Genomic DNA, 57,671 nt, shown 5'->3' on the forward strand with positions numbered 1-57,671 from the left:
CTTCCCATAAAAATTGCTCCCTCTATAGTAATGACAGTTTTATTATTTTAACTGTCTACTATAAAGGGAGCATATCAATATAGGTATATGTTGCTTTTTATATTCAATTAATTATATATATATCATGAAAAATAGAATTTTAAAATAACATCTAACATTTAACCATGTTTTGAAAACATTAACGCGTTTTAAATAGGAAGAAATATTTATATAATGTAAGTGTAGAAATCAAAGTAATATTGTTATAATAGTTAAAATTATTAGTAGAATAAAATGTAGTAGTAAAAGGGGAATTAAATATGGAATTATCAAAAAAAGTAAGAAGTAGTGAAAGTGACGTTTCAATGAAAACGTTAATTTCTTTTGGAATTGGGAGTCTAGGAAATAATATTATATGTGCTTTAATAGGTACTTATTTAACAATTTATTTAACAGATAGTTTTGGAATAAGTGCAGCAGCAGTTGGTACATTATTTTTAGTAGCAAGAATAATAGATGCTATAACAGATCCTATTATGGGAATGATTGTTGATAACACAAAATCTAAAATGGGAAAAAGTAGACCTTATCTTTTATTTGTACCAATTTTTATGGGAATAGCAACAATAATGTGTTTTTCATCTCCTAATTTAAGCGATACAGGAAAAATAGTTTGGGTATATGTTTCTTATATATTATGGGGTATATGTTTTACAGCTATGGATACACCATATTGGTCACTATCTGCAAATATAACGCAATCAGCTCAAGGTAGAACAAAAATAATAACTTCAGCAAGAACTATTGCCTTTGGTGGAAGTTTAGTAGTGTCAGTATTTACGCTTCCTTTAGTAGCTAAGTTTGGAAATTGGACAATAGTAGCAGCGGTATATTCTATAACAGCAGCTATTTGTACATGGATTACTGTATTAGGTGTTAGAGAAATAAATACAGATAGAAAGCCACAAAAACAAGGATTAAAACAATTAAAAGAATTGTTTAGAACTAATAAACCATTAAGAATAGTATTAATATCTATGTTAATGTTAGAAATAACTTATGCTTTAAGAAATGGTTTTTCAATATACTATATAAAATATAATTTTAATGCAGAAGTTTATATACCAGTAGTAACAGGAATTAGTATAGTATCAGGGATGATTGGTGGAATATGTACACCAGCTATAACTAAAAAACTTGGTAAAAGAAAGACAGCATTATTTGGAATTGCAATTAATGCTCTTGGATTTTTATCAATATTTTTATTAAAGTATTCTAATTTAACAATGTTATTAGTAATAAATACTGTTATGGGACTTGCAGAGGGAGCTGCTAATATATCTTTAGCATCAATGGTTGCAGATTGTGTTGAATATGGTGAGTGGAAGACTGGTAAGAGATCTGAAGGTATGATATTTTCATCAAATATTTTCAAAACAAAACTTGCAAGTGCAATAGGTGGAGCATTATGTGGATATGTATTAGCTTTTGTTGGATATGAAGCAAATGCAGCACAAACAGTAACTACACTTAATGGAATACACTTAATGTATTCAATAGTACCAGGAATAATTGCAGTATTTAGCATAATATCATTAAGAAGATATAATTTAAGTGAAAAAGAATATGAAGCAATATTGGAAGATTTAAATAATGGTGAAACAATAAAAACAGCATAAGAGTTAATAAAAAGTGGATTTGTAATATCACAATATTACAAATCTACTTTTTAGTTGATTTCATTAGATAATAAATATTTTTCTGTAGTTTCCTTTTTTGTATTTCTATATTCTTTAGGACTAACACCTTTTATTTTTTTAAAGGTTTTAGAAAAGGCTAAAGGGTCGCTATATCCACATGAATAAGCAATATTAGATATTGGCAAATCTGTATTATATAATAGCTCAGCTGCCTTAGTTATTCTAAATTTCATTAAAAATTTTTGAGGTGACATATTTAAGTTGCTTTGAAAAATAGAAGTTAAATAGCTTCTATTTAAACAAATGTAATCAGCTATATCAGTTACTTTAATTGGATTGTGATAGTTGTTTTGTATAAATTCAATTGCTTTATTTATATAATTATTAGTATTTTCTTCTTTTGTTAGTAAAGATGCATCTTTTCTATCTTCGGATAATTTTGAGAAAAATAAGTATAATAAACCTTCAATTTTAAAGGCATCAGAATCAGACATTTTATGATGTTTTAGCATCTCTAATACATAGTTTTTCAATGAATCATCTTTATCATAAGTAAAAATTAAATGCTCATTATCTAACCCAACTGAATTTAAATAAAGCTTTACTTTATCACCATCAATTCCAATCCATAAGTATGTCCAAGGATCATCTTTATCAGCTTGATAAAAAGTTACAACATTTGGTTCAATTAAAAATCCTTGATTTTTAGTTACTGTGTATTTATTATCGTTTACGTAATAATAACCCTTTCCATCTAGAACATAATGAATTAAATAATTTGGTCTAACGGCAGGTCCAAATGAGTAGAGTGGAGCACATTGTTCTAATCCACAATAACAAAGATATAAGTCGGTAAAATGACTATTATTATTTTCTAAAAAATATATATCTAACATAAGTTCTCCTAAATCTAACATTAAGCCATAGCTTTATAATAGTGTCATATATAATATTATTTTAGAAAATAATATAATTCAAGTGGTTATTTTCTAAAATAATATTATTTTTAATTTTACTTTTTATCGAATATAAGTTAATGTTAATTAACTATGACAGAGGAAATAATAAGCAGGAATGTGTTAAAAAATGGAAATATAGTGCAAGTATATAATAAAAATATAGAGTATAATATGAGTTAAAGTATCTCGAGATAATAAATCTAACATTTAGACATGTTTTAATTACATCTATCTATTTAGAAATTAAGTAAAAAGATTTAAAATAATAAATGTAAACGATATATGAAATGGTTTATATAGAATGATTTTGAGAGGGATGAGGTAATGAAAAAGAAAGTAGTTATGGCAACAATTTTAGTAGCAACTTCAATAGTAACAACATTTTTCACAGGATGTTCAAGTAATGTTGGAACAAGTAAAGATAAAAAGCAAATTGTGTTTTTTAGCAACAAAATAGAAGCTGTAGATACCTATAAAAAGCTAGTAGAAAAGTTTGAACATGAAAATCCAGATATAGATGTAGTTGTAAGTGCACCGCCAGATGCAACAACAGTACTAAAAACTAGGTTAGTTAAAGGAGATGCACCAAATATTATTTCCTTATCTGCAGATAGAACTTTTGCAGATTTTGTAGATGCTAATATATTAGAAGATTTAAGTGGTAAAATAGACTTTGATGTAATTGACCCAGTTTATAGTCAAATGTTAAAAGATCTTGAATTAGAAAAGGTTGAAGGAAATTTTGGTGTCCCATATGCATTAAATGCAAGTGGAGTTATATATAATAAGGATATTTTTGAAAAGTTAAATTTATCTATTCCAAAGACGTGGGATGAGTTTATAAATGTTGCAAAAATAGTAAAAGATAATGGTATAATACCTTTTTATTTTACATTAAAGGATTCTTGGACTTCATTGCCACCTTGGAATACTATAGCTAGTACTTTAGTTAGTAGTGATTCTTTTCAAAAAATAAATAATTTAGAAACTACATTTAATGAGCTTTATGATGAGACAACAGATAAAATAATTCAATTAATGGATTATGGACATTCAGATAATTTTGGAGTGGGATATAATGATGGTAATACTGCTTTTGCTCAAGGAGAAACAGCAATGTATCTTCAAGGAAGTTATGCAATAGCACCAATATTAACAGTAAATCCAAATTTAAATTTGGGAATGTTCCCATTACCAGCATCTAATAACGAAGAAGAAAATAAATTAGTTTCAGGTGTAGATGTTTATTTTGCAATTCCAAAGGACTCTAAGAATAAAGAAGAAAGTATAAGATTTATAAACTTTTTATTAAGAGAAGAGAATGCTAAAACATATATTGATGAACAATGTGCATTTTCAGCAGTTAAGGGAGTAAAACAAGAAGATTCTAAATTTGAAGCTTTTGATGAATTTTTTAAAAATTCAAGAGTTGTAGATTTCCAAGATCATTTCTATCCAGCTGAATTACCAGCAGGAGATATGGTTCAAACATATTTATTAGATGGAGATAAAGATAAATTCTTAAATAATTTTCAAAAAGAATGGTTAAAAGCAAATAGACAATATATTAAGAAATAGTATAGAAGGTGATTAGAGATGAAAAAAAGAGATAGGTTTTTTCTATGTACAATAATACCAATGATAGTTGTATTTTTCTTATTCCATACGTTCCCATTATTGAAAGGTGTAATGTATAGCTTCACTAATTTTAGAGGGTTTGGAGATTTCGACTTTGTTGGACTAATGAATTTTAAGGACTTATTTACTGACTCAAGAGTATTAAATTCATATATGTTTACATTTAAGTTTGCTATAGTTGCAACAATAATTGTTAATATAATAAGTTTAGCTTTAGCGTTAGCATTAAATTCTAAAATTAAATTTAAAACTACTTTAAGAGGTTTATATTTTTTACCTAATATATTAGGTGGTTTAATTGTAGGATATATATTTAATTATATTTTTACTTTTATAATTCCTAAAGTTGGACAAATTATGGGCAGTGAAGTTTTTAGTAAAAGTATTTTAGGGAGTACAAATTTAGCGTGGATAGCGGTGGTAATAGTAGCTTCTTGGCAAGCGATTGCATTCAATACTATAATTTATATTTCTGGTCTTCAAACTATTCCAGATGATGTTTATGAGGCAAGTGGAATTGATGGAGCAGGTAAATGGCTACAATTTAGAAAAATTACATTCCCATTAATTGCACCATTCTTTACAATTAATATGGTTTTATGTATGAAAAACTTCTTGATGGTATTTGATCAAATTATGTCACTAACAGGAGGAGGACCTGCACAATCAACGGAATCAATCTCTATGCTTATATATAAAGCGGGATTTGGGGGAAGTCAATTTGGATATCAATCAGCAAATTCTGTTATATACTTTATAGTTATTGTAGCTATATCATTATTCCAAATTAAAGTATTAGAGAAGAGGGAGGTACAACTATAATGGCAGAAGTAAGTTTAAAACCTAATAATATAGTTAAATCAAAGAAAAAATCTTTAATAAAAAAACAAGATGGAAAAGTTAATTGGCCAATTACTATATTACTTATAGTTTGTTCATTAACAATATTATTTCCACTTTATATAACAATAGTTATAGCTTTTAAACAACCATCTGAAATGATGGGAAATGTATTATCATTACCTGAAAAATGGAATTTTGGTAATTTTGCACAGGCGATTGAAATGACTAATTTCTTTCATACAATAATGAATAGTTTTATTATAACAGCTGGAGCAGTAGTAGTAACTATAGTTACAAATTCATTAGTTGCATATGTTATTGCTAGAAATATGCATAAGAAATTTTATAAGTTTGTATACTTCTATTTTGTAAGTGCAATGTTTGTACCATTTTCAATGTTAATGTTACCTTTAGTTAAACAGGTAAGTTTCTTTAATTTAGATAATAAGCTTGGAATGATAATTTTATATATGGTATTTGGTATGTCAATGAATACTTTGCTTTATGTTGGGTATTTAAAGAATATACCACTAGAGTTAGAAGAAGCTGCTTATGTTGATGGAGCTAAGCAATGGACAGTATTCTGGAAGATTATATTCCCTTTATTAAAGCCTATGCATGCAACGGTTGGAATAATGACAGCTCTTTGGGCTTGGAATGATGTAATGATGCCTCTTGTAATACTAAGTGAACAAAGTGCAGCAACTTTACCATTAGCTCAATATATATTCCAATCAAAATTTGGAACAAACTATAATGTAGCATTTGCATCTTATCTTTTAGCATTATTACCTTTATTAGTATTCTACTTATTTGCTCAAAAATGGATTATAAATGGAGTAACTAAGGGAGCAATTAAATAAAAATTTAAAAATAAAACTTCTATTAAAAAAGTATTTATTAGTTTAAATATAATATTAATAGGGGTTTTATTTTTTTATAAAAAGTTTTACAAATTATAATATAAGATTTGATAAGGGATAGTTTATTGATATATACTGTAATAAAATTTAGATATAAATAAATAGTATAGATTTAGTAAAGAATAATTTATAAAGGAGTAAGTGATTATGTTTAAGTTTTTAGCTGTTTTAATTCATATTATAAATATACTTACAATAGTTTATATGGTATTTAAGGAAAAGCGTTCAGCAAATAGTATTATAGCTTGGACATTAATCTTATATATAGCGCCGTATATAGGATTCATAGCATTTTTATTAATTGGAAGAAAAATAAATAATTCTAATATGTTTGGAATTAAAAATGTAGAAATAAAGATTTTTGAGAAATATAGTAAGCAAGTTAAAAAAAGAAGTCAATTACAGGTAGAAAGTAATGAGTTGAAAAACATAGATATGATAATGGCATTAGAGGCTATGGATTATTCTCCATATAGGAATGATAATGAAGTTCATATGTATTCGGATGGAAAAGAGTTTTTTGAAGAGTTACTAAATAGTATTAATAAAGCAAAGAAAAGTATAAATATAGAGTTTTATATATTTAAAAATGATGATATAGGAACAAAAATATTAGATGTATTAGAAGAAAAAGCGAAAAGTGGTATTGAGGTTAGATTATTATATGATTCTGTTGGAAGTAGATTATTAAATAGAAATGCTTTGAAGAAGTTAAGAGCTGTGGGAGGAAAAACAGGTGAATTTTTTCCCTCTTGGTTAAAGTTTATAAATCCTAATATGAATTTTAGAAATCATAGAAAGATAGTTGTAATTGATAATAAGGTAGGATTTGTTGGAGGATTTAATGTTGGAGATGAGTATTTAGGAAAAGATAAGAAGTTTGGATATTGGAGAGATACTCATATTAAATTTAAGGGGAGTGCAGTTAAGGATTTAAACTTAAGATTTTTAGCAGACTGGAGATATGCAACTAAGGAAGAAGTAGACTTAAGTCCTGTATTAGATATTGATGATGAAAAAAGCACAGATGCTAATATTGGAATGCAAATAGTTTCAAGTGGGCCAAATTTAAGTGATAGATATGAAATTAAATTGGCATACTTAAAGATGATACAAAAAGCAAAAAAATACATATATATTCAATCACCTTATTTAATTATAGATAAAAGCATATCAGATAGCTTAAAGTTAGCATCTACATCAGGTATAGATGTAAGAATAATGCTACCAGGAAAGGGAGACCATCCATTTGTATATTGGGTAAATTTGGTTAATGCTGGAGATTTGTTGGATTTTGGAGTGAAAATATATCATTATGATAAGAATGCATTTTTACATGCTAAAACTGTAGTTATTGATGATGAAATATGTTCAATTGGAACTGCTAATATGGATACCAGAAGTTTTGAATTAAACTTTGAGGTTAATGCTTTTATTTATTCTGAAATCATAGCAAAAGAGCAAAAAGGTGAGTTTGAAAAGGATATATTAAAATGTGAAGAACTTACACTAGAAAAATATAAGAATAGAAGCAGGGGTGTTAAAGTTAAAGAAGCAATTTCAAGATTATTTTCAGATGTGCTGTAACTAAATTGCGAAGCAATTTATTCAAGGTAATAGTGATTAGTGAAGAGTTAAGATTGAAACTACTATGGCAGTTTATTAAAATATATATTTTTTTAATTCAGCTAAGCTGAATTATTTCCTTAAACTTTTCACTCTTACTTCTTCACTCTTCACTTAATAGATTGCTTCGCAATATATTAAGTGTTATTTACTTTCTGATTCTACTTTTTCCATCCAATCTTTTACTTGAGGTGTTAAGCAAGCAACATCATTTGAAGTAACTTTAGAAACAAATAATAAATCTCTAGAACCGATAGTTGGAGATAATCTATCTAATATTTCCTCAGAATTAAGAGTAGTATCTACAAGGAAAGCTGTAGGCATGAATTGAGCCCATCTTCCTAAGGTTTCTATTTCAGTGATTAAATCGTAATCTGGATCTCCTCCACATCCACAATTTTCACCATGCTCGTGTTCATGTTCACTTCCACATCCACAAGAGTCACTATGTTCATGAGTATGTTCACTTCCACATCCACAATTATCATGATCATGAGAAGTTTGTTGCATATAATATGTAATTAAATGTATAGCCATAAAGCCACCGCCTTTTTATAATGTATATTTATTGTATATTATATTATATTATATTACTAAAGCTTTTCTGCATAGTCTTTTAATTCTTCTAAAAAAATACTTGCAGCTTTTGAGAGCTTTAATTCTTTAGAATATATAAATGAAAATGAACGACTAAAGTGTTTACCAAGACTTATAGAATATAATTCATTTTTAGATTCAGCCTCAGAAATTACATGCCTAGATGTAATAGTTAATCCTAAATTATTTTTAACAGCTTCCTTAACAGCTAAATTACTACCTAATACCATCATACTTTTAGGAATAATTTTATTTTGTGTAAAAAATAAATCAAGATACTCTCTAGTTCCGGATCCTTCTTCACGAGCAATCCATCTTCTGTCTTGAAGATTATCTAAATTAAGTTCTGTATTTTTTAAATCACTATCATAAGGAACTGCAAGAACCATATCATCTTGTAAAAAATATTCTTGTTTGAATAAGGCTGATGAGGCAGAGCCTTCTATAATTCCTAAATCTAACTTCATTTTTTTTAGTTCATTAGATATGAGAGAAGTATTTTCTATAATTACTTCTATATCAACATCAGGATATTTACTTGAAAAATGAGATAAAAATTTTGGTAATATGTATTCTCCTATAGTTAAACTAGCTCCTATTTTTATACTTCCTTTAACTGTGTTAGAAAGTGTCTTTACATCAAGAAAAGTAACATCTAAAAGATTTATAATTTCTTTAGCTCTTTTATATAAAGTATAACCACTTTCAGTGATAGATATAGTTTTTTGTTTAACAGATCTATTAATTAGTGTAACACCAAAGATTATTTCTAAGTTTTTTATATGAGTACTCACACTTGGTTGTGAAAGATTTAAATATTCGGCTGCTTTAGTAAAGTTTTTAAAATCAACAACGGCAATAAACGTTTTAAATTCTTCAATCAATGTAATAACCTCCTAGTATTAATGGATAAACTAACTGTAATAATTATATTATACACTAATTATTTAAAAAAGTAATGGTTATTATATTTAATATTTATTTTACTAATGATAAGTAAATAGATATACTAAGCTATGTAAAAAGCGAGAAAAAAATTCTAAGGAGGAATTAACATATATGAAAAATAATAAATTTATAAATTATATGAAAGGAATATTACCTGGACTTTTAGTAGCAGTAGCAGTAGCAGTTGTAGGGATGTTTATTGCTAAATTTGTACCAAAGCTAGGGGCAGGAACGATATCAATATTTTTAGGAATGTTTGTAGGAAATTTATTTTTAAATCAAGATATTTTTCAAAAAGGTTACAAATTTTCAGAAACGGACATATTATCTTATTCAATCGTTTTATTAGGGGCAACATTAAGTGTAAGTACATTATTAGAACTTGGTGTAGGCGGATTTGTATTTATAGTTCTACAAATGGCAATAACTATAGTTGGGACACTATATATAGGTAAGAAGTTAGGCTTTAGTCAAAACTTTAGATTCTTAATGGCTAGCGGAAATGCTGTATGTGGGTCATCTGCTATAGCAGCTACGGCACCAGTAATTGATGCGGATGATAAGGAAAAAGGAATTGCAATTACTATAGTAAATATTACAGGGATTGTTTTAATGTTTATTTTACCAGTAATAGCAAATACATTATTTAAAGCTGATACAATGCAAACAGGAGCTTTAATAGGTGGAACATTACAATCAGTAGGGCAAGTAGCTGCAAGTGGTGCTATGGTTGGGGAATCTGTAAAAGACATGGCTATGATTTTTAAAATATTAAGAGTTGTATTGTTAGTTGTTGTAGTTTTTGTATTTGGACATTTAAAAAATAAGAGCAAAGAGGAAATAGTAGAAGAAGAAATTCAAGAAATAGAAAAGAAAAAAGTAAGAATTCCTTGGTATGTTATAGGATTCTTTGTAACTTGTGCTCTATTTTCATTAAAGGTTATACCGGTAAATGTATCACATATATGTAAAAGTATAAGTAATAATCTTGAAATTATTGCATTAGCAGCAATTGGATTAAGGGTTAATGTAAGAGAACTACTTAAACAAGGAAAAGCTGTATCTTTATATGCGCTAGGAGTAGGATCATTACAAATAGTTGCTGCATTAATATTAATATTAATATTAATTAGATAATAAAATTTTATTTAAATATAAGCTAAGAGATAAAAGAGTATTGTTAAAATTTTAGTTTTAGATAATACTTTAAATATTTCTCTTAGCTTTTTTATAATATTTATGATAATCTTGAAAATGAAATTATAAATAATAAAAGATTGACAAAAATATTATATAAAAAGTATTATAGTTAAAAATAAATTATAAATAACATGTTAGGAGTGAAGATAGTGGAAAAAGGACTTATACATATATATTGTGGAAATGGTAAGGGTAAAACTACTGCCGCTATGGGGTTAGCAATTAGAGCTGCTGGTAGAGAGAAGAAGGTATTTATAACTCAATTTTTAAAAAGTGGAAAAAGTGGAGAGTTAGTATCTTTAGATAAGTTAAAAGAACATATAACATTTTTACCAGGAAAACCAGTAAATAAATTTGTATGGAATATGAATGATGAAGAAAAATTAGAAGCTAAAAAAGAGCATACTATTAGATTTAGAGAAATTAAAGAGATTATAGAAAAAGAACAATATGATTTATTGATATTAGATGAATTAATAGGAACAATAAATAATGGATTTGTAGAATTGAATGAAGTTATAGAGTTTTTAAAAAGTAAACCTGAAACATTAGAGGTTGTAATGACAGGAAGAAATCCTGATGAAAAACTTATAGAACTTTCAAATTATGTAACAGAAATGAAATGCATAAAACATCCTTTTGAAGAAGGGATTCCTTCTAGAATTGGAATAGAGTTATAAAATATCTAGTAAATAATTCTTAGTTAATATATAATACAGAGGATAGAAAAATAAAGACATGATAAATAAAGGAGTAACCTATGAGAGCTGTATACAGAAATCCAAAAGAATTAGCAACAAAATTAAAAGATGTAATTGATTTATATCTAGATGACTTATTATCATATGAAAAGTTAGAAAGTACAGTTGTAGCTATGATAAAAGCAAATGATGATAGAATTTATAAAAATGGATTTATGCCAACTAAATTAATTGCTGCTATAGGCGAAGAAAGAAAAGCAATAGTAGATAAAATAGCTGCAGATAATAATTTGTAATTTAGTAAATTAAAAGGAGCTGTATATACAGCTCCTTTTAGCTTATCTTTCGTATAAAGGAGTAGTCAGTGTAAAACTAACATCCGCATCCTTGACTAGAAGATTCATTTGATACACTATTAACGCTTATACAAGCACCTTTATAGCAACTTACTTTAAGACATTTTTGAATTATTTGAGTATTGTCACTATATATCTTTAACATATAAGTTGTATTTGGACATAAAGGCCCTAGTAAAAATTGTCCATTATCATCTGTGAATGTGTGAGTTAGTGGTACTGGATATTCACATTTATCAACAATTTGAAGCAATTTAACAACAGCATCAGCAACTGGTAAACCAGCAGAATCAATAACTGTACCAAATATACAGCTCCTAGTTTCTTTTGGTAATTTTACAGTAGCATCGATTTGTTCATTATAACCAGTCTTAAAAACACAATTTCCTAATCTACAGCTCATAATTTTATCCTCCTAAGTGAATTGTAATATACTATAATATATTCCAATATAAACTCAATGTGTTTCAAATTATAAATTTTGTTTATGTAAAGGAATTTTATGTTATAGATAAAAAATATGATTAAAAATAGTGGAAGTAATATTTTTATATATATTTGTAACTTATGTTACTGAAAAAGTTTTTCAAGTCAGTTATAATAATTAAAAATATAATATGACAATATAGGAGGAAGACAAATGAGCTGTGGATGCGGAAGTATGAATAAAAAAGATGGAAAAGTTGTTGTTGATTTAGTAAGAAGTAAGGGAAAGGCAGATTTTCCAATATCAATACAACATGAGATAGAATGTAGCTGTGGAAAGAGTTTTGTAATGAAAACCTTAGTAGATAAATGTCCATATTGTAGTATGACTTATGGAGTTACTCCTTGTTCTTCAAGAGATAAAGAAAACATAGTTCCAGCAGGTATAAACTATTAATAAAAAAATAACTAAATTGCTTTGCAATTTAGTTATTTTAATATTCCAAACTCATAACCAGCATCTTTTAAAACTTTAATTATTCCAGGTAAAGCTTCTACAGTGGTATTCTTAGTCATACAATCATGCATTAGTATTATTGCAGGATTTTTATAATTACCATCTTTATCTTTAATTTCTTTAGCAACATTTTTAATTAAAGTAGAAGCAGGAATATTATTTCCCTTAGCATCACCTGAATCTACATTCCAATCATAAACATTTACTCCTATTTCATTTAATTTATAAGTTATGTTTTTAGTAAAATCTTCTCCTCTAGCATTTCTAACAATAGTATTATGTGAACCCCCCGGAAATCTAAATATAGTACAATCATTTTCTGTAACATCTTTAATAAAGTATTGTTGTTTATTAAAGCTCTTAAAAAAGGATTCTTCACAAGTATAAACATATTGAAATTCATGATCTGCAGTATGATTACCAATAGCATTACCTTCATCATAAGCTCTTTTAACAAATTTAATATGAGGTTCTATATAAGGTGAAATTATAAAAAAGGTTGCATGAACGTTATTATCTTTTAATATATCAAGTATTAACTCTGTATTTTTACTAGGACCATCATCAAATGTTAGATAGGCAATTTTTTTTGTATCTCCTTTAATTTCTTTTTCAATATTACTATCATTTGAAGAATTTTCTATATTATTTGGAGATGATAGAGAAGCATAAGAGGAAAAATTAATTACACATAAAAATAAAATTAATAATAATATTACTTTTTTTAAAAGAATAAGATTAGTATTTATAGCCTTCATTTTTAGTCCTCCTTATAAAAGATGAATATTTTAAATTAAAGTTTTATGCTCTATATAATATTTTGTGTAGTAGTAATATGAATTTATACATTGAATAAATATTTTTACTAAGATAAATATAGGTATTTTAGTATGAACATTTATAATAATGAAGAATATTATGAAATTATAAAGAATTCAAGGAGATTAGTAGTAGATGAATCCATATGAACTTATAATGAAGATTGATAGAAAAATGAAAGAAGATCCAGCTTTTGCAAATAAGTTTAATAGATTAGTAGGTGAATTGAATAGAACTCCAGGATTACAACAGGAAATAATGAGAATAGCACAAATAAAGGATGAAAGTAAGAGACAAAGAGCTTTAAATAATTTACCAGATAATATTAAACAATCAGTGAAAGAAATGTTTAAACTACTAAATTAATACAATAATCAACTAGTGGAGCAGTTTATTTTGATGAAGGATATAAATCTTTCGTTTGAATATAGACTGCTTTTTTTATGAAAATAAAATTTAGCAAATAATAATTATTATTCATGCATAAAAAGGAATATATTGGATAGATAGGGTAATAATTATAAATATGGAGGTGGAAAATATGATAAAAGGAACAAGAACTGCAGAAAATTTGATGAAATCATTTGCTGGTGAATGCCAAGCTAGGACAAGCTATACTTACTATTCAAGTATAGCTAAGAAAGAGGGCTATGTTCAAATAGCTAATATATTTATGGAGACAGCAGAGCAAGAAAAAGAGCATGCTAAAAGATTTTTTAAATTTTTAAAAAATGAATATAACGGTGATGCAATAGAAATAGAAGCAGGATATCCTGTTGCATTATATGATGAAACATTAATGAATCTTAAGGCTGCAGCTTCAGGAGAGCATGAAGAGTGGTCTAAGGATTATCCAGAGTTTGCTAGAATTGCAAGAGAAGAAGGTTTTATTGATATTGCAGTAGCCTATGAAAGAATAGCAGAAGTAGAAAAAAGACATGAAAAAAGATATTTAAAATTACTTAAAAATATAGAGAGTAACTCTGTATTTAAAAAGGATGAAGTTGTTTTATGGAAGTGCAATAACTGTGGATATATTTTTGAGGGAGAAGAAGCCCCTAAAGTATGTCCAGCTTGTTTACATCCACAAGGATACTTTGAAGTTTTTATAGAAAATTATTAAACTTTAAATATAGGAAAGTTATATCAAAACAGTAGTATTAAATAATTTACTATAATTTTGATGTAACTTTTTTTAGTTAAGTGATTATTTATAACGGATAAGTACATAGAATAAATTATAGTTTAAATTAAAATAGTATAGCTTTTATAGCAAAAGTGTGGTGGTAATGTGGAAATTAAAATTGATGTAATAAAAATAAATAATGTTGAAATAAAAGTATTAGATTTAGTTTGGTTTATTATGATTCCAATAATTAATGTAAATTACATTTTAGCTAGTTTTTTAACTAAGAATGGTCATAATCTTACAATTGCATTAGATAAAATAATTCCATTTAAATCTATATTTATTGTTCCATATGTATATTGGTATATATATGTTATAGTAGGTTTTTTGTTTGTAGTGATGAATTCAAGAAAAGATTATATGAGATTATTTATATCATTTTTTATAGGTATGTGTGTATGTTATGCTGTATATTATATATACCCAACAGAAATTAGTAGGCCTATAATTTCAAATAGTAATATACTAAATGAGTTGGTAAATATTATATATTTAGTAGATAAGCCAGTGAATTGTTTTCCGTCGCTACATGTTTTAACAACCTATTTTATAATGAGATATACAAAGTATAAGAATTCAAAGAAGAAATTTTATTATACACAAGTAATAGGAGTATTAATAATTTTATCTACATTATTTATAAAACAACACTTTGTATTAGATGTTATTGGTGGAATTTTATTAGCGGAAATTACAATATTAGTAGTTAAAAAAATAAATGATTCTAAAATTGATAAAATGTTAAATTTACCATATAAAATTAAAAATATATTTGAAAGAAAATTTAAGCTAAATAGCAATATAAAAAATAAAAGTATTATGGAAAATGAAAAGCAATTAATTAGAAATAAGAAATAAATATAAAAAAGGTATTTAAAATTTTATTTAAATGCTTTTTTTATGGATAAAATTTATAAACATTAGAGAAACTAAAATAACTAAGGAGGAATAATTATGGAATTTTTATATAATTTCTTTATTTATGGTTTTATTGGATGGATAATAGAAAATATTTTTTGTTATTATGTTAATGGCCATTTTCAATATGATGGTTTTTTAAAAGGTCCATTTAAACCAATGTATGCAATAGCTATGGCTTGGATACTTGAACTATATAAGTGTGTACCAAATATAATATTTTTAGTTATAATATCACTTATAATTCCAACATCAGTAGAGTATATAACAGGCTTAATAATGAGAAAATTTTTTAATAAGGATTATTGGGATTATTCAAAAGAAAAATATAATTATGAAGGACTTATATGCTTAAGATTTTCTGCAATTTGGGTTGTTTTAAGTATTATTGACGTGAAAATAATACAACCATATTTTATATATAAAATTTATAGCTTAATAAATGGAGTTTGGCCTATTTTATTAGTTTTACTACTAATAGCTTTAGGAGTAGATGAAGTATTAACACTTATTGAGTTTAAAAGAAAAGGTCAAATAATTTAATATTAAAAATTAAAAGCTAGAGAAATTTACACTAATCTCTAATATAATAAAGCAAAATATTATTAAAATCTTTTTAAGTTTAAAACTTTCTAATATTGATATATAATTGACTATATAATAATTAATTAGGAAGAGGAATAGTATGAGTTTAATAAGTACATATGAAAAATTTACACATATAAATGAAGAATTTATAGAATTTATCGATAAAATAGTTAAAGAAAATTTTGAAGCTTTTAGTGAAGAGCAAATTAAAATGAATTTAAAAATAGCATTAAATAATTATGAAAAAATAAAATTTGAAAGTGATGAAATTCAAGTTGATGATGAGAATAAAAATAATTTAAATGATTTAAAATATTTAATAATGAGTGCACTATTTTTAGTATCTGATTTAAATCATTTTTATGAAATAAAAGAATATGATAGATTTAAAATGAGAGCAATAAATTATATAAATAATAGTAGAAGAAATAAATATTTGTAGTTTGAATACAATTAAAACCTTTAATATGAGTAAATACTTATATTAAAGGTTTTTTTAGTTATAATAAAGAAAGAATATACCGAAATAAGATTTCAAATGTATAAAAATGATATTATAGTGTGAATAAATATAAGAAATTATCTTATAAGAAAATATATTATATATTCAGTATTTTTAAGATAATTTCTTTTTATATGTTATAAAATTAGATAAAATGTATTGACTCTTGTGTAAGACAAGAGTTTATAATTTGAAAAGGATAAAAAAATAAAGGAGATATATATGAGAAAAGAATTTTTTAAATATGCTATTCCATCAGCATTAGCTATGTTTATTTCTTCACTATATACAGTAATTGATGGAATATTTGTGGGACAAGGTGTTGGAGATTCTGCTTTAGCAGCAGTAAATATAGTTCTTCCTTTTACAGTAATGTTATTTGGATTAGCTTCTATGTTTGCCATTGGTGGTGGAGCCTTAGTTTCTAAAAATATTGGAGCAAATAATGTAGAAAAAGCAGTTAATATTTTTAGACAGGTTTTTAAAGCACTGTTAATATTTAGTTTAATAATAAGTATAGTATGTGTGGTATTTACTAGCCAAATAGTAACAGTATTAGGAGCTACTGAAGTGTTAAAGCCACTTGCGGTAGATTATTTAAGATTTTATGCAATATTTTGTATACCAAATTTAATTGGAATTGTTTTAAATAGTTTTGTTAGAAATGATGGTAGACCAAAGCTTGCAATGGTATCAACTATAAGTGGAGCTATTACTAATATAATTTTAGATTATATATTTATTTTTAACTTAGGAATGGGAATTAAAGGAGCAGCTATAGCAACTGGTCTTGGACAAATAATAACAGTAAGTATATTAATACCTCACTTTATTATGAAAAAAGGATTTTTATCATTTGGTAACGTAAAAGTGTCATTTAAAACAGTAAAGGAATTTTGTACTATAGGATTCCCATCATTTTTTGCACAAGGAAGTTATTCTATAATTGTTTTACTTCATAATATAGCGTTAGTAAAATATGTAGGTGAAGTTGGAATTTCAGCATATAGTATATTAAATTATCTAACTACTAATATATATATGGTTTTATATGGAATAACATTAGGTGTACAACCACTTGTCAGCTATAATTATGGGAAAAAAGATGGCGAGAAAATGTTAGGATTCTTTAAGATAACAAGTATTTCAAATATATTAATAACAGCCTTTTTTGTTGTTATAAGCTTTGTATTTGGTCCAGTATTAATATCAATATTTACAAGTGATGGACAAATAGCAGAATTAGCTTATAATGCATTAAAAATAGCATGCTTGAGTTATTTTGCAGTAGGGCTAAATTTAAATAATTTAGTTTATTACCAAGCAATTGAAATTCCTAAGTATTCTAATTTGAGCTGTATATTAAGATCAGTAGTGTATTTACCAATATGTCTATTTGTACTAGGAAGGTTTTTCGGTGTAAATGGTATTTGGGTAAGTGCAATTATTTCTGAGACTTTAACATTTATAACTATAAAAATAGTTGGAAATATAAAGTTGCATACCTATAGAGTTATAGAAGCAAATTAAAGATTTTTAGTATATAAACTGTACTGAGATATTAAAATATTATATCTCAATACAGTTTTTTATATTTAATAAGTTGTTTTAAAATAAAAAACAGTTATTAAGTATAAAATAATTGAAGATAAATATTTAAAATGATAGAATAAATAGCAATATTAAAAGAAATAAACTAGATAGCTTTAGAAGATGAGTTAATATTTAAAGATTTATACTTATTAAATTTAAATAATTTTTAATCTTTATAGTGTTTATTATATTTTGATAATAAGAATTTTAGAAAGGGAATAGATATGATATCTAAATTTTCAATTGGAGAAGTAGCTAAAATACATAATATTACGGTAGAGACATTAAGACATTATGATAGAGTGGGATTGTTGAAACCTTCATATACAAATGAAAATACTGGATATAGATATTATAGCACTAAGGATTTTATAATATTAGATTTAATTAAACAATGCAAATCTATGGGGTTATCTTTAGAAGAGATAAAAAGTATAATAGAAAACTATACATCACCAGAATCGATGTTACAAGTTATAGGAAAGCAGAAAAAAATAATAAATGAAAAAATAGAAGAATTAAATAAGATAAATAACAATATTACTTTTTTAGAAGATCGAATAAAGCTTTTATTAAATGAAGGATTAAATAAAATATTTATAAAGTTTTATGAGGAAAGAACCTTTATAAAATATAATAATACAAACAGATTTACAGAGGAATTTGAAGTAAATTTAAGTAAAATTTTATCAGAGATAGAAAGAAAGTATAGTTATTTTAATAAGGAATTAGGTTTTATTGTTTCTTATAATAAGCTTAAAGAAAATAATCAAATAACTTATAAAAATACAATGATAAACTTTACTAGAGGAATGAATATTGAAGAATATGATAAAATAATTTTACCTAAAGGTAAATATTTAACATTAAATTTTGATGATGATTATAATGATACAAAGAAGTATTATGATATTATTATGAAATATATAAATGACAATAAAATTGAAACATTAGGAGATTTTTGTGAGATATATATAATAACTAGAGTTAGCAGTAATGGGATGGAGAAATCTTTAGGAAAAATACAAATACATATAAAATAAATTACATAGTTTAGATTAGTGCATTATTTATAAAATACTACAAAAATAATGTAAATAAAGATGTTCCAGTGTATATATTTATAGTGATGAATTAAAATGTTAAAGGAGGTATATACAGCATGGCAAAATGGTTATTAGATCCAGGTCATGGTGGAGCAGATTCAGGGGCAACTTATAAGGAAAGAAGAGAATGTGATGATGTTCTTAGATTAGCTTTAAGAGTTGGAGAAGCATTAAAAAAGAATGGAGAAAATGTTTATTATACAAGGGTTACAGATGATACTATAAGCTTATCTGATAGAAGTAATAAAGAGAATTCAGGAAATTATGATTATTTCGTAAGTATTCATAGAAATGCATATCAGCCAGAAGTTGCAAAAGGGATTGAAACTCATATATATGCTGTTGGGGGAACTGCAGAACAATTAGCTAATAGAGTTAATGAAGAGGTAGTTAAAAATGGTTTTGTAAATAGAGGAGTAAGGGTTTCAAATTTTCATGTTTTAAGAGAAACAAAATGCCCTGCAATATTATTAGAAGTTGGTTTTATAGATAACACTTCAGATAATTCTTTATTTGAATCAAATTTTGAAAAAATAGTTCAATCAATAGTTAAGGGCTGCTTATTGCAAATAGGAAAAGAAATAAGTGATATTAATAATTCAAAGAGTGATGAAGTATATTATAGGTGTGTTGTAGGAAGCTTTAAAGAGAGAGTAAATGCAGAAAATAGAAAAGCTGAATTAATAGCAAAGGGATATAAAGATACTTTTATAGAGATATATAAGAAAAATTAAAAATTTTAAAATGACCATATCAAAATATTATTTGAGTTTTGATATGGTCATTTTTATTAATAAAAATTCAAATTGTAGGTGAAAATAAGTGTAATGAATAGATAGGAAAGAGGTGTTAATCATGAAGAAGAAATATGAAATAATAAATTGTCTAACTTTAATTTTATTTTTTAGTATAGTAAATAAAAATATTACTATAGAAGTACCAACATCAGATTATGATGATTATTTTAATCAAAATAATATAAAACAATATAATACATTTCCAGATAATAATTTAAATAATAATGATATGAATAAAATAGAGGATTTTCATTATTATTTTGATGATTATGATTACTATAATAATTATAAGGATTTTCAATATTATGATAAAAAGGATGATTATTATGATCATAATTATTATGATCGCGCTGAATAATTATGCAAAAAAAGTTTGATTTTATTTAAAAAAGTGAAAAATCTAAAAAAATATTACATGTAATAAAGTGCATTGAAAAGAGATGAAATATTAATGTTTTGTTAATAAAAACGATATCAAATTAAATAAATTGCATAAAGGGGGTGTATTTACACAAAATTCTTGTAGACAAATGTAGAAAAAAGAAGTATAAATATAATATAGGATATATAATGGAGGGAACGGAAATGGTACTAATAGGAATATTAATGGTAATAGTAGGGTTTGCACTGAAATTAGATAGTATAGCGGTAATTATAATATCAGCTCTTGCTACAGGGTTTGCAGCGCACATGGATATTACTGAAATATTATCAATCCTTGGTAACACATTTGTTAATCAAAGATTAATAACAATTTTTATATTAACATTACCTGTAATAGGTATATCAGAAAGATATGGATTAAAAGAAAAAGCAGTTTCATTAATTAAGAAAGTTAAGAATCTTTCAACAGGAAAGCTTTTAACATTATATTGTTTAATAAGACAAATTGCTGGAGCTATGTCATTAAGAATAAGTGGACATCCTCAATTTGTTAGACCTTTAATAAATCCAATGGCTCAAGGTGCGGCAATAAGCAAGTACGGAAAGCTAGATGAGAAAACAGAGGCTAAAATAAAAGCAGCGGCAGCATCTATGGATAACTACGGTAATTTCTATGGGCAAAATTTATTCTTAGCAAGTTCAGGAGTTTTATTAATTGCTAATACATTAAGCGAGTTAGGATATGCAACAACAGGATTAGATATTGCAAAAGCTTCGATTCCTATAGCAATAATTGCTTTTGGATTAGTTTTAATTCAAAACATATTATTGGACAAGCAATTAGAAAGACAGTTTGGAAAAAAGAATAAATAAGCACGAAGGAGAAATGATATATGGATTTTGCAGCAATTTCTAATATGTTATTAGAAATATTCTACATAATAATTGGAATTATGATGTTAAATACAGCTGTATTAACATTACGTGATAAAAATCATAAAGCAAAAATAGGGACAGCCTTATTTTGGGCATTACTAGGAGTAATATTTATATTTGGACCATATATACCATCAGTAGTTGTTGGTGGGATATTAGTTGTTATAGCAGTACTTACTTTAACTAAACAAGTTAAACCAGGAACTGTTAAGGCATTAGATGAAAAGTTCGGAGAAGAACAAGCACAAAAATTAGGATTAAAGGTATTTATACCATCATTAGTTATAGCTTTAGCAGCATTAGCAATTGCTCAATTTACACCAATATCAGGAACAGCAGCAATTGGTGTTGCAGCAGTTATTGCAGTAATAGTTACGTTTATTATTACTAAGGCTAAGCCTAGAGTTTTAGTTGAAGAATCAGATAGAATGCTTCAATCAGTAGGTGCAGTAAGTATACTTCCACAATTATTAGCAGCGCTTGGTGCATTATTTACAGCAGCAGGAGTTGGTGATGTAATTTCATCAGGAATATCAAGTGTATTACCACAAGGAAATATATTTATAGGTGTTACTGCTTATTGTATAGGTATGGCAGTATTTACTATGATAATGGGAAATGCTTTTGCAGCCTTTTCAGTTATTACAGTTGGTATAGGAATACCATTTGTATTTGCACAAGGTGCTAATGTTGCAATAGCAGGAGCTCTTGCATTAACAGCAGGTTATTGTGGTACATTATTAACACCAATGGCAGCTAATTTTAATATTATGCCAGCTGCTTTACTTGAAATTGAAGATAAGAATTCAATAATCAAGCATCAAGCACCAGTAGCTTTACTTTTATTAGCTATTCATATTGTATTAATGTACTTCTTAGCATTTTAATTAAAAGAATAATTTAATATGTTATAATATATATGAGATATTTTCTAAATAATTTATTTATTAGAAGATATCTCATAATTCTTACCACAATAAATAATAAAAATTTACCAGTTAATTAAGAATAACAAAGGAGAAGATGAATATGAAAGTTTTAATAACAGGATTCGATCCATTTGGAGGAGAAGCAATAAATCCAGCATTAGAAGCAGTGAAGTTATTACCTGATACTATTGCTGGAGCTGAAGTAATTAAACTTGAGATTCCAACAGTATTTAGAAAATCTTTAGAAAAAATAGAAGAAGCTATAGAAGCTTATGGACCTGATATAGTTATTTCTATAGGGCAAGCTGGGGGTAGATTTGGAATTACTCCTGAAAGAGTTGCAATCAATATGGATGATGCAAGAATTAAAGATAATGAGGGTAATCAACCATTAGATATTACTATATATGAAGATGGAGAAGCAGCATATTTCTCTAACTTACCAATAAAAGCTATGGTTAATGAAATGAAGATAAATGGAATTCCAGCATCAGTTTCAAATACAGCAGGAACTTTTGTATGTAATCATGTTATGTATGGAGTATTATACTTAGTTGATAAGAAATATCCTAATATTAGAGCAGGATTTATACATGTTCCATATATACCATCACAAGTAGTTGATAAGCCAGAAAAACCATCAATGAGTACAATTGATATTTCAAAAGGATTAGAATTATCAATAAAAGCAGCAGTAGAAAATATAGAAGATATTAAGGCTGTTGGTGGAGCAATTTGCTAAAATGTTAGAACCAAAGGAACAAAAGAGGATCTTTGTTTATGGTAGTTTAAGAACAGGTTTCTTTAACTATAATAAATATTTGTTAGGAAAAGTATCAAATGCTCAAGATGGAAAAGTAAAAGGTAAATTATATCATATGCCACACAAAGGTTATCCTGCATTAATTGAAGGGGATGATGTGGTAATTGGGGAAATAATGACTTTAAATGACTTTGAAAGTGTAATGATTCCAATGGATGAAATGGAAAATTACTATGGGGTAAATGATAGTAGAAATGAATACAATAGGGTAGTAATGGATGTTGAACTTTTAGACGGAAGTAAGGAAAGTTGTTATGTTTATTATTATACTATGAATGATAAAGATGTTTTCGAAGAAAATAGTATTTACATAAAAAATGGTGATTGGAAGGACTATATGTCAAAAAAATCATTATAAATAAATAGGTATGTCCCCTGATTTGATCTAATATGTGGGTTAAATCAAGGGACATTTTTTTATATTTGACAAAGAAAAATATTAGGAATAAACTTATCATAAATAAAGATAAATAAAATGAGGTGAAATAAATGGGAAACTGTAGTACATGTCCAAGTAATGGATCATGTGGAAAAGATGAAACACAATGTGGAATTGAAAATAATCCAGAAAATAAGATAAAAAATATAATAGCTGTAATGAGTGGTAAAGGTGGAGTTGGAAAATCTACTATGTCCGTTATGATTGCTAGACAATTAGCTCAAAGAGGATATAGAGTAGGGATTTTGGATGCAGATATAACAGGACCTAGTATACCAAGATTGCTTCATATAGAGGAAGAAAGAGCAAGAGGGACAGAAACTCTTATTTTCCCAGTAGAAAGCAGCGAAGGAATTAAAGTTATGTCTTTAAATTTAGTTGTAGAAAAGGAAGATGAAGCTGTCATTTGGAGAGGTCCAGCTATAGTTAGTGTTGTAAAGCAATTTTGGACTGGAGTATATTGGGGAGAGTTAGATTACTTAATAATAGATATGCCACCAGGAACAGGAGATGTTCCATTAACAGTAATGCAAACTATACCTATTAAGGGGGTAGTAATGGTTTCTATTCCTCAAGATATGATTTCTATGATAGTTTCTAAGTCTATAAATATGGCTAGAAAAATGAATATAGATATATTTGGTGTAATAGAAAATATGAGTTACATTAAGTGTCCTGACTGTGATAAAACTATTAAATTATTTAACGGTGAAAGTACAGAGAAATTCTTAAAAGATATGAATGTAGAACTTCTAGGAGAACTACCTATGCATAGAGCTATTACTAATTATGGTTCTTTAGAATTAGTAGAAGAGGAAGAAGAAATAGCTGAATTATTTGATCCTATAGTTGAAAAGATAATGAATAAATCAAAGAAAAAATTAATTTTATAATTATATTTATAAAAACATCTAAACTTATATTTGAACTAATTTTAGTAATATATATAGTTCAAATATGGTATTAGGTGTTTTTATTATTTTTATAAAAGCATAATAAGTATAAATAAGCCTTAATTGAAGGATAAGTAAAAAATTGTTATAATAGTAAATAAAACGTTTAATGGGGTGGAGAGAATGGCAACAATAAAGGAGATCGCAAAAGAAAGTGGAGTATCCATTGCAACTGTATCTAATATTATACATGGAAAACCTGGAGCAAGTGATGAAACTAGAAAGAAAGTAATGGATGTTATAAAAAGATTAGATTATACTCCTAATATAATTGCACAAAGTCTAAAACAAAAAAATACAAAAACCATTGGAATAATTACAGAAGATTTAACTGTATTTAATACTGCTAATATAGTAGATGGAATAAATGAATATTGTGATCAGCATGGCTATCAATTTGTATTAGGAAATTTAAGATTATATAAGAAATATGATAAAAAGTTTTATGATTCTGATAAATACTATTCTAGAGTTAATGAAGAATTTAAATTGATGCTGTCAAAGCAAGTAGAGGGAATAATATATATAGCATGTCATTGTAGGGAACTAAAATGTATTCCTGAAGAATTTCCTATACCTATAACAATTGCATATGGTTTTACGAAATCAAATAAGTTATCATCAATAATATTTGATGATGAACAAGGTGCTTATGAAGCAACTCAAAGAATTATTAAAGCTGGAAATAATAAAATAGGAGTAATTTGTGGATTACGTCAAAGTTTACATACTGAACAGAGATTAATTGGTTATCAAAGGGCTTTGTATGATAATAATATATTATTTAATCCTAATTATATATGTTATGGTGATTGGGAAAGAGAGTCTGGATATAAAGCTTGTGACGTATTAGTAAAGCAAGGGGTTACAGCTATTTTCTCAATGAATGATGTTATGGCTGGTGGAGTATATGATTATATGAATGATAAAGGATTATTAATGGGGAAGGATATATCTCTAGTTGGATTTGATAATCGTGAAATAAGCCAGGCTTACAATCCAAAATTGTCAACAATGGCATTACCACTCTTTGATATTGGAAGAAAATCAGCAGAAATTTTAATTAATTCTATAGTATCAAATAAGTCAGAGAATAAATCATATAAAATGAATTGTAAATTTATAAATGCAGACTCATTAATTAAAAGATAAGTAAAAGGTATATCAGTACTAATGCTGATATACCTTTTTAGATAATGGTTAAAATTATTTAAATAGATAAAGATATAAATTTTATTAAAACGTTTAATAAATAGGGAAAAATAAAGAAAATACAACATAAAGACTAGAAAATAAATAAAAATAAGGAAAATAATGGTTTTAAAATTATTTTAAATATGGTATAAATAAGTAAAGAGGAAGTAAAATTTTTGAAATTTTATAAAACGTTTAAGTGATATTGAAATAAGGGAGGCATTAATATGAACATTAAAGGAAGTAGTAAATTATTTTCATTACCTTTACAAAATATAGAGATTAATGATGGATTTTGGAGTAAGTATACTAAGTTAGTTAAAGATGTGATTATTCCATATCAATGGGATATATTAAATGATAAAGTTGAAGATGCTGAGCCTAGCCATTGTTTAAATAATTTTAAAATAGCAGCAGGTGAAATAGAGGGTAAATTTGGAGGAGCAGTATTTCAAGATACGGATGTAGCAAAATGGCTTGAAGCTGTGGCATATTCTCTAACTACAGAGAAAGATGAGAATTTAGAAAAGGTAGCAGATGAAGTTATTGAATTAATAGGAAAGGCTCAATGTGAAGATGGATATATAAATACTTATTTTACTATAAAGGAACCAGAATTAAGATGGACGAATCTTACGGAGGGACATGAACTATATACAGCAGGCCATTTATTAGAGGCAGCGGTAGCATATTATAATGCAACTGGAAAAGATAAATTTTTAAATATAATGATTAAATTTGCAGATTTAATTTGTGATACATTTGGAGAAGATGAAAATAAGAAGCAGGGGTATCCGGGACATCAAGAAATAGAATTAGCATTATTCAAATTATATGAGGTTACAGGTAATAGAAAATATGCAGATATAGCTAAATATTTTATAGATGAAAGAGGAAAGGAGCCTAATTTATTTTTAGAAGAAGAAAAAACTGAACAATTTAAGAGAATATTTCCTGAGTTTGCAGGATATACACCGTTATATTCGCAATCACATTTACCTGTAAGAGAACAGAAAACTGCAGAGGGACATGCTGTGAGGGCAACTTATATGTATTGTGCTATGGCTGATTTAGCTTATGAGTATAATGATAAAGAGTTATTTAAAGCTTGTGAAATATTATGGAACAATATAGTTAATAAAAGAATGTTTATAACGGGAGGTATAGGTTCGTCTGGTTTATTAGAAAGGTTTACAACAGATTATGATTTACCTAATGATATAAATTATTCAGAAACCTGTGCATCTATAGGATTGGCTCTATTTGGATTAAGAATGGCTAAGATAACAAAAGAATCAAAGTATATAGATATAGTTGAGAAGGCATTATATAATACTGTTCTTTCAGGAATAGCAATGGATGGTAAAAGCTTCTTTTATGTGAATCCTTTAGAAGTATGGCCTGATTCATGTTTACCACGTACATCTAAGGAACATGTAAAGCCAGTACGACAAAAGTGGTTTGGAGTAGCTTGCTGTCCTCCTAATATAGCAAGAACTTTAGCTTCATTAGGGCAATATATTTATATGCAAGATAAAGATACTTTATATATTAATTTATTTGTATCTAACAAATCAAAGGTAGAATTAGAGAATACAGTTTTAAATGTTGAAATGATCACTGAATTTCCTAATGATAGCAATGTTAAATTACATTTATCATCTAATAATAATGAAAAATTATCAATTGCAATTAGAATACCAGATTATGCTGAAGGGTTTTCAATTAAATTAAATGGAGTGTTATATGAATTTGATAATAAAAATGGTTATGCAATTATTAATGGAGTATTTAATGATGATAGCATAGATATTAACTTTAATGCACCAGCAAGATTTATTTATTCTAATCCATTAGTAAGAGCTGATTTTGGAAAAGTAGCTATAACTAAGGGACCTTTAGTGTATTGCTTAGAGGAAATTGATAATGGTAATAATCTTTCAGGAATAATGATAGATACAAATATGAAGATAGAAGAAGAGTATGATAATGAACTGCTAGGAGGAACTACTGTTGTATATGTTAAGGGGAAAAAAGTAAGCGATTCAAACTGGAATAATGAAAAACTTTACTTTACGAGTAAACCTATTTTAAGTGATGTTAAACTAAAAGCAATACCATATTGTTATTGGGATAATAGAGGCAATGGTGAGATGATTGTGTGGGTAAAGGAAATATAAAACAAAAGGAAATGACAAATTGTGCGTACAATTTATTAGTTATTAATAAAAATCTATTATAAAAATAAAAAAAAACAAATAAGTGGAAAAAATAGTTAATGAATGTATTGATAATATAACCATATATTAGTTACAATAATATTGTAATAATTCAAAAAAACAGAAATAAATAAATTGTATTTATGAAATGGATTAAAATTTAAATGTATTAAGAAGACTACATAAGCTTTTAGCTTTTGTAATATATTTATAAGAAGTTATGGAGGGGTATTATGATTAAGATGAAAACGTTTAAAAGATTAATAGGACTTTTATTAGTTACATCAGTAACTACAGGGTTGATGGTTGGATGTGGATCAAGTAAAAGTACAGATGATTCAAGTAAAGGAACTGAATCAGAAGAGGCTGTAACTGATGAAAGTTCAGAGGAAGAACCAACAGTAGTTACTGCAGGTGATGAAAATGGTACTGAATTTGAAATGTGGACATTCGTTGAATTACATGCTCAATTCTATCAAGAAATGGTTGAAGAGTGGAATAAGAAAAATCCAGATAAAACAATTAACTTAAAAATGACAGTTTTACCTTATGGTGATATGCATACAAAATTACAATCATCTTTACTTGCAGGTAAAGGAGCTCCAGATTTATGTGATATAGAAGTTGGACAATTCCCTAATTTCTTAAAGGGAGTACCACAACTAGAACCATTGAATGATGTTGTTGAGCCTTATAAGGATTCAATAGTTGAATCAAGACTTAATCTTTATAGTAAAGATGGAGATATGTATGGATTACCAACACACGTTGGAGCAACAGTAGCATTCTATAATACAGAATCATTAGAAGCAGCAGGAATTGATTATACTACAATAAAAACTTGGGATGATTATAAGGAAGCAGGTAGCAAATATTATGAAGCTACAGGAAATTATTTAGGAACAGCAGACACAGGATCAATATGGACAGAATCATTAATGATTTCAGAGTTAGGCAGTGATTATACAGATAAGGATGGTAATCCTCAAATTGATAATCCAGGAATGGAAAAAGTATTAACAACATTAAAAGAGCTTCAAGATTGTAATGCAATTGCTACAATAGCAGGTGGACAACCTGATAATGAAGAAGCCTTTGGTGAATACAATAATGGAACATATGCTTCAGCTATTATGCCAATGTGGTATATGTCAAGGTTTATAAACTATATGCCAGAATTATCAGGTAAGATTGCTATAGCACCTGCTCCTGTATTTGAAGAGGGACAAGACCGCTCAGTTGGTGGAGGCGGTACTGGGACTGTTGTAACAAATCAATGTGGTGATGTTGACTTAGCTAAATAGTTCTTAGCATTTGCAAAGCTTTCAGAAGAAGGAAATATAAAGGTTTGGGAAATATTAGGATTTGATCCAGTTAACACTACTGTTTGGGATAACGAAGAAGTTACTAATAACCCTGATAATCAATATGTACAATATTTCAAGAATAATCCATTTGATGTATTAAAAGAAATAAAAGAAGAAATAGGATTATGTAAGGTTGTTGAAAATAGTCCATCTATAAATGAAGTTTTCTGTACTACTACTTTAAACAGTATATTTGAAGATGGTGAAGATGTAAAAGAAGCATTAGAATATGCTAAAGATGAAATAGATAATGCAGTTCAATAAATAAAAGTATAATAAATGCAAAATTCATCAGTAATGATGGATTTTGCATAATTTATAGAGGGGGTAAGTCAATGGTAAAAAGATTTATATATAATAAAAAAGTTGCACCATATGTATTTATATTACCATTTATAATTATATTTCTAGTATTTTTTATTTCACCTATGGCTAGAACAATTGTAATGAGTTTTCAATCAGTGTTACCAGGAATAACAGAATGGGTTGGATTTGATAATTATAGTAGATTATTAGGTGATAAGGTATTTCTTAAGGCTGTTATGAACAGTATGAAATATATGATTTGGACTTTAATATTACTTATTCCAATTCCTATGCTACTTGCGACAGTTTTAAATAGTAAATTTGCTAAAGGAAGAGAATTCTTTAAATCAGCACTTTATTTACCAGCATTAACATCTGTAGTTGTTGCAGGTACAATATTTAGATTAGCATTTAGTGAATTAGATGGAGCAGTAATGAATTCTGTTATAGGATTCTTTGGAATGGATCCAATTAAGTGGTTAAAAGGAGCAGGTACAGGTTTCTTTGCATTATTACTTTTAGCATGTTGGAGATGGACAGGCGTTAATATGCTATATTTCTTATCAGGACTTAAGAACATACCAGATGAATTATATGAATCAGCAGATATTGATGGAGCAAATGCTGTTCAAAAGTTCATTTATATTACGGTTCCACAATTAAAACCAACAATAGTATATGTATTAACTATTTCAATATATGCAGGATTAGCAATGTTTACAGAAAGTTACATGATTTGGGGAGGAAATTCTTCACCTAAGAACATAGGTCTTACAATTGTAGGATATTTATATAGACAAGGTATTGAAAAGAATGCAATGGGATATGCATCTGCAGTTGGAATCATATTATTTATTATAGCTATGACTATTAATATGATTCAGTTAAAAATGAATGGAACATTTTCAAAGGAGGAGTAAGCAATGTCTAGTTTAGAAATATCAAAAAAAATAGAAAAGCCACTTAAAAAAAGTACTATTGGAAATAAAAAACGTTTGGCATTACAAATATTAATTTTTGCATTATTCCTCATTTTATCTATTATCATAATTATTCCATTTTATATATTAGTTATATCATCATTTAAGCCAGGAAATGACTTAATACGTTATGGAATAAATTTAAAGATAGAGTTAGATAAGATGTCATTAGATAACTTTATATTCTTATTTACAGGAAATCATCAGTATTTTACTTGGTTTTTTAATAGCTTATTTTTAACAGCAATTTCAGTAGTAATAACTTTATTTGTTTGTGCAGCTGTTGGATATGGATTTTCAATGTATGATTTTAAATTCAAGAATTTCTTATTCATCTGTGTATTATTTGTAATGATGGTTCCATTCGAAATATTAATGGTTCCTATGTATAGCCAGATAATAGATATGGGGTTGATTGATACCTACGCAGGTATTATATTGCCTGGGATAACTAGTGCATCAACAATATTCTTCTTTAGACAATATTTACTTGGAATACCTAAGGATTTAATTAGCGCAGGAAGAATTGATGGAGCATCAGAATATGGTATTTTCTTCAGAATAATACTTCCAATTATGAAACCAGCATTTGCAGCAATGGCAATTTTAAATACAATGGGTGCATGGAATAATTTATTATGGCCTTTACTTGTTTTAAAAACAGACACTAAATTTACTTTACCAATAGGGTTAAATACATTGTTAACTCCTTATGGAAATAATTACGATTTATTAATAGTTGGATCATTTTTCTCAGTAATTCCAGTTTTAATAATTTTCTTATGTTTCCAAAAATATTTTGTTGATGGTATGACAGCAGGAGCTGTTAAGGGATAAAATACAAAAATATAAATATAAGGGAGAGATATCTTATGAGTAAAAAAGCAAAAATGATAATAGATAAAGAGTTTAAAATATCAGAAATAGATAAAAGAATTTATGGATCATTTATAGAGCATTTAGGAAGAGCAGTATATGGTGGAATATATGAACCAGGACATTATACTTCAGATGAAAATGGATTTAGAAAAGACGTAATAGATTTGGTTAAAGAATTAAATGTACCAATTGTAAGATATCCAGGAGGAAACTTTGTATCTAATTTCTTCTGGGAGGATAGCGTTGGACCTGTAGAGGAAAGACCAAGAAGATTGGAACTTGCATGGAGAAGTTTAGAAACTAATGAAATTGGATTAAATGAATTTTCTAAATGGACAAATGCTATAAATTCAGAAATAATGATGGCAGTTAATTTAGGAACTAGAGGAATTGCTGATGCATGCAATCTATTAGAGTATTGTAATCATGAAAGCGGAACAAAATATAGTGATTTAAGAATTAAGCATGGAGTAGAGAAACCACATAAAATTAAAACTTGGTGTTTAGGAAATGAAATGGATGGACCTTGGCAATTAGGTCACAAAACTATGGATGAATATGGTAGACTATCAGTAGAGACTGCAAGAGCAATGAAAACTATAGACCCAAGTATAGAAGTTGTTTCTTGTGGAAGCTCATATAAGGATATGCCAACATTTCCAGAGTGGGAAGCAACAACTTTAAATTATAATTATGATGAAATAGATTATGTTTCACTTCATCAGTATTATGGTAATAGAGCTAATGATACTGCAAACTTTTTAGCTCAAACAGTAGATATGGATGAATTTATTAAAACTGTAAAGTACACATGTGATTATATAAAAGCAAAAAAACGTAGCAAGAAAACTATTAATTTAAGCTTTGATGAATGGAATGTATGGTTCCATTCTAATGCAGAATATGATGATATTATGAAAAATAGACCATGGCAAATTGGTCCGGTATTATTAGAAGATATTTACAATTTTGAAGATGCATTATTGGTAGGCTTAATGTTAATTACGTTATTAAAGCATAGTGACAGAGTTAAAATTGCTTGTATGGCTCAGTTAGTAAATGTTATTGCACCAATAATGACAGAAAAAAATGGTCCAGCTTGGAAGCAAACAATTTATTATCCTTATTTACATGCATCAAAATATGGAAGAGGAATAGCTTTACAATCAGTAATATCATCACCAAAACATGATACTATAGATTTTACTGATGTTAATGATGTAGAATCAATAGCTATATATAATGAAGAAAAAGAAGAGGTTACTATATTTGCTGTAAATAGAAACTTAAGTGATGATATTAACTTAGAGTGTGATGTAAGAAGCTTTGATGGATATAAAATAATAGAGCATATAGTATTAGAAAATAATGATATGAAAGCTGTAAATTCTATAGTTAAAGAAACAGCTACACCAAAACTAGCTAATAGAAGTGAATTAATTGATGGAATTTTAACTTCACAATTAAGTAAAGTTTCTTGGAATGTAATTAGATTAGGAAAAAATATATAAGGTATATTAATAGATTAGCTAAGTATCTATAATTTGTAGTCATTAGTATACTATAATAGTTTTTTAGCCATTTATAATTTATTTATAGATTAATATTACTAAAATTAAAAAGTGGTATTTACAAGAAGGAGTGTCGCAGAATGTTAAAGGAAGTTGAACTAAGTTATAGTGATAAAAATGAGATGCTTAGCGTTATAAAAGCATTAGCAAATGAATCAAGAATAAATATTTTGCAATTATTAGATAGAGGTTGTTTAAATGTAAATGAAATCGCAGAAGCTTTAGATTTACCAGTATCAACAACTGCATTAAATATAAAAATTTTAGAAGAAGCTGGGTTAGTACTTACAGAACTGCAACCTGGAATAAGAGGATCTATGAAAGTAAGTAGTAAGGCCTGTAGTAATATTATTATTAATTTAAATGATAGTATAAATACTTTACCAGAGAACTGTGTTTATATAGATATGCCTATTGGAAACTATAGTGATTGTAGCATATTGCCATCTTGTGGATTAGTTAGTGAAAAAGGAAGTATAGGGCGTTTTGACAAGCCAAGTAGTTTTTATTACCCGGAGAAAATTAATGCTCAGTTATTATGGTTTTATAATGGATATATAGAGTATAAATTTCCATATGAAGGATTAAAAAATAAAAAGATAAATATGTTGGAAGTTTCAATAGAAATGTGTTCTGAAGCTCCACATTATAAAAATGATTGGCCATCAGATATAACTATGTGGATAAATGATATAGAAGTTGGAACATGGACTAGCCCTGGTGATTTTGGGGGAAGACGTGGTAGAAATAATCCACAATGGTGGCCAGATACAATTAATCAATATGGTTTGTTGAAATATTGGAGAGTAAATAGTACAGGAACTTATGTTGATGATTTAAAGTTATCAGATAAAACAATTGATGATTTTAATGTTGAAACTAATGATTTTATAAGTGTTAAATTTGGTATAAAGGAAAATGCAAAAAACATAGGAGGAATAAGTATATTTGGAAAATCATTTGGAGATTATCCACAAGATATAATAATGAAAATAGAGTATTCGAAATAGTATAAAAGATTTGGTATAGGGCATGGAGGATTATTATGGAAGTAAAAGAAGTGGTAAAACCTATTATATTACAAAGAGCAGACCCGTGGATATATAAACATACAGATGGATATTATTATTTTACGGCTTCAGTACCTGAATACGATAGAATTGAAATAAGAAGATCAAAAACGATAAATGGATTAGCTGAAGAAGCTGGAGTAACTATTTGGAGAAAACATGAAGAAGGTATGTTAAGTGCCAATATATGGGCACCAGAAATTCATTATATTGATGGAAAATGGTATATATATTTTGCAGCAGCTAGAACCACTGAAACAAATGAAGGTTTATTTGACCATAGAATTTTTGTTTTAGAAAATGAAGCAGAAAATCCGTTAGAAGGCAATTGGATTGAAAAGGGGCAGCTAAAAACTAATTGGGAGTCCTTTGCCTTAGATTGTACTACATTTGAACATAGAGGAATTAGATATTTAGTTTGGGCACAAAAAGATCCTAATATTTATGGAAATTCTAATCTTTATATAGCAAAGATGAGTAATCCTTGGACAATAGAAGGAAAACAAGTTATGATTGCAGAGCCAGAATATTACTGGGAAAAGATTGGCTTTTTAGTTAATGAAGGACCGGCTGTAATAAATAGAAATGGGAAGATATTTATTTCTTATTCTGCTAGTGCTACAGATTATAATTATTGTATGGGAGTATTAATTGCTGATGAAAATAGTGATTTATTAAATAAGGATTCATGGCATAAATCAGAAAAACCAGTTTTAAAAACTGATAACGAAAAAGAAATATTTGGACCAGGACATAGTTGTTTTACTGTTTCAGAAGATGGAGAAACAGATATGTTAGTATATCATGCAAGAAACTATAAGGAAATAGTAGGAGATCCATTATATGATCCAAATAGGCATACATTTATAAAAAAATTAATGTATGATGAAGAAGGGAATTTAATATTTAGTTAAAGAGTAGATAATATAGGTAATTGTAGAGTTACCTATATTTCTTTAAATCTTTATAAAACGTTTAAGTTAGTTAAAGGGGGGAATTTAATTGAATTTAATGAAAAAATCAAATTCAAGACTAATGAGGTATAGGCGATTAATATCAATGATAATAATATTTGCTTTGCTGATTAGTTTATTACCAACAGATTTTATAACTAAGAAGGTATCAGCAAAAACTAAAGCTGAAAAAAATGGAGATGTAATAAAACTATCTAATGAATTCTTTAATATTGAAATTGGAGAATATGGTCAAATTACTTCTTTAATGATTGTGGGAGATAAGTACCCAACTAATTATGTTATGAATGCAGAAAATAGTCCTAATCAAGATACTGATGATCATCAATGGATGGGAGAGTTAATGTTTAATACAAAGGTTGGTGATTCTACAGAATGGACAGAGTCTTGGACTAATTCATCTAATTCAGTTAGAGATATAAAGTTAGATGGAAATAAGGTTGTAATAACTTATGAAAATGCAACTGAAGATAAGGGAATAAAAGATTTTAAGTTAGTTGAAACATATTCACTAGTAGATGATAAGCTTCGTTGGGAGATTACAGTTACAAATACTAGAGATGAGAAAATAGAATTTGGCGATTTTGGATTGCCATTTGCTTTTAATGAAATATGGCCAGGGGGAGAAGAAATATATGAAACAAGAGTAGTTGATCACTCTTATGTAAGTAATGAATCATCATATATTTATATAACAAGACCAAGTGGACAAGGCCAATTCTTAGTAATGACGCCAGATACATTTTTAACTTTTCGGTTGCACAAGATGAAACTGATATGAAAACTACACTTTATGAAGAGGGATTAATTGATGCTGTTGCACTTCCAGGGATGATTTTCTCTACTGATATGCCAGCTAAAGTTGATTTACATTATAAAAATGATGTAGACCAAATAACAAAAATAGAAATAGAATGTCCTCATGAAGCAGATTTACATTCAGGAGAAAAAACTTGTGAACATGAAGATATACCATGTACAAAAAATGTAGGAACATCTTTTGAATATTTAGAAAGTAAAACTGTTGATGGAGAACTTCATCATATATATGAAATAAGATTATCTTGTCTTGGACAAAATAATGTTCATATATACTATGAAGATGGAAAAGAGACAGTATTACAGTTCTATGCTATTGAACCTGTTGCAGATGCTTTAGAAACTCATGGAGACTTTATGGTTGAAAAAACTCAATGGGATGCCCCAGGAGAAATATATGATAAAGTATTTGATGATTGGATGATGGATACACAAAGTAAAAGAGGTGTCTTCAATGGATATTGGGGATGGGGAGATGATTGGGGATTAACTCATGGTGAATACTTAGCTGAAAAGAATGTATACCAACCAGTTATAGAACAAATTATAGCTGTTGATGAGTATTTAGATACTGCAATTTGGAATGGATTAATGGCAGAGCATCAAGATGATTATTTAATACATGACTTTTTAATGCCAGAACCTAATACAACACCAACTTATAGAGGATATGCTTATCCACATATATATAACACTTATTTTTCAATGTATCAAATAGCAAGAAAGTATCCGGAAATGGTTGACTATATAGAATCTCCAGAAACTTATTTATTAAGAGCTTACAATATAATGAAAGCTTTATATGGAGATAGAGTTGCTTATAACTGGGAAACTGGTCTTATGGGAGAATTAACAACTCCAGCTATAATTGAAGCTTTAGAAGTAGAAGGGTTCTATGATGAAGCTAAAACTATAGAAGATATTATGGAAAAGAAATATAACAACTTTAAAAATACTAAGTATCCATATGGATCAGAGTATACTTACGATAATACTGGTGAAGAAGCTGTTTACACTTTAGCTAAGCTTCAAGGAAATACAGAAATGATGGAAAAAATAGATTGGAAAACAAGAGCTTGTCGTGGATTACAATCTGTTTGGTATCATTATGGTGTTCCAACAACAATATGTGGTGAAAATTGGTGGAACTTCCAATACACAGCTTCATTAGCAGGATACTGTATGGATGACTGGTTAAGACTTCAAGATAATGATATGACACAAGAAGAAAAGGCTTATGCTGAAAGAATAAATTATGCTGGTAAAATTGCAAACTTAACTGCTATAAATTCAGGTCAAATGTGTGGTGCTGAAGACAATATAGGTACAGTTTCTTGGACATACCAAGCTGAAAAAGGTAACTTAGGGGGACAAGGTACTGGTGGAGGAAATCTTCATAATGGTTGGAGACAAATGGCTGGTGAGGCTGATTTAGGTCTGTTTGGAGCATTGCAAATTTTATCTTCAGATGTAACTGTGGATCCTGTATTTGGTTTATTCGGATATGGATGTGAAGCTACAGATAATGGCGAATATTATACTATAGTTCCTAAAGATGGGTTATTTATGAAATTAAACTTAATAGATGAAGAAATATATATTGAGTTTGATAATGATCAATATACTCAAGCTAAAGTAAATAAAGATGGAACAGGTGCTACTTTCAATATTAAAAACTTAAATAAAACTGCTCATAATTCTGCTATATCATTTACTGGTCTTAAGGCTGGTTCTTATGACTTATTAGTAAATGGAGAAGTAGCAGGACAATTTAATTGTATAGAGGGAAAAGATGCTGTTGTTAATGTACCAATGCCAGAAACTGATGCTGAAGTTACAATTGTTTTAGGAGAAACTCCTGAAAATACAGCTCCAGTTGTAGAAGCAGGTGAAGGAAGTGAAACTTTACGTTCTGAAGGGTTTACTTTAAAGGGAAATGCTACTGATGATGGTTATCCAAACTTAGAATTAACTTATGAATGGAAAATGGTTAGTGGACCAGAAGGTGGAGAAGCTAAATTAGAAAATAGTGATAAGTTAATAACAAAAGGAAAGGTAACTAAAGCTGGAACTTATGAATTTGAATTAGTAGTAAGTGATGGTGAATTATCAAGTTCAGATAGAGTAACTATTATAGTTAAGGAAGATCCACCACTACCAGAGGTATTATTAGAATATACCTTTGATAGTATTGAAGAAGATACTGTATTAGATACATCAGGATCTAATAATGATGGGGCTATAGTTGCAAGAAGAGAGGTTATTGAAGGGAAGATTGGAAATGCTATAAAGTTTAATGGAAAAACTGGATATGTAGAATTACCTAAGAATATTACTAAGAGAGTTGAAGATGTTACAATTTCAGCTTATGTAAATCTTAATGAAGCTCCAATATCAGGATCAAGATTATTTGAACTTGGTAATGTAGATGGTGAATGCTTATATCTATCATTTGTAGAGGGTGGTAAGGCACAATTAACTATTCCAGATTTAGATAATGGCAAGGATATTGTAATTAAATCAGACAAAAAATTTGTTCCAGGGTATTGGAAAAATATAACTGTAACTATTAGTAATAGTACTGCATCATTATATGTTGATGGTGTATTAGAAGGTGAAAACACAAATATATCATTTAACTTAGCAGATTTAGAAACAACTCCTAAAAATTATATAGGAAAATCACAATTTGAAGGTGTTTCATTATTAAATGGAGCAATAGATGAATTCTACATTTTAACAAAGGCTCTTTCAGCAGAGGAAATAAAGGATAGATATGAAATAAAAGAAGATATAGTATTAGAAAAAGTTGAAGAAGTTAATGTTATGACTTACAAAACTGTTAAGCCAGAATTTCCAGAAATGGTTAATGGAATTTTATCAAACGGAACTTATGGAGAGTCAGAAGTTATTTGGGATGAATTAACAAAGGATTTATATGCTACAACTGGTGAATTTAGAGTTTATGGAACTTTAGAAGGAACAGATTTAAAGGCTATAGCAAATATTGAAGTTATTTCAGCAGATGAGAATCCATATTTAGTAGCTAGATATAGCTTTGATGAAATTAGTGAAAATAAAATTGAAGATTTATCTGGTAATGGACATACTGCAGTAATTAATGGAACTGATGTTGAAAGTACATTAGTTGATGGAAAATCAAATAGTGGAGTGTTAATGAATAGAGACAATGGTAACTTTATTGCGGTTCAAAATGCAGGAACAGATTTTGCTTCACCAAATGTAACAATTTCTTATTGGTTAAATAGACAAACTGCATTAAGAGGAGAAGCTATTATTGCGTGGGCAAAAGGAGATTGGAGTACAACAGGATGGTTTATTAATGCAACATCAGGATCACCAGTAGGTATGTGGATAGATGGAGGATCAACAGGATTTAAAGTAAATGCATCAGCTAGCGGATTCTTTGGTGAAGATGAGTGGGTTAATGTGGCTATAACATGGAATTCTAAAACACAAACAGGTAATATTTATAGAAATGGTGTAGCTCAAGAAATTGAAGTTGTAGGAAGTCCTAAAACTATAAGTAAACCAGTTACAGAGCAAGTTTTAATTAGTAAAAACTATTATGGAACTATTATGAATGAATTTGCTTTAGATGATTTTAGAGTTTATAGTACAGATTTAGATAATAACTTTATAAAGGGTATATACGAACAAAAGTTAGTGGGATATATGACTGAAAGTATATGGACTAAGCCAGGTATCAAACCAGAATTACCATCTACTATTAAAGGTATTTTAGGAGATTATACTGAAATAGAGGTTGAAGTTAAATGGAATGAAATATCATCAGAGCTTTATGAAAATGAAGGTAAGTTTACTGTAGAAGGTATAGTTGAAGGTTCTAATATTAAAGCTATATGTGAAGTAGTAGTATCAGAAACAAAACCAGAAAATCCAATGATAGTTAGTTTTGAAGAAGTTATAGTAGAAACTGAAGCAGGTATTAAACCAGTATTACCTAAAAAGGTAACTGCTAAGCTTTCAGATAATACAATAGCTAGATATAATGTAATTTGGGATGAAATAAGTGAAGATAAGTATGGAAATGCTGGTGAGTTTACAGTTAATGGTTCAGTTGAAGGAACTGATGTTAAAGCAATTTGTAAGGTAGTTGTAAATGGTAGGGAAGAAGAAATTCCAGAAGTTGAACGTACAAATATAGCACCAGATGCGACTCCAACAGCAAAATATACAAATTCAGATTTAGGTGGAATAACTACTATAAATGATGGATTTGATCCAGTAAACTCTAATGATAAGAGTCATGGATTATGGCATAACTGGGGCGAAGAAGGATTAGATCAATGGCTACAATATACTTGGGAAAATCCAGTAACAATTGATGCTACAGATGTATATTACTTTACTGACGGTGGTGGAATAAATATGCCAGGTTCAGTAGATTTCCAATACCTTGATGAAAATGGAAAGTGGAAATATGTTGAAGATGCAGTAGGTTTAGGTGGAGAAGCTGATCAATATAATAGAACAACATTTAAAGCTGTAACAACAACTGCATTAAGAATGAATTTATCTCCAAGTAAATTAGGTTTAGATGTTATTGAATGGAAGGTATATGCGGTTCCGGAAATAGAAGTTCCTACAATTATATCAATTTCTGAAGTTGATGTAGAAACAATAGCAGGAATAGAACCAGTATTACCAACTGTAGTGACTGTAACTTATTCAGATGGTACAACTAGTGAAGTTAATGTTGTATGGAATAGTATTTCTTCAGATTTATATGAAAAAGTATCTGTATTTACAGTAGAAGGTACAGTTGCAGATTCAGATATAAGAGCTATATGTAATGTTACAGTAAGGGAAAATAAAGTAAGAGATACAATAAGTTCAATAAATAATAATTATAGGCCAAGTATTGTAGAAAATAAACTAGTATTACCTAATGTTGAAGAGGGGATTAATGTATCAATAAAAACTACTAATCCAGAAGGTATTATTGATGTTGATGGAAATATAACTACACCAGAAAATGATACTGAAGTATATGTAATATTTACTGTTTCAGATGGAAATATAACTATGGATACCGACTCTATAATAGTTAAAGTAAATGGTAAGCAAGAAATTCCAGATGAAAAGCTTCCTTTTGACAAGACAGATACTGAAACTGGAATAAGAGTAGAGGCTAAGGACGACGTTATTTCTAATGAAGCTGACCTTAAGGTAGATAAAATTGAATCAGGGTCTATTTATGATTATGTTTTAAATATTATTAAGGATATAGGTAAGGTATTTATATCATATGATATTTTTGTAGAAGTAAATGGTGAAAAGGTACAACCAACTGGTGGAAACGCTAAAGTTACAATTCCAATACCATCAGATTATAATAAAGATAATTTACTTTTATATTTAATAAATTCCAAGGGTGAAAAAATAAGTATTGAATTTGTAGTAAAAGATAATAATATTATTTTTGAGAGCGATTTATTAGGTATATATTCTTTAGTAGATACTTCTAAAGGTGATGGAAAGCCAGATTTAGATGATGATAAAGAGGAAGAAACAGAAGATAAACCACAAGTTAAGCCAGATAATAAACCAAACAATAATGGTTCTAATTCAGGTAATAATAATTTACCGGCAACTGGTAATGAGGTTTCTATATATATATTAACATTTGCTATTTTAGCAGTTGCTATTGGATATATATTATTATTAAATAAAAAGAAAGTTAGAAAATAGTTTACAGTTAACTCTCATTTTAAATAATAAAATGCAACTAAGAATTAATAAATCTTAGTTGCATTTTTTTATTTAATATTATCATTATTTTCAATATTAGAACTATAATTTTCTCCTATAACTCTATCATAAGTAATTAAGTCTAAAGATTCATTTCTAGAATTAGAACTTTGAATACTTGGTGAGTATAGTGGATATTCATTCATTAATCTCTGCATAGTTTCTATAAAATCTGTTTTTTTAGAATTAATCAAATCTATTAGAACAAAAGGTATGTAAAATGCAGAAATAGTATTAATATTTTTATCAAAAATACTAGAATCATAATTATTCCACATTATATATTTTTGATTATAAATTAAATCAGCATTATTATCAGAAACTGCTAATCTATCATAAACATTATCATCAGGAGTAAAGAATGGGAAGTGATCACCTACAAAAACAAGTATTACATCTTCATCAAAGTCTTTTAACCAGTTTGTAAATTCTCTTAATTGATCACTAGTCTCTTTAACACCAGCTAAATAATAAGATAGTTGGTCTTCACCTTCAGCAGTTTCAGCATAGTATGGTTGGTGATTTTGCATAGTAGTTGCAAAAATATAACTTGGACTTTTATTTGACTTTAAAACACTTTTAATTTCATTAAAAACGCTTTTATCAGAAATATATCTTCTAAAGTTTTCAGTTTCAACTGTCATACTATCATCAAAATATAGATTGTCAAATCCATACTCTGTATACAATGTATCCCTATCATAAAATGTTTTACTAAAGGGATGAATATATGCTGTATTATAACCAAGAGTTTTGAAATAACTTGGAATAGTATTAATAACTTTTTGCTTTTTTAATAAGTTTTGTGGAACTGATGGTGTATTAATTGCATAGGTTGGTAACCCAGTTAGCAATTCAAACTCAGTTCTTGTAGTATATCCTCCAAAGGTTGGAACTACACAGTTACCAACATATCCTTCAGAAGCAACTGAATCAAACCCAGAATAAATGTCCTTATCAATATTTAATGAATCAAAGACTCTAAAATCACTAAAGGATTCAGACATAATGAAAACAACATTAGGGGTATTTTTATTAGTATTTTCAGTATTATTATCTACACCATTATTAGATATTAAATTTTTTATAGAATCGTAACTATAATTTTCAGGTGGATTTACAATATCCATTAAGTTTTCTGATGTAGTCTTTGCCAAATAAGGAAGAAAACCTATATCACTAAATTGTTCGTTACTTTCCAGGATATTAGTAGCTGCAGGAGTTTCTATTTCAAAAACAGAAAAAATCTTAGCAGATATAGAAGTTGTCAAGAATATAGTTATTAACATACTTATAAATGCACAACTGCAGATACGCTTTTTAAGTGAAAAGTCTAAAGTTAAATTGTTTTTATAAGTTAATAAAATATATACAACTAATATTATAAAGTTAAGAATTAGTGGATAAGTAATTTTTAATGAAGCAAATTTTCCTACATCACTTAGATTTTTAGTCATTAATAAATCGCTAATTACTAAATGACTTCCGCTAGTTTTATATTTAAAATATTCAATACATGAGAGAATGTAAAATATACCTCCATGAATAGCCATAGACAAATAAGCTTTTTTAAATACAAGGAAAATTATAGTAAACAATATGGCGCAAATAATAATATTAAATAATAATATATTAGGTTTTTTCATTAAGAATTTTAATGTGTCATTAAAATTCTGACATATATTATACTCTAATAAAACTGATAAAAATAATGGATATAATACAATTAATAAGTACTTAGGTATATTTTTTAAATTGAGTTTCATTATAAGATAATAACTCCTTTCTGGTAGATACCTTGAGAAATTACAAGTTTCAAATATATTATATACTTAAAATATTTTTTTTGAAATTAACTTAAGAGAATATTAAGAGAAATTTAATGGAATTTACAATAAAAATCCAATTTGGATTACATAAATTTACTATATTTGTACAAACTAATTTTAATAAATAAAATTAGAATGGAGTGATTTAAATGTTTGGAATACAAGTAATTGAATGGGTTGGATATACAGCATCAATTATGATTGCTATATCTCTGATTATGACTGATATAGTAAAGCTTAGAATAATAAATTCAATAGGGTGTATATTGTTTGCTATATATGGATTTACGGTAAAAGCTTATCCGGTTGGAATAATAAATACATTTATATTCTTTGTGAACAGTTATTATTTATATAAATTTTATAAGGAAAAATAATTAGATATTTATTATATGCCTCTGAAATTTGTAACTTAAAGTTTACAAAAAATTAAATATGTATATAATAAAATAATGAATAAAATTAGGGAGGCGCTTTTTATAACTATGAATTTAGAACAAATTTTAAACAAAATTATTAATTGGGTAACTACAGAAGGAATAAAGTTAGTTATATGGCTATTTTTATTATGGATTGGTTGGAAACTTGCTAGAAAAGTAGTAAATATAATGAATAAAACTTTAGAAAAAAGAAATGTAGATGCCACAGTTAGATCTTTTTTAGATACTTTTGTGGAAGTAGTATTAAAAGGAGTCGTGATTTATATATTCCTAGATCAAGTAGGAATTAAAACTACAGGAATAGCAGCATTACTTGCATCAGCAGGGGTTGCTATAGGGCTTGCATTACAAGGTAGTTTATCTAATTTTGCTGGAGGCGTAATAATATTATTAATAAGACCATTTAATGTTGGAGATTATATTGAAGGGGCTGGACATACAGGAACTATAGAGAAGATAGGAATGTTTTATACCCATATGGCAACTGTAGATAATAAACTTATACTTGTGCCAAATGGTAACTTAGCAAATGGAAGCATAGTTAACTATTCAGCAAAAGAATTAAGAAGAGTAGATTTAACATTTGGTGTAGGATATGAGCAAGATGTTCTTAAGGTAAAGAGAGTATTATCTAATGTTGTTGATAATCATGATTTAATTTTGAAAACACCAGAACCATTTATAGCACTTTCTGCTCATGGAGATAGTGCAATTAATTTTGTAGTAAGAGCTTGGGTTAATAATAGTGACTATTGGAAAGTATATTTCGATTTACTTGAATCAGTTAAAGTTAAATTTGATGAAGAGGAAATAAGTATACCTTACCCACAAATGGATTTGCATATAAAAAAAGAAGCTTTAATAGAAAATAAAATAATGTAATTTAAGTATATACCTCTAGTAAGTATAGATTATTTTTTATACTTATAGAGGTATTTTAATTTTAAAAAAGAATATCATGATGCTTTTTGTGTAATAAGGTAAGATTATAGTGTATAATATATGTAAATATTTATATTAAACCTAATAGATAAAAAAGAGGTGTAACATGAAAAATATAATGGATTCGCTTTTGGGTCTTTATGATATGATGCAAAAGGACTTTGGGGAAGAGAGAAAAAAGAAAAGAAATTTTAAACATATTAGAGCGTATTTTGATATGGAAGAGCATGATGGATATACAATAGATGATCAAACTTGGGATGACTTTAATATGGATGAAGTTTTTGCTAAGGTTGATAGAACTTATAGTAGTGCAGGAGAAGCTATTTTATACAAAATGCTTAGAAATCCACTTCATGACAAGAAAAAGTTAAATGAGAGAGATGAATTTGTTGAAACATTAAGAAAATCTACTGATTTAAGAACAAAATTGCAAATGATTTATTTTAAGTTAGGATATGACAGAAAAAATACATTTCTAGATATGATAATAGAATCATTAGAAGCAAATAAAACAAAATATTACTTATACATTTTATTTGGTAGAGTTTTAATGTTTGGAACAATATTATTTTCTATAATATTAAAGGAGCCTATGTTACTTTTAGCTACATTTATATTGTTATGGGTAAATGTATTTATTAATGATAAGGAAAGAAAAAATGTTAAATCACAAGGGTTACTTTATTTAAGAAATATTATAATTTCAGCAAAGAAAATACAAGAGATAAAAGATCCAGTAATTGAAAGTTACAATATTAAAATTAAAGAACTATTAAAAGAGTTAAAAGGTATAGACAGTGCTACTAGGCCAATTCAACTTGCTAATACTGGTGGTGGTGTTTTTGAAGTTTTAACTATTCCATTTTTATTAGAAGAAACTGCATTTTACAGAATTGCTAGTTTATTAGAAGAAAAAAGAGAATATATTTTAGATTTATATTATTTGATTGGTGAAATAGAAAGTTATATATCAATAGCTTCTTATAAGGAAGAAATAAAAGGAAAGTATACTAAACCTAAATTTGTAGATAAAGTAGGTATTAATATAGTTGATGGTGTACATCCTTTAATAAAAGATGCGGTACCTAATTCCATTAACTTTGAAAAGAGAGGAATTGTTTTAACAGGTACAAATATGGCAGGAAAATCTACATTCTTAAGAATGATAGGACTTAATATTATATTTGCGCAAACATTTAATTTTACTTTAACTAAAAAATATGAGGCATGTTTCTTTAATATCGTTTCTTCAATTAGTCCTAGTGATGATGTTACTTTAGGAAAGAGTTATTATATGGCAGAAGCTGAAGCATTACTTAGAATAATTAATGCTTTAGATTTAGATTTACCGGTATTTTGCCCAATAGATGAAATATTTAGAGGGACTAATCCAATAGAAAGAATAGCATCTTCTGCAGAAATATTAAAATATATTAATAGTAAAGATAGTATATCAATAGTAGCAACACATGATAGAGAACTTACAGATATTCTTAAAGAAAATTATGATTTCTTCTATTTCAGTGAAAAAGTAGATAGTAAGGGATTAAACTTTGATTATAAATTAAAAAGAGGAGTATCTAAAACACGTAATGCAATTAAACTATTAGATCATATAGGATATCCAAGAGAAATAATCAAAAAGTCTTACAATAGAGCAGAAACTTTAGAAAAATATATGTAAAATTTAAGCTTCCATCAGGAATTGTATTTATTGCTGACGGAAGCTTATTTTAATTGCCTTATGTTAAATGTTTACATAAAAATAATATGTAGAAATTTAAAGTATTTTTAAAAATATATAAATATTATGTAGATATTTTATGGAAAAAAATACCTAAAGAAGCTATAAATTTAGTGAAAAAGCTCCTATAATAAGTATAGGAGTTTGAATTTGTGGAGGGTATATTGTGAAAAGAAAGGGTAAGTTTAAGGTTCTAGTTGTTATAATAATAGGAATAATTTTATTGGTAATTCCCATAACTATGCAGGCTAAAGGAGAAGTTTCCAAAAATGTTTTAGATAAATATGTTGTAATAGGTGATGAAATATCATTAGAAGCTAATAATGACTATGAAGTTTCATATGTTTCATTAATTAAAGATTTTTTATATGCTTTAAATGATAATTTGGAATATATTAATTTAAGCAGTGATGGAGCAACATCTTCACAATTACTAAATGTAGTAGATAGTAATAAGGAAAAGTTAAAGGATGCAGATTTAATTACAATTTCAATTGGTGGAAATAATATATTAAGTGCTGTATTAAAGAGTTTAAATATTAATGAAGAAAATTTACAAGATTATGATGAAAATAAGTTTGACTCTATAATAAGTGAGTACTTAAATAGTAAAGAAGTTAAAACTGAAATTTTAAATGAGATAAGTATATTTTCAAAAGATTTTCCTAATATAATAAAAAAAATAAAGAAATTAGCTCCTAATGCTGATATATACGTGAATACAGTATATAATCCTATTAATAAAAAGTGTGAAATTTATGAATTCTTTGATTCTCAAATAAACTTAATTAATGATGTTATTGTTAAAAATAATAGTAATAATGATTATAAAATTTTAGATTGTTATCAAATATTAAATAATGATGATGTATTGAATTTTAAGATTGAAAATGGTGTAGCTAAAATTTCACCTAATAAAGTTGGACATGCAATGATGGCAAATCAAGTAATTTCAGATTATGAGGAATATGTAAATTTAGAAGTGGATAAGATTACATCTACTAGTAATAATATTAAAGGTAAAACTATTCCTAATACTAATATTATTGTTGTATCTGAAAATGGGACAGTAGGAACAACACAAGCAAAATCTAACGGAGAGTTTGAGGTTAAAATATCACCCATGGTTTCTGGAACTAATATAGAAGTTTTGGTTTATGATAAAAAGATTTTTTCTATATTATACAAATTTGAGAAATTAGTAGTTAAAAAGGATTTATTTACATCGTAGTTTTAACCATATAGAAAAGTATTGAACAATTATAATTTGGCTTAAAAAGGGTAATACTAAACTTGAAATACTTAGGAGTAATAATAAACTAAAGAAAACATTGGAGGAAAAAGTTATGAAGAAAAAAGTTGTATCATTATTAATATGTTCAGCATTAATGATGGTTGAAGGTGTTACTACTTATGCACAAACTTTAAGTGTTAGTCCAGCAGATGGTAATAAAACTACAATAGAAGCACCTTCAGAAAATAAAGAGCAAAAGAAGGAAAAAGAAACTTCACAAGCTCCAGAAGAAAAGAGTACAGAGGATAAATGTAAAAAGACTTCTAAGGAATCATCAAAAGATGATATAGAAGACACTTCAAGTAATCCTTGCAAGAAGAAAAAAAAGAAAAAAGATAAAGAAGATAAAGAAGATAAATGCGAAGATAAATGCAAGGATAAATGTAAGGATAAATGCAAAGATAAATGCAAAGATAATGTAAAGAAAGAAGAAACTAAATGTAAAGATAGCAAAAAAGAAGAAAATAAATGTAAATGCAGAGATGAAGAGCAATCTGAAAAAATAGAAAAATCTTCAGAAAAAGCTGCTGAATAATATATTATTAAATTCTCCTAGTATAGGTATTCTTAGACTAGGAGAATTTTTTTGAATTTCCTAGGAAATTAAATTTACAGCATTGCTTAGTACTTTACCGATAGAATCATTAATAACTAAATCAGCTTTATTATCAGCTGAAGTTGAACTCTTATTAATAAGTATTAGATTTTTACCATTGAAGTAATCTATAAGTCCAGCAGCAGGATATACAACTAAAGAAGTACCACCAATAATTAAAGTATCAGCATTAGCAATAGCTTGAACAGAGCCTCTAATAGTATTATCATCTAATCCTTCTTCATATAAAACTACATCAGGTTTAACTCTTCCACCACATTTAGTACAAGTAGGCACACCTTTTGATTCTAAAATAAATTTTTCGTCATAAAATGCATTACAACTCATACAGTAATTTCTTAAAACAGAACCATGAAGTTCAAATACATTTTTACTACCAGCAGCTTGATGAAGTCCATCTATATTTTGAGTTATAACAGCTTTTAATTTACCCATTTCTTCAAGTTTAGCAAGAGCCATATGTGCAGCATTAGGTTTTGCTTCAGGATATATTAGTTTAGCTTTATAGAAGTTAAAAAATTCTTCTGGATATCTTATATAAAAACTATGAGATACTAATTGTTCAGGAGTAAATGTTATATTAAGTTTTTCATTAAATAATCCATTAGAACTTCTAAAGTCAGGGATTCCAGATTCTGTACTTACACCAGCTCCACCGAAAAATACAATATTATCACTATTTCTAATGATTTCAGCAAGTTGTTCTATTTTAGTCATATAATCACCTTCCTAATTATTTTTAATAAATTTATTATCTCACAAAAATAATATTAAATAAATTATTATAAACTCTATTAATTAGGGTAATATGACCTTAGAGGGAAGTGAATTTATAATTCTAGTTATTTTCAAAAGTATATAATAATAACTTCTTATGGTTAATGTCTAAATAAATATAGCTTCTAAGTTTTTAAACTTAATATACTTTCTTTAGAGTAACATAATATATGAACTTTACATATTATATATTATTAGTTATTAAATGAATAATAATATATAGGAGGAGTGCGAATATGAATTCTTCATTATTAATAATAGTTTTATTGTTACTAAACCAATCTAATAAAGATGATTCATTGTGTCAATCAGATTTGATACAGTTAATTATTATAATTATATTAAAATATTTAAATGATCAAAATTCAGATAATGAAGATTGTAATGATAATGCTTTATTATTGATATTGTTGTTACTTTTATTTGGCAAAAATAATAATTGCGGTAATTGTGGTAATTGTGGTGGCAATGATAATATGGTTCTTGAAGCAGAAGGAACAGGTGTAGTATATTCAAAATCCAATATGATTTTTTCTAGTATAATAGAAAAAGATTATGATACAGTTGAATATGCAAATGGGATTTTAAAATTTAAGAAACAAGGTACCTTTATGTTTGATTTTGAATTAGAAGTTGAAGGAACTGATTCATGTATGAGATATGTAAGCATTGAAGCTATTTACCCACCTGCAATTATGTATAAGAATGGGGAATATACCAATGCTAATGAAAAGAAAACTTTAGTTTTAAAAACAGCTTTTTGGGCAACTCCTGGAAAGGAATACAGAATTCTAGGTGAATCATGCAGTAGAATGACTTATACTGGTAAGTTAACTATAAGAAGGATATCTTAAATTTAATATCAAAGAACCAACTCTGCTATAATATAGTACTTTAGTCTAAAGTATAAAAAATAAATACTATAAAAGTAAATATTTCTAATATAATAGAATCTAAAGGGAAATGGAACGTCACTATGGACGTTCTATTATTTTTAAGATTATGATGTTATTCCTAAATTAGAAGAACACTTAAAGTCATTAATTATATCATTAAATATTTTTCTAAGAGTTTGTCCAATTTTTATATAAGCTTCATCATTTAAGTTAGCAAGGGAAACTCTAAGTCCCCATCTTGAAGAAGCAAAACCATCACCATTTAAAAGAACAGTTGAATAATTATTTGCTAAATCATATAGAATATCAAAAGGAGTATAATTACTTTCGATAAACTTTGATGCTGCATCACCATGTTCAACTCTTGCCCAATCTAAAAGATTTATTTCTGTATAATATGATGCATAATGAGGATCATTAAATAATTCAACTTTTAATCCATCGCACAATAATTCTTTACGCTTTCTACATATAGATTTAGTTAAATTTTTATATTTATCGTTAGAATCAATTAATGCAAAAGCACAGAAAAATGCCATTTGTACTTGTTGAGGTGTTGAAAGACCAGCTGTATGATTTAAAGCAACTTGTCTACTATCAGCAACAATTCTATCAATAAAAGAAACACTTTCAGGATTACAAGATAGATGGCAGTATCTTGTATTTAAATTTGCCTTATGTATTTCTGGAAGGTCAGAAATAAGTTTATTATAAATATTATTTTCATTAATCATAACTGCACCAAGTCTCCAGCCAGTTACTCCAAAATATTTTGATAATGAATAAACCCCAATAGTATTAAATGGTAAATAACTAATTATAGATTTGAAGTTGTCTACAAAAGTACAGTAAACATCATCCGTAATAATCATTAAATTAGGATTATAGTTATCTACTATATTTTTAAGTGATTTTATACAAGTATCGTTTAATGCAATAGAAGCAGGATTATTAGGATTAACAATAAATACTGCTTTAATACTTGTATCCTTTAATTTGTTTAATTCTTCTTCAGAATATTGATAAGTTGGTATTCCATTTTCATCAACTTCATTTGCATGAATATTAATTACATCAAAATTATAATGAGGTAAGTGAGGTATTTCTAAATAAGGAGTAAAAATTGGTGTCATAAGTGCAATTTTATCTCCTTTATTTAAAAGATGATTTTTTTCTAGTGAGTCGAAAATATAACACATTGCAGCTGTACCACCTTCCACTCCAAAAACATCAAAGTTACTTTCAAATTGTGAGCAGTCACATAATTCTTTAAGTAAATATTTATTAACTATTTTTTCTATATGTATAAGCATTCTATCTGGAACTGGATAATTATCTCCTATTATTCCATCTGCTAATTCAAAAATCCATTCATCTTCATGAAATCCAAGGTTATTTATTCCATAATTATAAATTTCTTTTATTAAATTTATTCCTGGCAATGAAGGGTTATCATTAATATATTCTAATAATCTTTTAGCAATTCCATCTTTTTGAACCATTCCAGCTAAATCATCTATGTTTAATGATCTTTGTGTTTCAGATATAGCAAATTGTCCAAATGTAAAGAATGCTTGTCTAGGGGTAGCTGCTGTCCAGTTAGGATTACCTCTACCAGCGTCTAATATAGTATTATTATTTAGTTTAGCTAACTTTAATAGTTTATCCTTGAACTCAAAAGGACTTACTTTACCATAAATGTTTCTAAGTTTTTCTTTAGTTAATTCTGTATTCAAAATTGAATGTCTCCTTTCAGGGTGTATAAACACTGAAATATTTCTTGCATTTAATAATTTTATAACATATTTATTAAAATTAAAATAGTAAATATTACTTTTAGTAATATGATAAAAAATATATAGGAAATTTAGTTTTATCTATTAAATTATCATAAAATTAAGGTATTAAAAAATGAAATGTTAAAAAAAACATACATATATTATTAGGTTATAACTTAGTAACACTGTATAATTTCATTCATATAATGGATTTAGAATATATAAGTAAAAGGATAAATAATATGAAAAATAAGTATAGATTATCAACAATTATTTTTAGCGTAGCATTAATTTTATCTATAAGTACTATATATACAGATAATCCTAAAGCTATGACAATAGGAGAAAACTTAAAAGCAAAAAATATTTATTTAGCTAGTAAGGCACAAGAAGAGACATATTATAGAGTAATAGCAGGAAGTTTTAAAGATAAAGATAATGCAAATAATAGAGTAAAAGAGTTTAGGATATGAAACCTTTATAGATGTTTATATTCAATAATAAAAAATGGTGAAGAGTAAAATCTTCACCATTTTTTAATGAGTTAAAACTTCAACACCAGTTTCAGTTACTAAAACAGTGTATTCCCATTGTGCTGAAGGATAGCCATCTTCAGTTAAAACTGTCCAGCCATCAGAATCATCAATAAATATATCAGGAGTTCCCATATTTATCATAGGTTCTATTGTAAATACCATACCAGGAACTAATAGCATTCCAGTACCTTTTTTACCAACGTGAGAAACAAAAGGAGTTTCATGGAATTCAAGACCTATACCATGACCACCAAATTCCCTAACAACAGAATAACCGTTAGCTTCAGCATGTTTTTGTACAGTTTCAGCTATATCACCTAAATATCCCCATGGTTTTGCTGCTTCTAAACCTTTATCTAAACACTCTTTTGCAACTCTAACTAGCTTATCTAAATCAGGATGAACTTCGCCTATTTTGAACATTCTAGATGCATCTGAGAAATATCCATTATATATAGTAGAAACATCTACATTAACAATATCCCCTTCTTCTAAAATTACATTTTTACTAGGAATACCGTGGCATACTTCATCATTTACAGAAGTACAAACACTCTTAGGGTATCCTTGGAAGTTAAGTGGAGCTGGAATTGCACCTTGTGATACTGTGAAGTCATGAACTAAAGTATTTATGTCGTCAGTTGACATTCCTGCTTTAATATTCTTACTAACTAAGTCTAGAACAGCAGTGTTAATAGCAGAGCTTTCCTTTATTTTTTCAATTTGCTCTGGTGTTTTAATTATATTTCTAGGTGGTACTATATGCCCCTTTAGTCTATATGAGTTTATTTTTTCATCAAATTGAAGATGACAATTTTTGTATTTTTTATTACTGCCACACCAACAGTGGTCATTTCTATTAAGATTCATCTTTTTATCTCCTTGTATCTATTTTTATACTTTTATTATAGTACTTTATTAGTAAAAATGAAAATAATTAATATAATAAATAAAATAATTGTATATTAGTAGATTAGTATTTTATAATATAGTTAAAAAGACTTGAAAGGGAAAACATTATGAAAAATGGGATATCAAATGCAAAAAAATACATATATACTTCTTTTATAATTGGAGGTATATTATTGATTTTATATTATTTATTATTAAAAGTAATGTTTGGATTTGTTGCTTTTTCTAATATGTTTTGTATATTAGGAATAATTATACTTATTTATGGATATGTTGAGCTAAAGTTTCAAATAGATTTTTGGGGAAGGATACCTAAAGGTTTAAGAGGGATAATTAAGCTTTTATTTTGGATAGGATTAGTAATATTTATAACAGTTGAGAGCGTTATAATTTATAATGGAAATCATTATGATACTGAAAAGCCTGATTATTTAATTGTTTTAGGTGCAGGCTTAAGAGGAGATAGGATAAGTACATCATTATTATATAGATTAGAAACAGCCTTAGATTTTCATGAGATGTATCCAGATTTAAAAATAGTTGTATCTGGTGGACAAGGAGAGGGTGAGAATATAACGGAAGCAACTGCAATGCGTAATTTTCTAGTTGATAATGGTGTTGATTCAAGTTTGATTATCATGGAAGATAAATCAACAAATACATATGAAAACTTTTTATATAGTAAACAAGTATTAGAAAATAAAACTGGAAAAGAGGATTTTACAGTAACAGTAGTATCTAATGGGTTCCATATGTATAGGGCAAAGTTTTTAGCTAAAGAAGTAGGATTTAATGTTTATGGTTATCCAGCACCATCACATAAAGCTTCAGCATTGGTATTTTACGTAAGAGAATTCTTTGGAGCAATAAAAGCATATATATTTAGGCAATAGTAAAAGTAATTGAGGAATATTATTTATACTCCTCAATTACTTTTATTTATATAAAAATAAATATTGTAACAAAATATGGGAAATGTGTTGTTTATTAAAATGATAAAAAATATACTATAGATATGAAAAAAATTAGGAGGCTAAGTTAAGATAAAAAATATAAGGGGGAATTGATATGTATATTATAGAGACTAAGAATTTATGTAAGTCTTATGGTAAAAATAGAGGGATAATAGATATTAATTTAAAAGTAAAAGAAGGAGAAATCTTTGGCTTTGTAGGGCCTAATGGAGCTGGTAAATCAACTACTATTAGAACAATTTTAAATTTTATTTTTCCAACCTCAGGTTCAGGAAAAATATTAGGTAAAGATATAGTAAAGGAAAGTAGTGAAATTAAAAAATATATTGGATATGTTCCAAGTGAAGTAAAATTTTATGATGAAGTTAAGGTCAAGGATATAATAAAATATTCAGCAAGTTTTTATGAAGGCGTAAATAAAGAGGAAGTAGATAATCTTTATAAAATATTAGATGTTGATATCAATAAAAAAATGTCAGAGCTTTCTTTAGGAAATAAAAAAAAGGTAGCTATAGTTCAAGCATTAATTCATAATCCTAAGTTATTAATATTAGATGAACCAACAAATGGATTAGATCCATTAATTCAAAAAAAATTATTTGAATTATTAGAGGAAGCAAAGAAAAAAGGAACTACAGTATTTTTATCATCACATAATTTAGTTGAAGTAGAAAATCTTTGTGATAGAGTTGCTGTTATAAAAGAAGGAAGGATAATTGACACTATAGTTATAGAAAAGTTAGTAAAAAAATCTGGGTTAAAGATAGTTGTAAAATCAAAGGAAATAAATGAAGGTAAAGTAAAAGAAATAGGAGGACAAGTAGTATCTAAAGAAAATAATGAGATTATATTTCATTACAACAAGGATATTGATACTTTGGTTAAGCAGCTTTCAAAGTATAAAGTAGAAAAATTATTAATTAGTGAACAAACACTTGAAGATACATTTATGAATTATTATGAAAGGAGAGGTGAGAGATAAAATGAATATATTTAAATTTGAATTTAAAAGATTATTAAAAGGTTCTATTATTTGGGCCTTAGTATGTAGTGCTATAATTGTAATGTTTATGCTATTCTTCCCAAGTATGAAGGATATGGGGATACAAGAATTAGTAGGATCAAAATTAGAGGCATTACCAGAAGCTTTTTTAGAGGCTTTTAATATAAGTGGAGCTACTGATTTTAGTAATATTGCTGATTTCTCTGCTTATGTACTTCAATATATAATAATGGCAGGTGGTATATATGCAGCTATACTTGGAGTATCAGCATTAGTAAAAGAAGAAAGTGAAGGAACTATTGAATTTCTATATTCTAAGCCAATTAGTAGAAGTAGTATAGTTACAGCTAAACTTTTAGCTAGTATAGTTATATTTTTTATATTTATAATCATATTAGGTGTTGTAACTATGATTTCGTCATTAATAGTTAAACCTGAAAATGTAGAAAGTATCAATTTACTTATGGATATTAAGACATTATATATAGGAATGGCATTAATAGGATATATATTTATGGCTATAGGTTTTTTAATATCTGTATTTGTTAAATCATCAAAACAAGCAATACCAATAGCTTTAGGAGTGTTTTTTGCAAGTTATGTAATAGGTATTTTTTCTAAGTTACAAGATAGATTAAATAGCTTAATTTATTTATCTCCTTTTGATTATGCAACTCCATCAGAAATAATTAAAAATGGGTTTGAAATAAAATTTATAATAATAGGATTATGTATAATAATACTTTCAGTAGTAGCAACCTATACTATATATAGTAAAAAGGATTTTAATATATAAAATTAAATTTAAAATACCATCGAACTTTAGTTAGGGTGGTATTCATTTTTATAAATAGAAATATAAATGAATAAAAACATAATTAAAGATAAATAATTAGTATATGTGAGTTTTTTTATGTTGATAAAAATATTGTAGGAGGGAGTTATGGTTAATAATTTTATTTTTAATGAACCTATAAATAATATAGTTAAGAAGAGGAAGTCAATAAGAACTTATAATACTGAAGAAATATCTAGTGAAATAATTGGAAAACTTAATGATTATATAAGTGAAATTAATGGACCATTTAAAGAAAATATAACCTTTAAAATATTAGATGTTAAGGAAAGAATAAATGGGGCAAAACTTGGAACTTATGGAGTAATTAAGGGAGCAAACAAATTTATAGCTGCAAAGGTAAAAGATGGACAATACTCTTTAGAAGAATTAGGATATGAGATGGAGTCAATAGTGTTATATGCTACATCAATGGGGTTAGGTACGTGTTGGATAGGGGGAACCTTTAAGAAGGGACAATTTGCAAAGGCAATGCAAGTACAAGAAGGTGAAATATTACCTATAGTGTTGCCTATAGGATATGAAAAAGAAAAAAAGAGTATTATTGATAAAACTATGAGGTTAATAGCAAAGTGTGAAAAAAGAAAGGCCTGGAATGAAATGTTTTATTTTAGGGATTTTTCATGTCCATTAACACAACACTATACTTTAAATGGATTCAAGGATGCATTTGAAAATGTAAGATTAGCGCCATCTGCAATAAATAAACAACCTTGGCGAATAGTAAAGCATGGAAATGAATTTGATTTTTATGTAAATGAAGATAAAGATGAAAAAAAGGAAACTAGTTATGATATTAAGAGAATTGATATGGGAATTGCAATGTGTCATTTTGAATTAACTTGTAAGGAGCTTGGAATTAAAGGTAAGTTTAAAGTTGGTTCTCCTAAGATAAATGATGCACCTAATAATTATAAGTATTTAATAACTTGGATTAAGGATTAAAAAAATATAAATTTTTATAATACTACAAAATATGAAGTCATATAATATTTAAAAGTATAAAATATGTTTGGAGGAATGGAGTTTATGGGAGTATGGGGATTAGATATTTATGATGATGATTTAGCAGTTGATATAAGGGATGAGTTTCAAGAGTATTTAGATGAGGGAATGGATGAAAGTGAAGCAATAAATGAATTACTTTTAAATAATGATAATTTATTAGAAGAAGAAGAGGAAAGTGGAACAGTTATATTAACTATTGGTTTTTTAGCTAAGGAGAATGAAGTTGATAATTCAAGGGTAAAGAAACTATTGAAGGAATTAAAAAGAAATAAGGATTATTGGAATTATCTAAAAGAAGACTCTATGGAATTGTATGAAGTTAGAATGGATTTACTTAGAGAGCTAATTTAAAAACATATATCCAATGTAAAGGTTAACAAAGTTATATATGTATTTTAAAAAATAAAATGGATAAAATAATTATACAAAATTTTTTATAAACATTGGAGGTTTTAAAGATGGCTTTTGAAAAACTTGAGAAAAAAGTTAATGAAATTAG

55 protein-coding genes (1 of these 55 running past the window's edge) are annotated in these 57,671 nt (G+C 27.2%); 46 read left to right on the forward strand and 9 right to left on the reverse strand.

Annotation, left to right across the window (positions count from 1 at the left end; all coding sequences use genetic code 11):
* Nucleotides 1-299 precede the first annotated feature (299 nt).
* Complete coding sequence (locus tag HCG76_RS11105) at nt 300-1,658, forward strand: MFS transporter (RefSeq protein ID WP_221700421.1); 1,359 nt, start codon at nt 300-302, stop codon at nt 1,656-1,658.
* Nucleotides 1,659-1,708: 50 nt separating this feature from the next.
* Here the strand turns inward: HCG76_RS11105 and HCG76_RS11110 are convergent, their stop codons facing one another.
* Nucleotides 1,709-2,575 (reverse strand): AraC family transcriptional regulator, encoded by an 867-nt coding sequence (locus HCG76_RS11110; protein WP_221700422.1) that lies wholly within the window; start codon nt 2,573-2,575, stop codon nt 1,709-1,711.
* Nucleotides 2,576-2,962: 387 nt separating this feature from the next.
* On the opposite strand from HCG76_RS11110, the gene HCG76_RS11115 reads away from it, so the two are divergent.
* The 4 genes from HCG76_RS11115 to cls all read left to right on the forward strand — a co-directional run bounded on the left by HCG76_RS11115 (nt 2,963) and on the right by cls (nt 7,629).
* On the forward strand, nt 2,963-4,216 hold the full coding sequence (locus HCG76_RS11115; RefSeq protein WP_221700423.1) for an ABC transporter substrate-binding protein: 1,254 nt from the start codon (nt 2,963-2,965) through the stop codon (nt 4,214-4,216).
* Between the two features lie 18 nt (nt 4,217-4,234).
* Nucleotides 4,235-5,098: a carbohydrate ABC transporter permease gene (locus tag HCG76_RS11120; RefSeq protein WP_221700424.1), complete on the forward strand. Its 864-nt coding sequence runs from the start codon at nt 4,235-4,237 to the stop codon at nt 5,096-5,098.
* Nucleotides 5,098-5,982 carry a carbohydrate ABC transporter permease gene (locus tag HCG76_RS11125; RefSeq protein WP_221700425.1) on the forward strand — a complete coding sequence of 295 codons (885 nt, stop codon included), beginning with the start codon at nt 5,098-5,100 and terminating at the stop codon, nt 5,980-5,982. The genes HCG76_RS11120 and HCG76_RS11125 overlap by 1 nt, the downstream gene beginning before the upstream one ends.
* A gap of 207 nt (nt 5,983-6,189) precedes the next feature.
* Entirely contained in the window at nt 6,190-7,629 is a 1,440-nt protein-coding gene (gene cls / locus HCG76_RS11130; protein WP_260458107.1) for a cardiolipin synthase, read from the forward strand.
* A gap of 183 nt (nt 7,630-7,812) precedes the next feature.
* On the opposite strand, the gene HCG76_RS11135 is transcribed toward cls, so the two are convergent.
* A complete protein-coding gene (locus HCG76_RS11135) occupies nt 7,813-8,205 on the reverse strand; it encodes a hypothetical protein (RefSeq protein WP_221700426.1) in 393 nt (130 codons plus the stop codon).
* 56 nt (nt 8,206-8,261) lie between these two features.
* A complete protein-coding gene (locus HCG76_RS11140; protein ID WP_221700427.1) occupies nt 8,262-9,149 on the reverse strand; it encodes a LysR family transcriptional regulator in 888 nt (295 codons plus the stop codon).
* 175 nt (nt 9,150-9,324) lie between these two features.
* Between HCG76_RS11140 and HCG76_RS11145 the strand changes: the two genes are divergently transcribed.
* From HCG76_RS11145 to HCG76_RS11155, 3 genes are all read left to right on the forward strand, one after another.
* Complete coding sequence (locus HCG76_RS11145; protein ID WP_221700428.1) at nt 9,325-10,350, forward strand: YeiH family protein; 1,026 nt, start codon at nt 9,325-9,327, stop codon at nt 10,348-10,350.
* A 209-nt stretch (nt 10,351-10,559) separates the two neighbouring features.
* Nucleotides 10,560-11,093, forward strand: coding sequence for a cob(I)yrinic acid a,c-diamide adenosyltransferase (locus HCG76_RS11150; protein WP_294174729.1), 534 nt, complete (start codon nt 10,560-10,562; stop codon nt 11,091-11,093).
* Nucleotides 11,094-11,173: 80 nt separating this feature from the next.
* Nucleotides 11,174-11,410 carry a TIGR04540 family protein gene (locus tag HCG76_RS11155; RefSeq protein WP_221700430.1) on the forward strand — a complete coding sequence of 79 codons (237 nt, stop codon included), beginning with the start codon at nt 11,174-11,176 and terminating at the stop codon, nt 11,408-11,410.
* A gap of 76 nt (nt 11,411-11,486) precedes the next feature.
* Here HCG76_RS11155 and HCG76_RS11160 read toward each other — a convergent pair whose 3' ends face one another.
* A complete protein-coding gene (locus HCG76_RS11160) occupies nt 11,487-11,873 on the reverse strand; it encodes a carboxypeptidase-like regulatory domain-containing protein (protein ID WP_221700431.1) in 387 nt (128 codons plus the stop codon).
* A gap of 237 nt (nt 11,874-12,110) precedes the next feature.
* On the opposite strand from HCG76_RS11160, the gene HCG76_RS11165 reads away from it, so the two are divergent.
* Entirely contained in the window at nt 12,111-12,353 is a 243-nt protein-coding gene (locus tag HCG76_RS11165) for a hypothetical protein (protein ID WP_221700432.1), read from the forward strand.
* Nucleotides 12,354-12,385: 32 nt separating this feature from the next.
* On the opposite strand, the gene HCG76_RS11170 is transcribed toward HCG76_RS11165, so the two are convergent.
* Entirely contained in the window at nt 12,386-13,171 is a 786-nt protein-coding gene (locus HCG76_RS11170; RefSeq protein WP_221700433.1) for a polysaccharide deacetylase family protein, read from the reverse strand.
* Between the two features lie 196 nt (nt 13,172-13,367).
* Here HCG76_RS11170 and HCG76_RS11175 point away from each other — a divergent pair, with 196 nt between their 5' ends.
* The 24 genes from HCG76_RS11175 to HCG76_RS11290 all read left to right on the forward strand — a co-directional run bounded on the left by HCG76_RS11175 (nt 13,368) and on the right by HCG76_RS11290 (nt 41,504).
* A complete protein-coding gene (locus tag HCG76_RS11175) occupies nt 13,368-13,598 on the forward strand; it encodes a hypothetical protein (protein ID WP_221700434.1) in 231 nt (76 codons plus the stop codon).
* A 175-nt stretch (nt 13,599-13,773) separates the two neighbouring features.
* Complete coding sequence (gene rbr / locus HCG76_RS11180; RefSeq protein ID WP_221700435.1) at nt 13,774-14,355, forward strand: rubrerythrin; 582 nt, start codon at nt 13,774-13,776, stop codon at nt 14,353-14,355.
* A 168-nt stretch (nt 14,356-14,523) separates the two neighbouring features.
* On the forward strand, nt 14,524-15,279 hold the full coding sequence (locus HCG76_RS11185; RefSeq protein ID WP_294174714.1) for a phosphatase PAP2 family protein: 756 nt from the start codon (nt 14,524-14,526) through the stop codon (nt 15,277-15,279).
* Between the two features lie 96 nt (nt 15,280-15,375).
* Entirely contained in the window at nt 15,376-15,882 is a 507-nt protein-coding gene (locus HCG76_RS11190; protein WP_221700436.1) for a putative ABC transporter permease, read from the forward strand.
* A 142-nt stretch (nt 15,883-16,024) separates the two neighbouring features.
* Nucleotides 16,025-16,369 carry a hypothetical protein gene (locus HCG76_RS11195; RefSeq protein WP_221700437.1) on the forward strand — a complete coding sequence of 115 codons (345 nt, stop codon included), beginning with the start codon at nt 16,025-16,027 and terminating at the stop codon, nt 16,367-16,369.
* Between the two features lie 282 nt (nt 16,370-16,651).
* Nucleotides 16,652-17,959 (forward strand): MATE family efflux transporter, encoded by a 1,308-nt coding sequence (locus HCG76_RS11200; protein ID WP_221700438.1) that lies wholly within the window; start codon nt 16,652-16,654, stop codon nt 17,957-17,959.
* Between the two features lie 287 nt (nt 17,960-18,246).
* On the forward strand, nt 18,247-19,065 hold the full coding sequence (locus tag HCG76_RS11205) for a MerR family transcriptional regulator (RefSeq protein WP_221700439.1): 819 nt from the start codon (nt 18,247-18,249) through the stop codon (nt 19,063-19,065).
* Between the two features lie 119 nt (nt 19,066-19,184).
* Entirely contained in the window at nt 19,185-19,862 is a 678-nt protein-coding gene (locus tag HCG76_RS11210; RefSeq protein WP_221700440.1) for an N-acetylmuramoyl-L-alanine amidase family protein, read from the forward strand.
* A gap of 121 nt (nt 19,863-19,983) precedes the next feature.
* Entirely contained in the window at nt 19,984-20,283 is a 300-nt protein-coding gene (locus HCG76_RS11215; RefSeq protein WP_221700441.1) for a hypothetical protein, read from the forward strand.
* Between the two features lie 227 nt (nt 20,284-20,510).
* A complete protein-coding gene (locus HCG76_RS11220) occupies nt 20,511-21,182 on the forward strand; it encodes a DUF969 domain-containing protein (RefSeq protein ID WP_221700442.1) in 672 nt (223 codons plus the stop codon).
* A gap of 20 nt (nt 21,183-21,202) precedes the next feature.
* Nucleotides 21,203-22,132, forward strand: coding sequence for a DUF979 domain-containing protein (locus HCG76_RS11225; protein ID WP_221700443.1), 930 nt, complete (start codon nt 21,203-21,205; stop codon nt 22,130-22,132).
* 142 nt (nt 22,133-22,274) lie between these two features.
* The gene (gene pcp, locus HCG76_RS11230) at nt 22,275-22,916 is read left to right on the forward strand and encodes a pyroglutamyl-peptidase I (RefSeq protein ID WP_221700444.1); all 642 of its coding nucleotides are present in this window, start codon (nt 22,275-22,277) and stop codon (nt 22,914-22,916) included.
* Nucleotide 22,917: 1 nt separating this feature from the next.
* Nucleotides 22,918-23,355 (forward strand): gamma-glutamylcyclotransferase family protein, encoded by a 438-nt coding sequence (locus HCG76_RS11235; protein WP_221700445.1) that lies wholly within the window; start codon nt 22,918-22,920, stop codon nt 23,353-23,355.
* Between the two features lie 131 nt (nt 23,356-23,486).
* Nucleotides 23,487-24,329 (forward strand): Mrp/NBP35 family ATP-binding protein, encoded by an 843-nt coding sequence (locus HCG76_RS11240; RefSeq protein WP_221700446.1) that lies wholly within the window; start codon nt 23,487-23,489, stop codon nt 24,327-24,329.
* 183 nt (nt 24,330-24,512) lie between these two features.
* Nucleotides 24,513-25,541 (forward strand): LacI family DNA-binding transcriptional regulator, encoded by a 1,029-nt coding sequence (locus HCG76_RS11245; RefSeq protein WP_221700447.1) that lies wholly within the window; start codon nt 24,513-24,515, stop codon nt 25,539-25,541.
* A gap of 269 nt (nt 25,542-25,810) precedes the next feature.
* Nucleotides 25,811-27,763, forward strand: a complete 1,953-nt coding sequence (locus tag HCG76_RS11250) for a glycoside hydrolase family 127 protein (RefSeq protein ID WP_221700448.1) — start codon at nt 25,811-25,813, stop codon at nt 27,761-27,763.
* Between the two features lie 272 nt (nt 27,764-28,035).
* Complete coding sequence (locus tag HCG76_RS11255; protein WP_311776394.1) at nt 28,036-29,106, forward strand: ABC transporter substrate-binding protein; 1,071 nt, start codon at nt 28,036-28,038, stop codon at nt 29,104-29,106.
* Between the two features lie 398 nt (nt 29,107-29,504).
* Nucleotides 29,505-30,395, forward strand: a complete 891-nt coding sequence (locus HCG76_RS11260) for a carbohydrate ABC transporter permease (protein ID WP_195987153.1) — start codon at nt 29,505-29,507, stop codon at nt 30,393-30,395.
* Nucleotides 30,396-30,398: 3 nt separating this feature from the next.
* The gene (locus tag HCG76_RS11265; protein WP_221700449.1) at nt 30,399-31,292 is read left to right on the forward strand and encodes a carbohydrate ABC transporter permease; all 894 of its coding nucleotides are present in this window, start codon (nt 30,399-30,401) and stop codon (nt 31,290-31,292) included.
* Between the two features lie 35 nt (nt 31,293-31,327).
* Nucleotides 31,328-32,845 carry an arabinosylfuranosidase ArfA gene (gene arfA / locus HCG76_RS11270; RefSeq protein WP_221700450.1) on the forward strand — a complete coding sequence of 506 codons (1,518 nt, stop codon included), beginning with the start codon at nt 31,328-31,330 and terminating at the stop codon, nt 32,843-32,845.
* Nucleotides 32,846-32,985: 140 nt separating this feature from the next.
* Nucleotides 32,986-33,915: an ArsR/SmtB family transcription factor gene (locus HCG76_RS11275; RefSeq protein WP_221700451.1), complete on the forward strand. Its 930-nt coding sequence runs from the start codon at nt 32,986-32,988 to the stop codon at nt 33,913-33,915.
* Between the two features lie 35 nt (nt 33,916-33,950).
* Nucleotides 33,951-34,889 (forward strand): glycoside hydrolase family 43 protein, encoded by a 939-nt coding sequence (locus HCG76_RS11280; protein WP_221700452.1) that lies wholly within the window; start codon nt 33,951-33,953, stop codon nt 34,887-34,889.
* Nucleotides 34,890-34,986: 97 nt separating this feature from the next.
* Nucleotides 34,987-35,730, forward strand: coding sequence for a DUF5695 domain-containing protein (locus HCG76_RS11285; protein ID WP_260458109.1), 744 nt, complete (start codon nt 34,987-34,989; stop codon nt 35,728-35,730).
* Entirely contained in the window at nt 35,727-41,504 is a 5,778-nt protein-coding gene (locus HCG76_RS11290) for an Ig-like domain-containing protein (RefSeq protein ID WP_221700454.1), read from the forward strand. Before HCG76_RS11285 ends, HCG76_RS11290 begins: the two co-directional genes overlap by 4 nt.
* 68 nt (nt 41,505-41,572) lie before the next feature.
* Here HCG76_RS11290 and HCG76_RS11295 read toward each other — a convergent pair whose 3' ends face one another.
* The gene (locus HCG76_RS11295; protein ID WP_221700455.1) at nt 41,573-43,330 is read right to left on the reverse strand and encodes an LTA synthase family protein; all 1,758 of its coding nucleotides are present in this window, start codon (nt 43,328-43,330) and stop codon (nt 41,573-41,575) included.
* Nucleotides 43,331-43,542: 212 nt separating this feature from the next.
* On the opposite strand from HCG76_RS11295, the gene HCG76_RS11300 reads away from it, so the two are divergent.
* The 5 genes from HCG76_RS11300 to HCG76_RS11320 all read left to right on the forward strand — a co-directional run bounded on the left by HCG76_RS11300 (nt 43,543) and on the right by HCG76_RS11320 (nt 48,351).
* Nucleotides 43,543-43,770: a YgjV family protein gene (locus HCG76_RS11300; RefSeq protein ID WP_221700456.1), complete on the forward strand. Its 228-nt coding sequence runs from the start codon at nt 43,543-43,545 to the stop codon at nt 43,768-43,770.
* A 108-nt stretch (nt 43,771-43,878) separates the two neighbouring features.
* Nucleotides 43,879-44,715, forward strand: coding sequence for a mechanosensitive ion channel family protein (locus HCG76_RS11305; protein ID WP_221700457.1), 837 nt, complete (start codon nt 43,879-43,881; stop codon nt 44,713-44,715).
* A 178-nt stretch (nt 44,716-44,893) separates the two neighbouring features.
* Nucleotides 44,894-46,462: a MutS-related protein gene (locus HCG76_RS11310; RefSeq protein WP_221700479.1), complete on the forward strand. Its 1,569-nt coding sequence runs from the start codon at nt 44,894-44,896 to the stop codon at nt 46,460-46,462.
* A gap of 226 nt (nt 46,463-46,688) precedes the next feature.
* Nucleotides 46,689-47,753: a GDSL-type esterase/lipase family protein gene (locus tag HCG76_RS11315; RefSeq protein WP_221700458.1), complete on the forward strand. Its 1,065-nt coding sequence runs from the start codon at nt 46,689-46,691 to the stop codon at nt 47,751-47,753.
* A 115-nt stretch (nt 47,754-47,868) separates the two neighbouring features.
* Nucleotides 47,869-48,351: a hypothetical protein gene (locus tag HCG76_RS11320; protein WP_221700459.1), complete on the forward strand. Its 483-nt coding sequence runs from the start codon at nt 47,869-47,871 to the stop codon at nt 48,349-48,351.
* A 60-nt stretch (nt 48,352-48,411) separates the two neighbouring features.
* Here HCG76_RS11320 and HCG76_RS11325 read toward each other — a convergent pair whose 3' ends face one another.
* On the reverse strand, nt 48,412-49,149 hold the full coding sequence (locus tag HCG76_RS11325) for an NAD-dependent protein deacylase (RefSeq protein WP_221700460.1): 738 nt from the start codon (nt 49,147-49,149) through the stop codon (nt 48,412-48,414).
* Nucleotides 49,150-49,445: 296 nt separating this feature from the next.
* Here HCG76_RS11325 and HCG76_RS11330 point away from each other — a divergent pair, with 296 nt between their 5' ends.
* A complete protein-coding gene (locus HCG76_RS11330) occupies nt 49,446-50,063 on the forward strand; it encodes a hypothetical protein (protein WP_221700461.1) in 618 nt (205 codons plus the stop codon).
* 146 nt (nt 50,064-50,209) lie between these two features.
* On the opposite strand, the gene aspD is transcribed toward HCG76_RS11330, so the two are convergent.
* Nucleotides 50,210-51,844 carry an aspartate 4-decarboxylase gene (aspD, locus tag HCG76_RS11335; RefSeq protein WP_221700480.1) on the reverse strand — a complete coding sequence of 545 codons (1,635 nt, stop codon included), beginning with the start codon at nt 51,842-51,844 and terminating at the stop codon, nt 50,210-50,212.
* 281 nt (nt 51,845-52,125) lie between these two features.
* Here aspD and HCG76_RS11340 point away from each other — a divergent pair, with 281 nt between their 5' ends.
* Nucleotides 52,126-52,356: an SPOR domain-containing protein gene (locus HCG76_RS11340; RefSeq protein ID WP_221700462.1), complete on the forward strand. Its 231-nt coding sequence runs from the start codon at nt 52,126-52,128 to the stop codon at nt 52,354-52,356.
* Nucleotides 52,357-52,419: 63 nt separating this feature from the next.
* Here HCG76_RS11340 and HCG76_RS11345 read toward each other — a convergent pair whose 3' ends face one another.
* Nucleotides 52,420-53,289, reverse strand: coding sequence for a methionyl aminopeptidase (locus HCG76_RS11345; protein ID WP_221700463.1), 870 nt, complete (start codon nt 53,287-53,289; stop codon nt 52,420-52,422).
* A gap of 215 nt (nt 53,290-53,504) precedes the next feature.
* Here HCG76_RS11345 and HCG76_RS11350 point away from each other — a divergent pair, with 215 nt between their 5' ends.
* The 6 genes from HCG76_RS11350 to HCG76_RS11375 all read left to right on the forward strand — a co-directional run.
* On the forward strand, nt 53,505-54,224 hold the full coding sequence (locus HCG76_RS11350; RefSeq protein WP_221700464.1) for a YdcF family protein: 720 nt from the start codon (nt 53,505-53,507) through the stop codon (nt 54,222-54,224).
* A gap of 175 nt (nt 54,225-54,399) precedes the next feature.
* Nucleotides 54,400-55,287 (forward strand): ABC transporter ATP-binding protein, encoded by an 888-nt coding sequence (locus HCG76_RS11355; protein WP_221700465.1) that lies wholly within the window; start codon nt 54,400-54,402, stop codon nt 55,285-55,287.
* Between the two features lies 1 nt (nt 55,288).
* Nucleotides 55,289-56,104 (forward strand): ABC transporter permease subunit, encoded by an 816-nt coding sequence (locus HCG76_RS11360; protein ID WP_221700466.1) that lies wholly within the window; start codon nt 55,289-55,291, stop codon nt 56,102-56,104.
* 147 nt (nt 56,105-56,251) lie between these two features.
* Nucleotides 56,252-57,109, forward strand: coding sequence for a nitroreductase family protein (locus HCG76_RS11365; protein ID WP_221700467.1), 858 nt, complete (start codon nt 56,252-56,254; stop codon nt 57,107-57,109).
* 75 nt (nt 57,110-57,184) lie between these two features.
* On the forward strand, nt 57,185-57,523 hold the full coding sequence (locus HCG76_RS11370; RefSeq protein WP_221700468.1) for a hypothetical protein: 339 nt from the start codon (nt 57,185-57,187) through the stop codon (nt 57,521-57,523).
* Between the two features lie 107 nt (nt 57,524-57,630).
* Nucleotides 57,631-57,671 carry the 5' end (the start) of a hypothetical protein gene (locus HCG76_RS11375; RefSeq protein ID WP_221700469.1) on the forward strand. It continues 151 nt past the right edge of the window, so the window shows 41 of its 192 coding nt (coding positions 1-41); it begins with the start codon at nt 57,631-57,633; its stop codon lies beyond the right edge, outside the window.

Origin of the sequence: Clostridium sp. K13 (genome assembly GCF_019734195.1) — a bacterium.
Lineage (GTDB): Bacteria > Bacillota > Clostridia > Clostridiales > Clostridiaceae > Clostridium.

What these genes read in the sequence shown, in the direction of transcription:
- HCG76_RS11105 (WP_221700421.1), top strand. Translation starts at nt 300, where the DNA reads ATGGAATTATCAAAAAAAGTAAGAAGTAGTGAAAGTGACGTTTCAATG.
- HCG76_RS11110 (WP_221700422.1), bottom strand. Translation starts at nt 2,575, where the DNA reads ATGTTAGATATATATTTTTTAGAAAATAATAATAGTCATTTTACCGAC.
- HCG76_RS11115 (WP_221700423.1), top strand. Translation starts at nt 2,963, where the DNA reads ATGAAAAAGAAAGTAGTTATGGCAACAATTTTAGTAGCAACTTCAATA.
- HCG76_RS11120 (WP_221700424.1), top strand. Translation starts at nt 4,235, where the DNA reads ATGAAAAAAAGAGATAGGTTTTTTCTATGTACAATAATACCAATGATA.
- HCG76_RS11125 (WP_221700425.1), top strand. Translation starts at nt 5,098, where the DNA reads ATGGCAGAAGTAAGTTTAAAACCTAATAATATAGTTAAATCAAAGAAA.
- cls (WP_260458107.1), top strand. Translation starts at nt 6,190, where the DNA reads ATGTTTAAGTTTTTAGCTGTTTTAATTCATATTATAAATATACTTACA.
- HCG76_RS11135 (WP_221700426.1), bottom strand. Translation starts at nt 8,205, where the DNA reads ATGGCTATACATTTAATTACATATTATATGCAACAAACTTCTCATGAT.
- HCG76_RS11145 (WP_221700428.1), top strand. Translation starts at nt 9,325, where the DNA reads ATGAAAAATAATAAATTTATAAATTATATGAAAGGAATATTACCTGGA.
- HCG76_RS11155 (WP_221700430.1), top strand. Translation starts at nt 11,174, where the DNA reads ATGAGAGCTGTATACAGAAATCCAAAAGAATTAGCAACAAAATTAAAA.
- HCG76_RS11160 (WP_221700431.1), bottom strand. Translation starts at nt 11,873, where the DNA reads ATGAGCTGTAGATTAGGAAATTGTGTTTTTAAGACTGGTTATAATGAA.
- HCG76_RS11165 (WP_221700432.1), top strand. Translation starts at nt 12,111, where the DNA reads ATGAGCTGTGGATGCGGAAGTATGAATAAAAAAGATGGAAAAGTTGTT.
- HCG76_RS11170 (WP_221700433.1), bottom strand. Translation starts at nt 13,171, where the DNA reads ATGAAGGCTATAAATACTAATCTTATTCTTTTAAAAAAAGTAATATTA.
- HCG76_RS11175 (WP_221700434.1), top strand. Translation starts at nt 13,368, where the DNA reads ATGAATCCATATGAACTTATAATGAAGATTGATAGAAAAATGAAAGAA.
- rbr (WP_221700435.1), top strand. Translation starts at nt 13,774, where the DNA reads ATGATAAAAGGAACAAGAACTGCAGAAAATTTGATGAAATCATTTGCT.
- HCG76_RS11190 (WP_221700436.1), top strand. Translation starts at nt 15,376, where the DNA reads ATGGAATTTTTATATAATTTCTTTATTTATGGTTTTATTGGATGGATA.
- HCG76_RS11195 (WP_221700437.1), top strand. Translation starts at nt 16,025, where the DNA reads ATGAGTTTAATAAGTACATATGAAAAATTTACACATATAAATGAAGAA.
- HCG76_RS11200 (WP_221700438.1), top strand. Translation starts at nt 16,652, where the DNA reads ATGAGAAAAGAATTTTTTAAATATGCTATTCCATCAGCATTAGCTATG.
- HCG76_RS11205 (WP_221700439.1), top strand. Translation starts at nt 18,247, where the DNA reads ATGATATCTAAATTTTCAATTGGAGAAGTAGCTAAAATACATAATATT.
- HCG76_RS11210 (WP_221700440.1), top strand. Translation starts at nt 19,185, where the DNA reads ATGGCAAAATGGTTATTAGATCCAGGTCATGGTGGAGCAGATTCAGGG.
- HCG76_RS11215 (WP_221700441.1), top strand. Translation starts at nt 19,984, where the DNA reads ATGAAGAAGAAATATGAAATAATAAATTGTCTAACTTTAATTTTATTT.
- HCG76_RS11220 (WP_221700442.1), top strand. Translation starts at nt 20,511, where the DNA reads ATGGTACTAATAGGAATATTAATGGTAATAGTAGGGTTTGCACTGAAA.
- HCG76_RS11225 (WP_221700443.1), top strand. Translation starts at nt 21,203, where the DNA reads ATGGATTTTGCAGCAATTTCTAATATGTTATTAGAAATATTCTACATA.
- pcp (WP_221700444.1), top strand. Translation starts at nt 22,275, where the DNA reads ATGAAAGTTTTAATAACAGGATTCGATCCATTTGGAGGAGAAGCAATA.
- HCG76_RS11235 (WP_221700445.1), top strand. Translation starts at nt 22,918, where the DNA reads ATGTTAGAACCAAAGGAACAAAAGAGGATCTTTGTTTATGGTAGTTTA.
- HCG76_RS11240 (WP_221700446.1), top strand. Translation starts at nt 23,487, where the DNA reads ATGGGAAACTGTAGTACATGTCCAAGTAATGGATCATGTGGAAAAGAT.
- HCG76_RS11245 (WP_221700447.1), top strand. Translation starts at nt 24,513, where the DNA reads ATGGCAACAATAAAGGAGATCGCAAAAGAAAGTGGAGTATCCATTGCA.
- HCG76_RS11250 (WP_221700448.1), top strand. Translation starts at nt 25,811, where the DNA reads ATGAACATTAAAGGAAGTAGTAAATTATTTTCATTACCTTTACAAAAT.
- HCG76_RS11255 (WP_311776394.1), top strand. Translation starts at nt 28,036, where the DNA reads ATGATTAAGATGAAAACGTTTAAAAGATTAATAGGACTTTTATTAGTT.
- HCG76_RS11260 (WP_195987153.1), top strand. Translation starts at nt 29,505, where the DNA reads ATGGTAAAAAGATTTATATATAATAAAAAAGTTGCACCATATGTATTT.
- HCG76_RS11265 (WP_221700449.1), top strand. Translation starts at nt 30,399, where the DNA reads ATGTCTAGTTTAGAAATATCAAAAAAAATAGAAAAGCCACTTAAAAAA.
- arfA (WP_221700450.1), top strand. Translation starts at nt 31,328, where the DNA reads ATGAGTAAAAAAGCAAAAATGATAATAGATAAAGAGTTTAAAATATCA.
- HCG76_RS11275 (WP_221700451.1), top strand. Translation starts at nt 32,986, where the DNA reads ATGTTAAAGGAAGTTGAACTAAGTTATAGTGATAAAAATGAGATGCTT.
- HCG76_RS11280 (WP_221700452.1), top strand. Translation starts at nt 33,951, where the DNA reads ATGGAAGTAAAAGAAGTGGTAAAACCTATTATATTACAAAGAGCAGAC.
- HCG76_RS11285 (WP_260458109.1), top strand. Translation starts at nt 34,987, where the DNA reads ATGAAAAAATCAAATTCAAGACTAATGAGGTATAGGCGATTAATATCA.
- HCG76_RS11290 (WP_221700454.1), top strand. Translation starts at nt 35,727, where the DNA reads ATGAAAACTACACTTTATGAAGAGGGATTAATTGATGCTGTTGCACTT.
- HCG76_RS11295 (WP_221700455.1), bottom strand. Translation starts at nt 43,330, where the DNA reads ATGAAACTCAATTTAAAAAATATACCTAAGTACTTATTAATTGTATTA.
- HCG76_RS11300 (WP_221700456.1), top strand. Translation starts at nt 43,543, where the DNA reads ATGTTTGGAATACAAGTAATTGAATGGGTTGGATATACAGCATCAATT.
- HCG76_RS11305 (WP_221700457.1), top strand. Translation starts at nt 43,879, where the DNA reads ATGAATTTAGAACAAATTTTAAACAAAATTATTAATTGGGTAACTACA.
- HCG76_RS11310 (WP_221700479.1), top strand. Translation starts at nt 44,894, where the DNA reads ATGGATTCGCTTTTGGGTCTTTATGATATGATGCAAAAGGACTTTGGG.
- HCG76_RS11320 (WP_221700459.1), top strand. Translation starts at nt 47,869, where the DNA reads ATGAAGAAAAAAGTTGTATCATTATTAATATGTTCAGCATTAATGATG.
- HCG76_RS11325 (WP_221700460.1), bottom strand. Translation starts at nt 49,149, where the DNA reads ATGACTAAAATAGAACAACTTGCTGAAATCATTAGAAATAGTGATAAT.
- HCG76_RS11330 (WP_221700461.1), top strand. Translation starts at nt 49,446, where the DNA reads ATGAATTCTTCATTATTAATAATAGTTTTATTGTTACTAAACCAATCT.
- HCG76_RS11340 (WP_221700462.1), top strand. Translation starts at nt 52,126, where the DNA reads ATGAAAAATAAGTATAGATTATCAACAATTATTTTTAGCGTAGCATTA.
- HCG76_RS11345 (WP_221700463.1), bottom strand. Translation starts at nt 53,289, where the DNA reads ATGAATCTTAATAGAAATGACCACTGTTGGTGTGGCAGTAATAAAAAA.
- HCG76_RS11355 (WP_221700465.1), top strand. Translation starts at nt 54,400, where the DNA reads ATGTATATTATAGAGACTAAGAATTTATGTAAGTCTTATGGTAAAAAT.
- HCG76_RS11360 (WP_221700466.1), top strand. Translation starts at nt 55,289, where the DNA reads ATGAATATATTTAAATTTGAATTTAAAAGATTATTAAAAGGTTCTATT.
- HCG76_RS11365 (WP_221700467.1), top strand. Translation starts at nt 56,252, where the DNA reads ATGGTTAATAATTTTATTTTTAATGAACCTATAAATAATATAGTTAAG.
- HCG76_RS11370 (WP_221700468.1), top strand. Translation starts at nt 57,185, where the DNA reads ATGGAGTTTATGGGAGTATGGGGATTAGATATTTATGATGATGATTTA.